At 44.3% G+C, this 57,671-nt stretch carries 56 protein-coding genes and 5 tRNA genes (2 of these 61 running past the window's edge); 13 read left to right on the forward strand and 48 right to left on the reverse strand.

The features are described from left to right. The 6 genes from AC5W2J_RS13495 to AC5W2J_RS13520 form a co-directional block, all read right to left on the reverse strand. Nucleotides 1–342 carry the 5' end (the start) of a TRAP transporter large permease gene (locus AC5W2J_RS13495; RefSeq protein WP_496059978.1) on the reverse strand. It extends 939 nt beyond the left edge of the window, so the window shows 342 of its 1,281 coding nt (coding positions 1–342); the start codon lies at nucleotides 340–342; the stop codon falls past the left edge of the window. 1 nt (nucleotide 343) lies between these two features. Continuing rightward, a complete protein-coding gene (locus AC5W2J_RS13500) occupies nucleotides 344–832 on the reverse strand; it encodes a TRAP transporter small permease (RefSeq protein WP_496059979.1) in 489 nt (162 codons plus the stop codon). Between the two features lie 40 nt (nucleotides 833–872). Then, on the reverse strand, nucleotides 873–1,898 hold the full coding sequence (locus AC5W2J_RS13505) for a TRAP transporter substrate-binding protein (protein WP_496059980.1): 1,026 nt from the start codon (nucleotides 1,896–1,898) through the stop codon (nucleotides 873–875). Continuing rightward, nucleotides 1,895–2,929 (reverse strand): substrate-binding domain-containing protein, encoded by a 1,035-nt coding sequence (locus AC5W2J_RS13510; RefSeq protein ID WP_496059981.1) that lies wholly within the window; start codon nucleotides 2,927–2,929, stop codon nucleotides 1,895–1,897. The genes AC5W2J_RS13505 and AC5W2J_RS13510 overlap by 4 nt, the downstream gene beginning before the upstream one ends. Nucleotides 2,930–3,112: 183 nt before the next feature. Next, the gene (locus tag AC5W2J_RS13515) at nucleotides 3,113–3,496 is read right to left on the reverse strand and encodes a Rieske (2Fe-2S) protein (RefSeq protein ID WP_496059982.1); all 384 of its coding nucleotides are present in this window, start codon (nucleotides 3,494–3,496) and stop codon (nucleotides 3,113–3,115) included. Then, nucleotides 3,496–4,575, reverse strand: coding sequence for an amidohydrolase family protein (locus AC5W2J_RS13520; protein WP_496059983.1), 1,080 nt, complete (start codon nucleotides 4,573–4,575; stop codon nucleotides 3,496–3,498). The genes AC5W2J_RS13515 and AC5W2J_RS13520 overlap by 1 nt, the downstream gene beginning before the upstream one ends. 513 nt (nucleotides 4,576–5,088) lie before the next feature. Between AC5W2J_RS13520 and AC5W2J_RS13525 the strand changes: the two genes are divergently transcribed. Next, a complete protein-coding gene (locus AC5W2J_RS13525) occupies nucleotides 5,089–5,478 on the forward strand; it encodes a tautomerase family protein (protein WP_496059984.1) in 390 nt (129 codons plus the stop codon). Between the two features lie 43 nt (nucleotides 5,479–5,521). Here the strand turns inward: AC5W2J_RS13525 and AC5W2J_RS13530 are convergent, their stop codons facing one another. Beyond that, nucleotides 5,522–6,421 (reverse strand): DUF5996 family protein, encoded by a 900-nt coding sequence (locus tag AC5W2J_RS13530; protein ID WP_496059985.1) that lies wholly within the window; start codon nucleotides 6,419–6,421, stop codon nucleotides 5,522–5,524. A gap of 145 nt (nucleotides 6,422–6,566) precedes the next feature. Here AC5W2J_RS13530 and AC5W2J_RS13535 point away from each other — a divergent pair, with 145 nt between their 5' ends. Further along, nucleotides 6,567–7,010, forward strand: coding sequence for a hypothetical protein (locus AC5W2J_RS13535; RefSeq protein ID WP_496059986.1), 444 nt, complete (start codon nucleotides 6,567–6,569; stop codon nucleotides 7,008–7,010). A gap of 47 nt (nucleotides 7,011–7,057) precedes the next feature. Here the strand turns inward: AC5W2J_RS13535 and AC5W2J_RS13540 are convergent, their stop codons facing one another. The 3 genes from AC5W2J_RS13540 to AC5W2J_RS13550 all read right to left on the reverse strand — a co-directional run bounded on the left by AC5W2J_RS13540 (nucleotide 7,058) and on the right by AC5W2J_RS13550 (nucleotide 10,536). Beyond that, a complete protein-coding gene (locus AC5W2J_RS13540) occupies nucleotides 7,058–7,843 on the reverse strand; it encodes a hypothetical protein (protein WP_496059987.1) in 786 nt (261 codons plus the stop codon). Nucleotides 7,844–7,857: 14 nt separating this feature from the next. Continuing rightward, the gene (locus tag AC5W2J_RS13545) at nucleotides 7,858–9,222 is read right to left on the reverse strand and encodes a TcaA 3rd/4th domain-containing protein (protein WP_496059988.1); all 1,365 of its coding nucleotides are present in this window, start codon (nucleotides 9,220–9,222) and stop codon (nucleotides 7,858–7,860) included. Between the two features lie 297 nt (nucleotides 9,223–9,519). Beyond that, on the reverse strand, nucleotides 9,520–10,536 hold the full coding sequence (locus AC5W2J_RS13550; protein ID WP_496059989.1) for a serine hydrolase domain-containing protein: 1,017 nt from the start codon (nucleotides 10,534–10,536) through the stop codon (nucleotides 9,520–9,522). A gap of 99 nt (nucleotides 10,537–10,635) precedes the next feature. Between AC5W2J_RS13550 and AC5W2J_RS13555 the strand changes: the two genes are divergently transcribed. After that, nucleotides 10,636–11,085, forward strand: a complete 450-nt coding sequence (locus AC5W2J_RS13555; RefSeq protein WP_496059990.1) for a hypothetical protein — start codon at nucleotides 10,636–10,638, stop codon at nucleotides 11,083–11,085. A 90-nt stretch (nucleotides 11,086–11,175) separates the two neighbouring features. Beyond that, complete coding sequence (locus AC5W2J_RS13560) at nucleotides 11,176–12,024, forward strand: STAS domain-containing protein (protein WP_496059991.1); 849 nt, start codon at nucleotides 11,176–11,178, stop codon at nucleotides 12,022–12,024. Nucleotides 12,025–12,166: 142 nt separating this feature from the next. On the opposite strand, the gene AC5W2J_RS13565 is transcribed toward AC5W2J_RS13560, so the two are convergent. Next, nucleotides 12,167–13,216 carry a class I fructose-bisphosphate aldolase gene (locus tag AC5W2J_RS13565; RefSeq protein WP_496059992.1) on the reverse strand — a complete coding sequence of 350 codons (1,050 nt, stop codon included), beginning with the start codon at nucleotides 13,214–13,216 and terminating at the stop codon, nucleotides 12,167–12,169. Between the two features lie 139 nt (nucleotides 13,217–13,355). On the opposite strand from AC5W2J_RS13565, the gene AC5W2J_RS13570 reads away from it, so the two are divergent. Continuing rightward, a complete protein-coding gene (locus AC5W2J_RS13570; protein WP_496059993.1) occupies nucleotides 13,356–13,709 on the forward strand; it encodes a carboxymuconolactone decarboxylase family protein in 354 nt (117 codons plus the stop codon). Between the two features lie 50 nt (nucleotides 13,710–13,759). Here AC5W2J_RS13570 and AC5W2J_RS13575 read toward each other — a convergent pair whose 3' ends face one another. The 3 genes from AC5W2J_RS13575 to AC5W2J_RS13585 all read right to left on the reverse strand — a co-directional run bounded on the left by AC5W2J_RS13575 (nucleotide 13,760) and on the right by AC5W2J_RS13585 (nucleotide 15,051). Then, nucleotides 13,760–14,224 (reverse strand): DMT family transporter, encoded by a 465-nt coding sequence (locus AC5W2J_RS13575; protein WP_496059994.1) that lies wholly within the window; start codon nucleotides 14,222–14,224, stop codon nucleotides 13,760–13,762. Between the two features lie 12 nt (nucleotides 14,225–14,236). After that, a complete protein-coding gene (locus AC5W2J_RS13580; protein WP_496059995.1) occupies nucleotides 14,237–14,665 on the reverse strand; it encodes a DMT family transporter in 429 nt (142 codons plus the stop codon). A 71-nt stretch (nucleotides 14,666–14,736) separates the two neighbouring features. Beyond that, nucleotides 14,737–15,051 carry an ArsR/SmtB family transcription factor gene (locus tag AC5W2J_RS13585; protein ID WP_496059996.1) on the reverse strand — a complete coding sequence of 105 codons (315 nt, stop codon included), beginning with the start codon at nucleotides 15,049–15,051 and terminating at the stop codon, nucleotides 14,737–14,739. Nucleotides 15,052–15,185: 134 nt separating this feature from the next. On the opposite strand from AC5W2J_RS13585, the gene AC5W2J_RS13590 reads away from it, so the two are divergent. Further along, nucleotides 15,186–15,527: a YflT domain-containing protein gene (locus tag AC5W2J_RS13590; RefSeq protein ID WP_170146884.1), complete on the forward strand. Its 342-nt coding sequence runs from the start codon at nucleotides 15,186–15,188 to the stop codon at nucleotides 15,525–15,527. Nucleotides 15,528–15,565: 38 nt separating this feature from the next. Here the strand turns inward: AC5W2J_RS13590 and AC5W2J_RS13595 are convergent, their stop codons facing one another. From AC5W2J_RS13595 to AC5W2J_RS13620, 6 genes are all read right to left on the reverse strand, one after another. Then, nucleotides 15,566–16,861, reverse strand: a complete 1,296-nt coding sequence (locus tag AC5W2J_RS13595) for an NAD(P)-binding domain-containing protein (RefSeq protein ID WP_496059997.1) — start codon at nucleotides 16,859–16,861, stop codon at nucleotides 15,566–15,568. Between the two features lie 52 nt (nucleotides 16,862–16,913). Then, entirely contained in the window at nucleotides 16,914–17,240 is a 327-nt protein-coding gene (locus AC5W2J_RS13600; RefSeq protein WP_496059998.1) for an ArsR/SmtB family transcription factor, read from the reverse strand. 88 nt (nucleotides 17,241–17,328) lie between these two features. After that, nucleotides 17,329–18,438 (reverse strand): CdaR family transcriptional regulator, encoded by a 1,110-nt coding sequence (locus tag AC5W2J_RS13605; protein ID WP_496059999.1) that lies wholly within the window; start codon nucleotides 18,436–18,438, stop codon nucleotides 17,329–17,331. A 25-nt stretch (nucleotides 18,439–18,463) separates the two neighbouring features. After that, nucleotides 18,464–19,807, reverse strand: coding sequence for a (Fe-S)-binding protein (locus AC5W2J_RS13610; RefSeq protein WP_496060000.1), 1,344 nt, complete (start codon nucleotides 19,805–19,807; stop codon nucleotides 18,464–18,466). Beyond that, nucleotides 19,804–21,210 (reverse strand): glycolate oxidase subunit GlcD, encoded by a 1,407-nt coding sequence (glcD, locus tag AC5W2J_RS13615; protein WP_496060001.1) that lies wholly within the window; start codon nucleotides 21,208–21,210, stop codon nucleotides 19,804–19,806. Before glcD ends, AC5W2J_RS13610 begins: the two co-directional genes overlap by 4 nt. A 143-nt stretch (nucleotides 21,211–21,353) precedes the next feature. Continuing rightward, complete coding sequence (locus AC5W2J_RS13620; RefSeq protein WP_496060002.1) at nucleotides 21,354–22,355, reverse strand: LacI family DNA-binding transcriptional regulator; 1,002 nt, start codon at nucleotides 22,353–22,355, stop codon at nucleotides 21,354–21,356. Nucleotides 22,356–22,606: 251 nt separating this feature from the next. Here AC5W2J_RS13620 and hisD point away from each other — a divergent pair, with 251 nt between their 5' ends. Continuing rightward, nucleotides 22,607–23,884, forward strand: a complete 1,278-nt coding sequence (gene hisD, locus AC5W2J_RS13625; protein WP_496060003.1) for a histidinol dehydrogenase — start codon at nucleotides 22,607–22,609, stop codon at nucleotides 23,882–23,884. Nucleotides 23,885–23,962: 78 nt separating this feature from the next. Here the strand turns inward: hisD and AC5W2J_RS13630 are convergent, their stop codons facing one another. The 3 genes from AC5W2J_RS13630 to AC5W2J_RS13640 are packed head-to-tail and all read right to left on the reverse strand — an operon-like array spanning nucleotide 23,963 to nucleotide 26,605. After that, entirely contained in the window at nucleotides 23,963–24,508 is a 546-nt protein-coding gene (locus AC5W2J_RS13630) for a hypothetical protein (protein WP_496060004.1), read from the reverse strand. A 27-nt stretch (nucleotides 24,509–24,535) separates the two neighbouring features. Continuing rightward, the gene (locus tag AC5W2J_RS13635; protein ID WP_496060005.1) at nucleotides 24,536–25,762 is read right to left on the reverse strand and encodes an NADH:flavin oxidoreductase/NADH oxidase family protein; all 1,227 of its coding nucleotides are present in this window, start codon (nucleotides 25,760–25,762) and stop codon (nucleotides 24,536–24,538) included. A 36-nt stretch (nucleotides 25,763–25,798) separates the two neighbouring features. Beyond that, nucleotides 25,799–26,605, reverse strand: a complete 807-nt coding sequence (locus AC5W2J_RS13640) for an alpha/beta hydrolase (RefSeq protein ID WP_496060006.1) — start codon at nucleotides 26,603–26,605, stop codon at nucleotides 25,799–25,801. Nucleotides 26,606–26,851: 246 nt separating this feature from the next. Between AC5W2J_RS13640 and AC5W2J_RS13645 the strand changes: the two genes are divergently transcribed. From AC5W2J_RS13645 to katG, 3 genes are all read left to right on the forward strand, one after another. Continuing rightward, on the forward strand, nucleotides 26,852–27,286 hold the full coding sequence (locus AC5W2J_RS13645; RefSeq protein WP_496060007.1) for a DUF1801 domain-containing protein: 435 nt from the start codon (nucleotides 26,852–26,854) through the stop codon (nucleotides 27,284–27,286). Nucleotides 27,287–27,354: 68 nt separating this feature from the next. Further along, nucleotides 27,355–28,239 (forward strand): alpha/beta hydrolase, encoded by an 885-nt coding sequence (locus AC5W2J_RS13650; protein WP_496060008.1) that lies wholly within the window; start codon nucleotides 27,355–27,357, stop codon nucleotides 28,237–28,239. Between the two features lie 401 nt (nucleotides 28,240–28,640). Beyond that, nucleotides 28,641–30,836, forward strand: coding sequence for a catalase/peroxidase HPI (gene katG / locus AC5W2J_RS13655; protein ID WP_496060009.1), 2,196 nt, complete (start codon nucleotides 28,641–28,643; stop codon nucleotides 30,834–30,836). Nucleotides 30,837–30,903: 67 nt separating this feature from the next. Here the strand turns inward: katG and ppsA are convergent, their stop codons facing one another. Continuing rightward, nucleotides 30,904–33,519 (reverse strand): phosphoenolpyruvate synthase, encoded by a 2,616-nt coding sequence (gene ppsA / locus AC5W2J_RS13660; protein WP_496060010.1) that lies wholly within the window; start codon nucleotides 33,517–33,519, stop codon nucleotides 30,904–30,906. Nucleotides 33,520–33,775: 256 nt separating this feature from the next. Here ppsA and AC5W2J_RS13665 point away from each other — a divergent pair, with 256 nt between their 5' ends. Next, complete coding sequence (locus AC5W2J_RS13665; RefSeq protein WP_496060011.1) at nucleotides 33,776–34,327, forward strand: alpha/beta fold hydrolase; 552 nt, start codon at nucleotides 33,776–33,778, stop codon at nucleotides 34,325–34,327. A 143-nt stretch (nucleotides 34,328–34,470) separates the two neighbouring features. Here AC5W2J_RS13665 and AC5W2J_RS13670 read toward each other — a convergent pair whose 3' ends face one another. After that, the gene (locus tag AC5W2J_RS13670) at nucleotides 34,471–34,653 is read right to left on the reverse strand and encodes a hypothetical protein (protein ID WP_496060012.1); all 183 of its coding nucleotides are present in this window, start codon (nucleotides 34,651–34,653) and stop codon (nucleotides 34,471–34,473) included. 3 nt (nucleotides 34,654–34,656) lie between these two features. Beyond that, the gene (locus AC5W2J_RS13675) at nucleotides 34,657–35,223 is read right to left on the reverse strand and encodes a DinB family protein (protein WP_496060013.1); all 567 of its coding nucleotides are present in this window, start codon (nucleotides 35,221–35,223) and stop codon (nucleotides 34,657–34,659) included. 44 nt (nucleotides 35,224–35,267) lie between these two features. Between AC5W2J_RS13675 and AC5W2J_RS13680 the strand changes: the two genes are divergently transcribed. Further along, nucleotides 35,268–35,840 carry a YdeI/OmpD-associated family protein gene (locus AC5W2J_RS13680; RefSeq protein ID WP_496060014.1) on the forward strand — a complete coding sequence of 191 codons (573 nt, stop codon included), beginning with the start codon at nucleotides 35,268–35,270 and terminating at the stop codon, nucleotides 35,838–35,840. 106 nt (nucleotides 35,841–35,946) lie between these two features. On the opposite strand, the gene AC5W2J_RS13685 is transcribed toward AC5W2J_RS13680, so the two are convergent. The 21 genes from AC5W2J_RS13685 to AC5W2J_RS13785 form a co-directional block, all read right to left on the reverse strand. Then, the gene (locus AC5W2J_RS13685; RefSeq protein ID WP_496060015.1) at nucleotides 35,947–37,080 is read right to left on the reverse strand and encodes an NADH-dependent flavin oxidoreductase; all 1,134 of its coding nucleotides are present in this window, start codon (nucleotides 37,078–37,080) and stop codon (nucleotides 35,947–35,949) included. 336 nt (nucleotides 37,081–37,416) lie between these two features. Then, the gene (gene glmS / locus AC5W2J_RS13690; RefSeq protein ID WP_496060016.1) at nucleotides 37,417–39,219 is read right to left on the reverse strand and encodes a glutamine--fructose-6-phosphate transaminase (isomerizing); all 1,803 of its coding nucleotides are present in this window, start codon (nucleotides 39,217–39,219) and stop codon (nucleotides 37,417–37,419) included. Nucleotides 39,220–39,652: 433 nt separating this feature from the next. Next, the gene (locus tag AC5W2J_RS13695; RefSeq protein ID WP_496060096.1) at nucleotides 39,653–41,110 is read right to left on the reverse strand and encodes an alpha-amylase; all 1,458 of its coding nucleotides are present in this window, start codon (nucleotides 41,108–41,110) and stop codon (nucleotides 39,653–39,655) included. Between the two features lie 236 nt (nucleotides 41,111–41,346). Continuing rightward, nucleotides 41,347–42,159, reverse strand: coding sequence for an undecaprenyl-diphosphate phosphatase (locus AC5W2J_RS13700; RefSeq protein ID WP_496060017.1), 813 nt, complete (start codon nucleotides 42,157–42,159; stop codon nucleotides 41,347–41,349). A 25-nt stretch (nucleotides 42,160–42,184) separates the two neighbouring features. Beyond that, complete coding sequence (gene zupT, locus AC5W2J_RS13705; RefSeq protein WP_496060018.1) at nucleotides 42,185–42,994, reverse strand: zinc transporter ZupT; 810 nt, start codon at nucleotides 42,992–42,994, stop codon at nucleotides 42,185–42,187. Between the two features lie 140 nt (nucleotides 42,995–43,134). After that, the gene (glmM, locus tag AC5W2J_RS13710; protein ID WP_496060019.1) at nucleotides 43,135–44,484 is read right to left on the reverse strand and encodes a phosphoglucosamine mutase; all 1,350 of its coding nucleotides are present in this window, start codon (nucleotides 44,482–44,484) and stop codon (nucleotides 43,135–43,137) included. Continuing rightward, nucleotides 44,477–46,033, reverse strand: a complete 1,557-nt coding sequence (locus AC5W2J_RS13715; RefSeq protein WP_496060020.1) for a CdaR family protein — start codon at nucleotides 46,031–46,033, stop codon at nucleotides 44,477–44,479. Before AC5W2J_RS13715 ends, glmM begins: the two co-directional genes overlap by 8 nt. 2 nt (nucleotides 46,034–46,035) lie before the next feature. Next, entirely contained in the window at nucleotides 46,036–46,848 is an 813-nt protein-coding gene (gene cdaA / locus AC5W2J_RS13720; RefSeq protein ID WP_496060021.1) for a diadenylate cyclase CdaA, read from the reverse strand. Nucleotides 46,849–47,024: 176 nt separating this feature from the next. Next, on the reverse strand, nucleotides 47,025–47,654 hold the full coding sequence (locus AC5W2J_RS13725) for a zf-HC2 domain-containing protein (protein WP_496060022.1): 630 nt from the start codon (nucleotides 47,652–47,654) through the stop codon (nucleotides 47,025–47,027). Between the two features lie 16 nt (nucleotides 47,655–47,670). Then, nucleotides 47,671–48,237, reverse strand: a complete 567-nt coding sequence (gene sigW, locus AC5W2J_RS13730) for an RNA polymerase sigma factor SigW (protein WP_496060023.1) — start codon at nucleotides 48,235–48,237, stop codon at nucleotides 47,671–47,673. Between the two features lie 240 nt (nucleotides 48,238–48,477). Continuing rightward, nucleotides 48,478–48,553, reverse strand: a tRNA-Ala gene (locus AC5W2J_RS13735). A 17-nt stretch (nucleotides 48,554–48,570) separates the two neighbouring features. Beyond that, nucleotides 48,571–48,644, reverse strand: a tRNA-Gly gene (locus AC5W2J_RS13740). Between the two features lie 133 nt (nucleotides 48,645–48,777). After that, the gene (locus AC5W2J_RS13745) at nucleotides 48,778–50,295 is read right to left on the reverse strand and encodes a NarK family nitrate/nitrite MFS transporter (RefSeq protein WP_496060024.1); all 1,518 of its coding nucleotides are present in this window, start codon (nucleotides 50,293–50,295) and stop codon (nucleotides 48,778–48,780) included. A 233-nt stretch (nucleotides 50,296–50,528) separates the two neighbouring features. After that, nucleotides 50,529–50,604, reverse strand: a tRNA-Lys gene (locus AC5W2J_RS13750). A gap of 14 nt (nucleotides 50,605–50,618) precedes the next feature. After that, nucleotides 50,619–50,704: transfer RNA gene (locus AC5W2J_RS13755), tRNA-Tyr, on the reverse strand. A gap of 48 nt (nucleotides 50,705–50,752) precedes the next feature. Next, nucleotides 50,753–50,827 (reverse strand) — tRNA-Glu (locus AC5W2J_RS13760). A 134-nt stretch (nucleotides 50,828–50,961) separates the two neighbouring features. Further along, the gene (locus tag AC5W2J_RS13765; RefSeq protein ID WP_496060025.1) at nucleotides 50,962–52,176 is read right to left on the reverse strand and encodes a D-alanine--D-alanine ligase family protein; all 1,215 of its coding nucleotides are present in this window, start codon (nucleotides 52,174–52,176) and stop codon (nucleotides 50,962–50,964) included. A 20-nt stretch (nucleotides 52,177–52,196) separates the two neighbouring features. Then, complete coding sequence (locus tag AC5W2J_RS13770) at nucleotides 52,197–53,783, reverse strand: UDP-N-acetylmuramoyl-tripeptide--D-alanyl-D-alanine ligase (RefSeq protein WP_496060026.1); 1,587 nt, start codon at nucleotides 53,781–53,783, stop codon at nucleotides 52,197–52,199. Beyond that, nucleotides 53,776–54,558 (reverse strand): alpha/beta fold hydrolase, encoded by a 783-nt coding sequence (locus AC5W2J_RS13775; protein WP_496060027.1) that lies wholly within the window; start codon nucleotides 54,556–54,558, stop codon nucleotides 53,776–53,778. The genes AC5W2J_RS13770 and AC5W2J_RS13775 overlap by 8 nt, the downstream gene beginning before the upstream one ends. Nucleotides 54,559–54,870: 312 nt before the next feature. Next, entirely contained in the window at nucleotides 54,871–55,644 is a 774-nt protein-coding gene (locus AC5W2J_RS13780; RefSeq protein WP_496060028.1) for a M15 family metallopeptidase, read from the reverse strand. A 58-nt stretch (nucleotides 55,645–55,702) separates the two neighbouring features. Next, entirely contained in the window at nucleotides 55,703–56,524 is an 822-nt protein-coding gene (locus tag AC5W2J_RS13785; protein ID WP_496060029.1) for an MBL fold metallo-hydrolase, read from the reverse strand. Nucleotides 56,525–56,909: 385 nt separating this feature from the next. Between AC5W2J_RS13785 and AC5W2J_RS13790 the strand changes: the two genes are divergently transcribed. After that, nucleotides 56,910–57,620: a thermonuclease family protein gene (locus AC5W2J_RS13790; protein ID WP_496060030.1), complete on the forward strand. Its 711-nt coding sequence runs from the start codon at nucleotides 56,910–56,912 to the stop codon at nucleotides 57,618–57,620. Nucleotides 57,621–57,656: 36 nt separating this feature from the next. Here the strand turns inward: AC5W2J_RS13790 and dhaM are convergent, their stop codons facing one another. Further along, nucleotides 57,657–57,671, reverse strand: partial view of a dihydroxyacetone kinase phosphoryl donor subunit DhaM gene (gene dhaM, locus AC5W2J_RS13795; protein ID WP_496060031.1) — the 3' end only. 384 nt of this gene lie beyond the right edge of the window; the window shows 15 of its 399 coding nt (coding positions 385–399); the start codon falls outside the window, past its right edge; its stop codon occupies nucleotides 57,657–57,659.

The raw sequence follows: 57,671 nt of genomic DNA on the forward strand, positions 1-57,671 counted from the left end.
ATCTGCTGTAGACGCCCCCGATATACCCCCAAAAAACATTGATACTATAATGTTGGCCTGGGCGAGCCCGCCTCTAATATGACCTACTAAAGCGGTTGCAAATTTAATTAAACGTTCAGATATTTTCCCTTGATTCATAATATTAGCTGCTAATATAAACAAAGGAACAGCAAGGAGAATAAAAGATTCCAGCCCCGAAAACATTTGTTGAACGACAGCCTGAAGATCGATTGTTCCCAGAATAAAGAAACCTATATAACTAACAATTCCAATGACAAATGCTATAGGTACTCCTAAGATCATCAATGCGAAAAATAACAGCAACAAAAAGAGTCCAGTCATTTTAATTCTCCTCTCTTTTTGTTGTATACGTTTGAAAATCCTCATACCAATTCTGTAATACAAAGATCATCATACTGGCTCCAGATAAAGGAATCGCAAGCCACGCGTATCCTTGACGGATCTGGGGAAGGGTGTTTAATGTCCAGCCCCAGAATTGACTAGTAAGACCAAACCCATCTATAACCATTACTAACCCAAACACCAATATCAATACGTGACTGAGTGATTGAACAATAAATAAAAACAGGCCTTTAACATTGTCTACTACTAAACCGACAGTGAAGTGACCTCTTTCTCTTACCATTAAGGCAGCTCCAAGAAAAATCATCCAAATAAATGCATATGTTGCTATCTCCTCTACCCACAAAACCTGGAATCCGGGTATATACCTGGAGGCAACTTGTAAAACTACACAAGCAATAAAAATGAGGAAAAAAACGGCGGCTAATCTTAATGTGAGGTATTCAACCCATCCAATTACTTTTTTCATGCTTTAGTCTACCTCCTTACACCCCAGCTGTTTTTATACATTAATTTGTTCTCATTTCATTAACCTGCTCATATTCCTCTACCATATCCAATGATTCTGCTGCATCTTCTCTAACTGATTCTGTCTGCTCAAGAAACAGTTCTTGATCCACTTCATTAATTTCTACTCCGGCTTCCTCGATATTTGTTAGTGATTGCTCAGCCAACTCCTGATCCGATTCCCTGGCAGCTATTGTAGCTTCTTCTGTAGCAGTATCTACTGCACTTTGCTGGTCTTCACTTAATTGGTCATACACTTCCTGCGAAGTAAAGAAGAAGCGGGTAGTGTAATCATGTTCTGTTAATGAAATATTACTAATAACCTCATGATGACTTGCTTGATAAATGTTTGTAACATCATTTTCTGAAGCGTCTACCACATTGTTTTGTAGAGCCTGATACATCTCACCCCAGGCTACGCTGGAAGGCTGGGCTCCTAATGTTTCCCATGTGTTATTTACTACTGGAGAATCTTGTGTTCTTATTTGAATACCATTTAAATCTTCAGGAGTCTCTATAGGATCAAAACCATAATAGTTTCTAACCCCCGCTGACCAATAGCCAAGCACTTCAAAATTTGTCGCTTCTTCTACTTGACCGGCAACCTTGTCTCCAATCTCGCCATCCACTACTTCTTCCCAGTGTTCCGTGCTTTCAAATAGATAAGGCATCGCAAAGAAATCAACGGCCTGAACGGATTGAGCCATAAATCCAGGTGCCGCTACGACTAAATCAACTGAGCCGGTTTCCAGATTTTGAACTAATTCATCTTCATTGTCTCCTAAAGAACCATCTGTATGGATTTCTACCGTTACTGTTCCATCACTTTCTTCTTCTACTACCTCTTTAAATTTCTCAAATCCCACCGCAAACGGACTTTCTGCATCCAGCTGGGTAGCAGCTATCAAGTTAACCGTTTCGCCGGAAGTATTGTCTCCGCCGCTTTCTTCTCCGTTTCCTCCTCCGCATCCATTCAGTACTAGTACACCCGTAGTTGCCAATAGAGAAACCATCCACATTTTTTTCATTTTTTTACCCCTTTTTTATTTTTTGATGAATCTCGAATATTCAACTTTCCATCAAACTCATAATATAAATCCTGCTCTATATTTTTTTCTTTGTTTTTAATTTGCTCCAATAAAATTTCCGCTGCTCTTCTTCCCATATCATAAGCCGGCTGTTCTACGGTGGTTATTGTAGGGTTATAAAATTCTGCAAATTCTACCTCATCAAAGGTTGCCAGCTGCAGCTCATTTAAAATGGAAGGATTCTTTTCTTTAATATAAGAGAGCGTTTTCATTAATGCTCTATCGTTTCCTGTTAAAATAGCATCGGGCTTGTTTACTCCGGAAAACATATTGTTAAAAAATGACGGCGCTTCTTCCAGGTTTTCTGTGTATATAAATTTTTCATTAATTGGTATGTCTGCTTTTGTTAACGCTTCTTCATATCCTTGAAATCGTTCCAGACGCGGACTGATTGTTAGAGGCGAGCTGACAAATGCTATTTTTCTACTTCCTTGTTCTATTAAGTGATTAACAATATCAAAAGATGCTTTTTTATTTTTCAACACAATACTCGGGATTTGAAGGTTTTCAACTTTTCTATCCAGAAAAACTAAAGGATAATTTTCTTCCAACAAACTTTTGTATTTTTCTTCATTGGAGGCCGTAGGGAAAATGATAAATCCATCTACCTGCTTAGCTTTCAGCATCTCTATATATCTATATTCTTTGGAGGAGTCGTCATCTGCATTACATAAGATCACATGGTAACCATTAAGGTGACAAAAATCTTCAATAGCTCTGGATGTTTGAGTAGAAAAACGGTGCATCACGTTGGCCATGATTACGCCTATAGTAGTGGTGTGTTTTTGCTTTAAGCTTCTGGCTATCGCATTGGGCTGGTAATTAAGCTCTTTGATGGCTTTTTCTATACGCTCTTTTGTTTTATCTCCCATATATTTATATCTGCCATTCAAATATTGAGAAACCGTGCTCTTAGAAACTTCTGCTTTATAAGCTACATCTTGTAAAGTAACCTTTCTTATGACAATCACATCCTTTCACTAAATCGATTTAGTAAACCGGTTTATAAAGATTATATATGAAAGCGCCTCCATTTTTCAACCCTTAATTTAAATAAAAAAACTATCAGTAGTAAAACCGATCGTCTGCAACGTCTTTACAAGGGGCGTTTCAATAAAAGTTCTTTCTATTTCCACTAAAAAAACAGCTCAAGTCTAAGCCTGAGCTGTTTTTGCTTTCTTTTTTTCTGTAGAAACGATTACATCTTCTCCCTCAAGCTTAATCGTAAATTCTTTCAGCTTGCTGCGGTCGGGAGTGAGCGTATTTCCTCCGTTTGTAATATCAAATTCTCTTCCGTGCCAGGGACAGCGCAGAATTTCTCCTTCCCGCTGAAAACAGTACTCACCAAGGTTTTTGGTTTCCACAGGAGAGCCTCCAATTTTCCCTTTCGACAAAAGAGCCCCTTGATGAGGACAGCGATTAAGGAATGCATAGATTCCTTCCCCCGATCGGCAGATAATAATCGACTTTCCGGAAAATGTCCGTTCGATCATTCCCTCCGATTTCAGGTCCTGGATCGTACATACCTTTTCTTCCATTACGTCTCCCTCCTCTTCAGCTTCGGATAAAAACGAAGAGCATTTTCCACCATTATTTTATGGCGGACCTCCTCACTCAGTCCTTTAGGCAGTGCATGATCAGGAGAATCGTAATCCCAGTGGGGGTAGTCGGTGGAAAACACAATAATATCGTCGGTTCCCATCTGCTCGACCAGATTGTTCCACTCCCGCTTTGTCATTTCTTCCAGGGGCTGAGTCGTGAAGCAGAAATGATTTTTGATCGTTTCGCTCGGCATTTTGGTTACCCACGGCACCTCATGACGGAGATCTTTGTACTGCTGGTCCAATTTTTTCATCAAAAACGGCACATAGGTAAACCCGCCTTCAATCATCATTACTTTCAGCTTTGGGTATTTCTCGAACACGCCGTTTAAAATCATATTGGTTACCTGAACCATGTGAGAGGTAGGAATAAGCGTGTGCCATTCGATGAAATATCGGGGCCATTTGCCAAATTGGACGGGCGGCTCATTGTGATGCATGCCAATCATCAGGTCGTGCTTTTCCGCCGCTTCATAGATTGGGTGATACATAGGGTCTCCCCAAGCGATATCATCAATCGGCAGAAGCACCTGCAGCATTTTGGGATGACTGCCGATACGTTCAATTTCTTCCACTGCCGTCTTCGGATCCTGGGCTGCAATATGCACGGAGCCGTACAGACGGTCATCTTTTTCAAGCCAGTGCTCTATCTGCCAGTCATTATAAGCTGTGGCCAGTGCAGCAGCCATTTCATACCAGCCATGCATAGAAGAAGGAGAGGGATCCAATGCGCCTGTTAAAATACCGATATCATGGCCGCAGGCATCCAAAAGCTGCTCCCTCATAAAGGGAAGATCAGATCCTGCATCCCGTCCGTCCGGAAGCATCGCATCGGCACGATTCACCCCTGCCACCGCCGGCTGGGTGTAGGGCATGTGCTTTTCCTGCACCCAGTTCGCATCGGAAATATAGCGCTTCCAGGGCTGTGCCAGGTAAGGCAGCAAATCTGCATAGGTTACTTTTTCATGAATATCCGCGTCAATCAGCTTACAGGTTTTCTCATCAAATTCTTTCAAATAAATCCTCCTTTTAGTATACGTTTATATACTAAGAGTATCATTCATTTATCTTTCATAACAAATTGCATTAACATGCTTTAGAACAGGTGAGGTGCAGGAGTGACGTTCAGTGGACCTCAGTGAGCGTAAGCGACTGTTTATCATATCTGCTGCTTTTTTCCAGAATGTATGTAAAAGAACCTGCCAACTATGACGCCATAAATACTGCCGGTCTTTCTCCAGCAGTTCCTGCTTTTCTTTCTGCACCTGCCTTATTTGTTCGATTATCTCCGCCTCCTTTATTTTGTGTTAATCATAGCACCTATTTGTCAGAATATTCACGACACATTATGTGCAGGAAATTCCTTCTCTACTTAACAGAAAGTAAAATGTATAATAAAGAAAAGGCAGCATTAGAATATCCTGATACATTTGCTTACATGATAACTTGTCAGTACGCAGGAGGATCTATACAATAAAGAGCTGAACGCTTCTATTGGAAACATATTTTATACGATTGGAGGAATTATTATGCCGCTTATGAGATTTGATGTATTAGAAGGAAGAACCAAAGAAAGCTTGAAAACACTGCTTGATGCCGCACACCGTGGAATGGTTGATGCTTTTGAAGTTCCGGAAAAAGACCGTTATCAAATCGTCCATCAACACGCATCGGAGGAAATGATCATTGAAGACACCGGACTCGGGTTTACGCGCAGCAAAGATGTCGTGTTGATCAGCGTAACGAGCAAGCAGCGCACAGAAGAACAGAAAAAAGCGCTTTACCATCATCTCGTCAAAGAACTGCATGAACAGTGCGGTATTTCCAAAGAAGATATAATGATTTCTATTGTTTCAAACGGCGATGCCGATTGGAGCTTTGGCATGGGAGAAGCCCAGTTCCTAACGGGAAAACTGTAACAATAAAAAAAGACGCCCACGGAGGCGTCTTTTTGTTGTGCTGTTAAACGGTTGGCTGCTTTTTCATTAACAACGGTTTTCTGTAATAGTCACAGCCCTTCCAGCCGAGTTCCTCTGTTAAAATATCAAATGTCGTATGGAAAAAGCGCTGAATCGGCTCACTGGCAGGTTTTTCCGTATCCAGTTTCAGAAAAAATTCGCTCAGTTCTTTATCGTAATAAGCTTGTTCCGGTTCCAGCGAGTCATCTTTAAGCTCTTTGTTTAAAAATGGATACGGCAGAACGAAAAAGGAAGGCTCGTCCACTGCGTCGTCACCGAGCCAAAATCCGTATTCAATAAACTGCTCGTCAAACGCTGCTTTTTCTATCGGTCTGTCTTCCGGGAACGGTTCTGGAACATTGCTTACAATCAGCGTGGAAACATCGAACGTGCCCCAGAATAAACCCGGCATGACTTTGCGGCAGCGCATGGAGCTGATGAAAGCCCGCTGCTCGCGCAATGCCATTTGAAACAGTGCAAGACCCTCCAGTGCTTCCGACTGACGGTAGGTGTGGTTAATCGTATCTTCATCGAGCATCGCGTCGATTTTCATTTCCTGCGGTTTTGGAAAAATAGAAATAGAAACGCCGTGCCTGTCCAACGTCTGAAAAATCCACTCATAGTATTCTTTCACAGTTTTTCCGTCTTCCAGCGCAGTAGATTCCTGCTGATCATCCACCTGCACCCTCACTTCATTTTGCCTAATATCCACGTCAACTTGAACGGTATGAGTGTCATGATACAATAAGCCTGTAGAAAAACCACCAGGTGTTAACGACAACATTACGTGGGCCCACTGCGGTTCTTGAGCAGCCAATTCCAGCCTGATTTTTCCGAGAATCTGGGAGATTAAGTGAAGGGTGCGCTTCGTATCTTTCCAATCGGAATGCTTTACTATACTCACAATACGTTCTTCCCTTCCATTGTGTAATAATGGTAGCTGTATTATAGTAGATTCTCCATGACGGCGGATCTTCCTGCCGGATGAGGTTTTTCTTCACACTATAAAAGGGAAGGGATAAGAAAGATCCTGAAGGAGGACATCGATTTTGGACTTATCCACCATTAAAGAAAAAGTAAAAGAAGGCGCCCAGGGAAAGATGACCATCACGCTTACCGAAGAGATGCTTCTCAAGCTGATGAACGTAAAGAAAATCGACAATGTGAAAATCACAAATGTTACCGTAGAAAAACGCAAGCTGCGGATAGATGGAACGTTTACAAAAATGCATATTCCCGTTCATTTCAACGTGCAGCTGCGTCCCGCTTATACGATTGACCGTTCCATCTTTTTTAAAGTTAAAAAAATCTGTCCCATTAATGCAAAATGGCTGCGAAAAAAGATTTTTCATCAGCCTCCGATGATGACCATGAAAGGAAAAGTGGTTGGCTTTCACCTCGATTCCGTGAAACAGCTGCAGTATATTCCTGTCGGCCAGTTTGACTCCTATTATTTTGAGAACCGCAAAGTCCACATAAAATTAAAACTTTAATACACAAAAAAAGCAGCCGGCTTCGGCTGCTTTTTCAATAGAGAATCTCAATAATACCCCGGCATAGAATAATTCATAATATCGCTGATAACCTGACCCAAAATACTTTCTCCTATGAAGTATGCTACCAGACTAAGCAGTATTATAGTAATAACACTAGCATAAAAAGGGTTGAATTCCAGTTTATTTCCCTTTGTTATTTTTGAATTAGGAAGCGTAAACAGTATTGCTGGAATACTTACCAGAAAAGAAATATAGCTGATACTAAATAGAACAGAAGCAAGCGAATAGATATTTATTAATATAAAAGGAAAAGCTAAAACCATTACAGCCGCAGCCGGAGTCATATAGACTCCCCACCGGGAAAATACTTCTTTATATGTTAATCTGCTTTTCATTACAGAAGAAAACATGAACAGAATTAAAGTAAGCATTCCTAAAAAAATGGCTATATATAATATTGGCTGTACAAACCAATTACTAAAGGAAAAATAAACAGCTTCAAACGTAACCTGTCTTAAAAACGTGTATATGTTTATTGGAATAAAGATAAGAAATGCAAGGACCGAACATAGAGCAAAAATCCAGCTGTTTCCATTTACGTATGAAGCTGTGCCTACCGGATTAAGCAGGGCCTGCTTGGCAAAATTCAAATATTCCACTGCTTTATTAGGAGTTGGAATGGCTCTTTCCTGAACTCCCTCTATCGTAGCTGCTGTTTCTTCATCCGCTCCTGGTTCCGCTGAGCCCTGCATATGACTTGTAGGTACTCCGCAATTCGTACAGAACTTCGCCTCTTCATTTAGTATTTCTCCACACTGCTGACAGTTCATTTTATCCCTGCTTTCTATAAATTAGTTTCTTCAAAAATTTCAGTTGGACTACTCAAAGAACTGAAATCGTTTAACAAATATCCTGAAATAATCCACGTATCCGTATCTTTATCGTAGGAATACCAAAAATCCATTCCATCGGAATACGTTTCTACTTCTACTTCTTTTTCACCTTCATACGTATATGACGCGTCGTAGCTCATTTCTGTTTGGCCTGTCAGCACTAATTGATCCGTTTCTATATCTTCTTCTACAAAAAAACCTTCCCTGTCGTAAGAAAAAGCATTCATTGAACTTTTGTAATCAACACCTTCATTTTCTGAAAGGGCTATTTCTGCCTCTATTTTTTCTTTCAGTTCAGGTGTAACCATGTCCAGTTCTTTTCCTTCAAAACTAGCCAGCATGAAATCAAGAGATAAAGCACCCAATTCCTCCTGAAGATCGGATTCTATCTCAGTAAACGAAAGATAAGTCGATGACGAGTCAATTACTGTTGGGGAGGTTTCTACGATGCCCCATGGAGCTTCAGCCTGAGCCTTTATTTCATGGGTTCCATCCAGCGCAATAGGTTCAATTAGACCATCATTCTCTAAACCCATTCCAATCGGCTCTCCGTCTATTAGTACAGTAATGGGAAGATCATAGCCTTCAACCCAGCTTTCTTCCACAATAACCCTGGTACTTCCACCCTCAAGATAAACGCTTTCTTCTATAGTCGTAACAAATGAATCATAAAGCTGGACCGTTTTTGATTCTTCTATTTTGGCGAATTCTCCCTCAAATGAAGCGGTCACATCGTATTCACCTGGATGTACCGGCCCATAAATAAGCGGCTCTTCTCCCGTATACTCACCCACCAGTTCTTCATCAACAAATATACTCGCACCTTCCATATTTGTTGTTAAATCTAAATAAAAACCAGGCATCTTTATGTAGAATTGATCAAATAGACCAAACCTTTTCGGTCCATTAGTTAAAGAAAATAAATGAACGCTTGAACTCTCATTATGTTCCATTTGATTAAACTCCGCTGCTGCCGCTTCTTCTTTTAAGTCTGTGATCATTTCTTCACGATAGTTCGGATATTCATTCATCTGCGCTACGACATTTTCCAGATCACTTTCTTCTACAGTAAGCTCACTACTTGAAGAATGAATGATATCAGCCAAGGTATTTAAATCTTCTTCAATAAGCGCCTTTTCAAATGAAGCTACCACATTTTGAGGGTCACCGGCCTGATTTCCCCATATAAAGAAGGCTATCAATACAGCTGCTAAAATTCCAAAGCCGGCTATTAAAAACTTGTTCGGTGCTTTTCGCTTCTGCTTTACTTTTGTTGTACGTTCGCCACATTGAGAACAGAACTTTTCTGAACTCAATAATTCAGTGTTACATTTTCTGCACTTCATATACCCCACTACTTTCTACCCTTAAATAAAAAAATAGAGCGCTAGAATCAGACATTCTTTTCTTTCTCTTGACATTTACCTCCTTTTATTAGTACTAAAGTATTATATTAATAGTAATATATTTCGATTATCTTTTCTACCTATTTATTATTACACCATTTAAATCAATACAAAAAAAGAAGCTGTTTTCCAGCTTCCCAAGTGTTTATGATGATTACAATTTAAATATATACCGGCAACCAACTGCTGCTTTAGATTTGTTTCAAATTACTTTATACAAATTTCTTCAATTTTTCTAATCATCTCATGGGCTCCGTCTTCTTTATTAGAGCACACAACAACTGCCAGGCTTTGATCCAGCCTGTAAAAGGATCGGAAGTTAGCACCCGGGTCATATCCCATTAGAATGTACTTCACTACTTCTGTCTCATTTCTTTCGATGTACCCAACATATCCGTACGAAATAGATTCTGAAAGGGATACCTGCGGCTCTAAAAAGGCGGTTGTCATTTCCTCTGAGAACAGTTTATAACTCATCAGCGCTTCCCAGAAAAGCACCATGTCCGCTGCTGTCGTATAGGCTCCACGGTCTGGTCCGCTTTTAATTGGAATGGCATACTGGTTGGTTTTAACTTTGCCTTCTTTTGTTTCTATATAGCCGGAAGCAGTTCTCTCCGGAAGCTGGTCCAGTCTAAAATAGCCCGTGTCTTTCATACCGGCTTTTTGAAATACCTGCTGCTCTACATACTCGCTGCATTCCATGCCGGACACCTGTTCAATGATCAATCCAAGCAGAATGTACCCTGCGTGATTGGCATGAAACATTGCCTCGACGGGGGATACCATATTTTTCTGCTGGAACAACGGCAGATAGTCGCTCGTTTTTCTCATCCGGTACATTGGTTTCTGAATCCACAGATCTTCATATGCCCTCATTGTTTCTTCCTCAAAATAATCAGGAATGCCCGACGTATGAAGAAGCAGATGTTTTATAGTAATATCTTCATCAAAATAAGGGAATGTAATATCCAGACAGTCTTTTAATAATGTATCAAAATCCAGCTTTTCTTCTTCTATCAGCTGACACACTGCCGCCGCTGTGAAAATCTGGCTGGCGGAAGCCATATTAAACCTTGTAGTCACCTGGTTTTCCCACTTTTCGGGAAGGTTCGCAAAGCCGCTGCTTCCGCTTCCCTGTTTGTCTTCTCCTCGTGCAGCAAAAGCACCGGAGAAATCTATTTCGTTTTGCAGTACCTGAATCTGTTCCATTTCTTTCGTATTCATTTTTGTTCTATCCCCTTTCTTCTATAGGAAATGTATCATATTTGCCCGGCCTGCGATAATATTCAATGAAAAGCTTTTAAAATAAAAGGAGGATGCTGTATGGATCGTTTTTTAAATGAAATGAAAAAGAAAGTCCAGCATTATGCTGAAAATGGGGTCACTGTCCCTATCAATGAATCGATGCTTTTGAAACTGCTTCAAATAAAAAAGATAGAACAGGTGGAAGTGACTCATGCCGCTATCCTTGATCAGATGATTCGTATCGATGGCACGTTCACGAAAATGCGCGTCCCTGTAAAATATTCGATTTATTTAGAACCTGCGCATACAGAAGACCGCACGATTTATTTCCGATTAAGACGAACGGCTCCCCTGGATGCTGCCTGGATCCACAAAAAACTGTTTAACCGTCCGCCTTATTTTTCCATCGACGGGGACCTGATCGGTTTTCATATGGAAGTCATCAAGCAGATGCAGTACATTCCTGTTGGAAAGATCGATACTTTTTATACAGAAAGTGGGAAAATTCAAGTCGTTTTAAAAGCCTGAGGCCCTGTTTATTCAATATTTCTTGTGCTATCTTCCCCCTGCCTCTATACTGGATAAGAACTACATTATCAACAGTGGGGGAAATGAAGGATGGATTACGATAAAGATCAAATAAATAAGTCCCTGCACCAATACCTATCCGAAAACCTGGACTCCATGAAAGATTTGTGGAAAGAGTCCTATAAAGACAACCGTGTTAATGTGCCAGATGCCACTATCGCTGAAAAACTGGAAGAAATGAAGGAACAGTTCATTACAGAACTTCTTCATGTGTTTCAAGATGACGAACCCGGCTTTTATGATCGATTTCAGGCCAAGATTGAAGAAGTCGTTGATGAGAGCCGCGAGATATGGAAGCCGCTTCTTCTGGTTCAGGAAGAGTTCACCAAATATAGAGAAATCATTTTTGATCATATAGAATACTTTATTAAGCAATATAATAACTCCGTACCTATCGAGCACGTCCTGGAATGGCAGCGCAAGGCACTGCGGGCGTTTGACTATGCCAGCAGCGCCTTTATGCAGCAGGCTCTTCTTCATATGGATGGAGAAATCCAGGATAAAGAAAACATGATCCTGGAACTCACTGCTCCCATTATTCTGCTTCAGCCGGGCATCGGCCTTCTGCCGCTCGTCGGAAATATCGATGTCGAGCGCGGCGATGTAATTGTAGAACATACATTAAAGCAGTGTGCCCTCAAACAGATGGATCGGCTGTACATTGATTTATCCGGCGTGCTGCATATCAATGCGTTAGTAGCTGAAAAAATCAAGCAGCTCATTTCGGCCCTGCAGTTACTGGGCATTGAAACGACTCTATCCGGGATGCGCCCATATATGGCACAGCAGGCAGTACAGCTTGGCATTTCTTTTAAAAATGTACAAGTCGTATCCGACCTTCCGCAGGCGCTGCGGGTCAACCAGGTACCTGTACAATAGAATAAGTGAAGAACCGGATACTCCATTAAGAGTATCCGGCTTTTTAGGATATCCATTTATTAACTTCATCCATAATGCCCTCGGTTTTCACTGCTATGTAAGAAAAGCACCTGGAAGTAAAGCACCAGGCGCTCTATTTATGCTACGCCAGCGTCACTGATTCATCAGCGTAAACGCTCTGCACGGCCCGGATGATTTCGGCTCCTTCTTTCATCGGGCGCTGGAACGCTTTTCTTCCCATAATAAGTCCCATTCCTCCGGCCCTTTTATTAATTACAGCTGTCTTCACGGCTTCCGCAAAGTCATTATCTGCAGAACCCCCGCCTGAATTAATAAGACCGGCTCTTCCCATAAAGGAATTGACGACTTGATAGCGTGTAAGGTCAATCGGGTGGTCGCTCGTCAGATCGGAATATACTTTATCATGGGTTTTCCCGAACCCAAGTGTCGTGTAGCCGCCGTTATTCGTAGGAAGCTTTTGTTTGACAATATCCGCCTGCAGGCTCGCCGACAGGTGAACGGCCTGACTGGATAAATCCGAAGACGTATGATAATCAGTCCCGTCTTTGTTAAAACCAGGGTTGCGGAGGTACGCCCATAAAATAGTCGCCATTCCAAGCTCATGCGCTCGTTCGAAGGCTTTTGTCACTTCCTGGATCTGCCTGCCGCTTTCCTCGGAGCCGAAATAAATTGTAGCTCCGACGGCCGCCGCTCCCATTTTATGAGCCTGCTCTACCGAGCCAAACATAATCTGGTCGTGCGTATTTGGATACGTTAACAGTTCGTTATGATTAATTTTTGCAATAAATGGAATCTTATGCGCATAATCCCGTGCAATGGATCCCAGCACCCCAATAGTAGATGCGACCGCATTGCACCTGCTTTCGATCGCAAGTTTAACGATGTTTTCCGGATCAAAATAGATGGGATTTGGGGCAAATGAGGCTCCGGCAGAGTGTTCAATACCCTGATCCACTGGAAGAATGGATAAATACCCCGTTCCACCAAGCTGCCCATGATCAAACAAACTCTGCAGGTTGCGCAGTACTACCGGAGAACGGTCCGTAGACTTGTACACACGATCTACGAAATCCGGCCCCGGTACGTGAAGATCCTCTTTTGAAATTGTTTTGCTCTCATGTCCTAGTAAGTATTCTGCGTCCCGGCCCAGCACTTCTTCTGTTGTTGCCATTTCACGACCTCCTTACTTAATTTGAGCGTTCTTTCATTCTCATTCCCTGATCTGTATACTTCATAAACAAATATTTCCACATGTTTAAAAAGGATTAGAAGGGGAATTTACTTAAAAGGTTATAAGGAGGTTTTTTGTAATGGCTAAGATAGATGCGAAAGAAATCAAAAAACAGTACCTTGAAGGCGTAGACAGCTTCAGCAGCACATTCCCGGAGATTGCTTCCCAGTACAACCACTTTACAGGAAGCTGCTTTGCAGATGGAGAAATTTCCGCTGCCCAGAAACATTTAAGCGCTTTGGCTATCAGCATTAAAGATGCCGATGAAACCTGTATTGTCTATCACATGGATCAATGTATTCATCACGGCTGCAGCGAACAGCAGATCAAAGAAACGTTGGCAGTGGCAGCAGCATTCGGCGGCGGTGCTGCTATGAGCAGCGCGGTAACATCAGGTCTTGAAGCATATGCCCAGTTAAAAGAAGACAAATAAAAAACCGGAGTGGAGACATCCATTCCGGCTTTTATACATATACATGCAGATTAAACGGTTTCTACTGCCGATTTTTTCTTATCTTTTTTAAATAAGAAATACAGCGCCGCCAAAAGCAGGATCACACCGAAAAAACGCTGCAGATCAAATGCGGCTGTCGGCGTGTGAAACCAGCCGAAGTGATCAATGACCATACTTGCGGCAAGCTGCCCGACAATCACATTGACGACCGCCACCGTAACACCGATACGCGGCACCGAGAACACCATCAAAGATAAATACAAAAACCCAAATATGGCACAAACGAGCTGCCAGGCAGGAACCTGAAAGACATCTAGTATCGTTCCCCCGCCAAAGAATGGAATAACAATTGTTAAAATAATAGCTCCTGTAAAAAATGTTAGAAATGCACTTTCAATCGTCCCAATTTTGTTTCCAAGTGTTCCATTAACTGCTGACTGCAGGCTCAGTCCGATCCCTGCCATCAGTGGAATAAATATTGCTGCTGTGAGCATGCGTTCGTCCTCCTATAAAATTAAAAATAATGATGCAATCAACAGGCCGCCTGCAATAAGACGGTTTACGTTAAACCGGGCCTTCGGTGTCCCGAGCCACCCAAAATGGTCAACGATCATGCTCATGACAAGCTGACCGATAATAACGGCTGTAACAGCTGTACCTACACCTACGAGGTTCACACTGATAATAAGAAAAGCCAGGTAAATCACCCCGAGAACGCCTCCGATTAACTGCCATCTCGGCACTTTCGTTATCTGCTTCACGTCTCCTTTACCAAAGAAAAGAGCGATAAGAAACGTAGCCATTGCTCCGATAATAAAAATAAAATAAGTGCTTTCCAATTCACCGATGTTTTCTCCTAAAGCGCCTCCTATAGCTGCTTCCAGGCTTAAAGACATACCCGCTATTAAAGCCAGGATATATACCATAATTTTCATGCTTCCACTCCTTAATCTATATATCTAGAATATTCGATATAAATAAGCAAAGAAAAAACAGAAATCCGGGTTCAGATCTCTGTTTCGAGAAATGAAGCAAGCTCTTTGATCGTTTTTTCGTTCCGGCGGTAGTATGTCCACTGGCCGTAGCGAATGGATTCCAAAAGCCCTGCTTTCTGCATCATATTCAAATAGTGGGATACGGTAGACTGGGAAGCATTTACTTTTTCCTGAATGTCCCCCACGCATACGCCGCCTTCAAGACTCACATCCTTCGGAAGATGAGCCTGCTGCTTTGGAAAGTGCTTCTCCGGTTCCCTAAGCCACATAAGAATATTCAATCGGGTCTCGTTTGACAATGCTTTAAAAAGATCGATGTTATTCATGGGCCTATTGTATATCGAATATATTCGATATGTCAACCACTCTATTTCATCATGAAGGTTAAGCGCGCATCATTTAGGGTAAAGATTTATAATATGCAAAAGAACCATTGTGTACATTCAAAGGAGGAACGACATTGGATCCCAAGTTTAAGCTTTTTCACAACGATGAATCATTAGGAAAGTCGATTGGCAAGCTGACTAAAGCAGGTGTCAGCGGTGAGGACTTATATGTTATTTCCTTTGACCGCAGACGTACCCGCCGCAACAAAAAAAATACAGATGCCAAGAAAATCGGCAGAAAAGAAATGGGTGTCGGCACGGTACTCAAAAATATTTTCCGGGGCCGCCAGACAAAGGTTGAAGTAAAGCTGAAAAGAATTGGCTTTGACGCTGAAAAGGCAGAAAAGCTCCGCGTAGAACTGGAAAAAGGAAAAATTCTACTTATTGTTACCAATCAGGAAAAAGTTAGATTTTAACATAAAAAACGACCGGGACAATTCCCGGTCGTTTTTTGTTAGGAACAACAGCTGTTCGAGACGGCAATCGTTAACGGCCCGCCGGCCGGTACAGTCGAACACACGCCGGTTTCCGGCAGTTCCAGGTGGACTTCTGCGGCTTCTGCTTTGTCTCCTGCAATATAGGCTGCCACTGACCGGGCCTGTTCGTAGCCGGTGGCTAATAAAAACGTCGGGGCTCTGCCATAGCTCTTCGCTCCAATAATATACACACTTTCTTCAGGCTGACGCAGTTCCTTTTCCCCATGCGGCCTTACGGTTCCACAGCTGTGGATGTTGGGGTCAATTAACGTCGCCAGGGCCGGGACACATTCGAGCGCCGCATCTCTATCCCAGCGAAGTTCCCCTAAAAAGTGAAAAGAAGGCCGTGAGCCTGTATTGCAGATAATGTAGTCAAACGGGCCTATTTCACTTGCTTCGTCGTTCTGTTTTCCCAAAAGAGTCAGTTGCTTACCTGTCTCCTTCACGGATTCAATATAAAATGCTTCATGCACCTGGATTTTTCCGTTGTCCCAGGCCTCTTTAATGCGCTGCCCCAGGTCGCCTCTCGCCGGCAGCTGGTCCTGGTCCCCGCCTCCAAGCGCATCTACCGTCGTGGGCTTACGATGAATCCACGAAACGGTTGTTTCCGGATACACCTCCTGCAGCTCCAACAGCTCCAGAATAGACTGCATCGCAGAGTGTCCACTTCCCACTACAGCAGTGTTGGAATTTATATACACAGAAGAACTGCTTTTTTCTCTGTCGGGAATGCTGTAAGAAAGACGGGTCAGATGCTTCTCTGCTGAGGTATCACCTCCGGGTACAAGGGAATTGGGCTGCCCCCACGTACCGGTTGCATCAATAATTGCTTTGGCTTCTATTGTGTTCCGCTCTCCTTTGGCAGTCTCTGTTATTATCTGAAAAGGCGCTTCCTTTCGGCCTTTTGATTTCACTTTGTCGAATCCTTTTCTGGAAATATGGACCACTTTGCTGCCAAATAAAATGTTCGGTTTCATTTCAGGAAGGTCGACGAGCGGCTGCAGATACTCGGTCACGATATCTTTTCCGAGCGGCAGCTGTTCTGGATCGGGGAGCGGCACCTTGTGTTTATTCAATAACCGTTTGGCGGCATTATCCATATTGTACTTCCAGGGAGAAAAGAGGCGGACGTGTCCGTAATCCAGAAAGTTCGTACCGGGCCCTTCCCCGGCTTCCAATAATACAAATGCCTCTTCTTTTTCATGCAGCTCTGCTGCAGCAGCCAGTCCTACCGGCCCTCCTCCAACGATAACGACAGGCAGATGCTTTGTCATAACGAGTCATCCTTTCTTTTTATATCAATTTTTTTTGATGTATGAGGCAAAATTAAGAAGAAGGATAAAAAATACAGCAGAGTTCTTCAGACAAAAGATTTTTTACTGCTTCTTTATTCAAGTGGTAGTAGTTCCAGGTTCCGATTTTTTCTTTCTCAATCAAACCGGCCTCCCGCAGAATTTTCAAATGATAGGAAAGCTTGGACTGAGGAAGATCGACAAGGTCAGTAAGATCGCAGACACAGATGGAAGATTTTTGATTGAGCTCATACATAATTTTTAAGCGGGTGTTGTCTGCCAGTGCCTTAAACTTTATTTCATAAGAAGTAAAATCCATCACCTCTGCCGTCGTGCCGGAACGAAATTCTATCGGCTTCATTTTTCTTTCTCCTTATTATATCAATTTTTTTTGATGTATAGCCAGTGTAAAAGAAAAACGGTATATAAGCAAGTCCTTCTCCGTTTTTCTACTTCAAAAACTCCACAGCCAGATAAAAAGCAACAATGCCTTCTGTTGTCCGTGGATCAATGCCTGTGCATTCTTTAATCTGCTTTAAGCGGTAATGCAGCGTATTAATATGAATATGCATCACCCCGGCCGTTTCTTTCACAGATTGGTTACAGTGCAGGTATACTTCAAGCGTCTGCACCAGCTCTTTTTTCTGCTGAAGCGGCTCGATCACCCGGGTTAGAAATGTACTTCTGGCTTCGTCCGATACATCGCTCAGCACCAATTCAATCGAGAGATCTTCGTAAAAAATTAAACGTTTGCCCTGGGTCGTTGCCTGCAGGGCTTTTTTCGCGTTTTTGTAGGCTTCTTCCATTACGATGTTATCCCGGCTGGAACCGATCCCGATCCGGACCATTCCGTCGTACTGCTTTTCCATTTCTTTTCGGCAGGATTCCAGCTTGCTGGAAAAATCTTTTCGCTGCCGGGAGCCGCTTATTTCAATCATCAGTAAAAATAAATCCTCTCCCCATCTCACAAAAAAATTCTGCTTCCTTGGAAAACAGGAATGAAACGCGGACCTGGTATAGCGTTCAGCCTGAGCGGGCTGGCTTTTCGGCTCTTTTGCTTCTACAAGACAGCATAAATACGGGCGGTCCAGCGGTATCCCGAGCCTCATTCCGTGATTCATTAACTCCTGGTCGACACTTTCTGAACGGATCCATTCGTTAAAAAATACCTCTACGCTCCGGTCCTGCCACTTTTGTTCTTCCAATAGAAAAGCTTCATGTATCATCAGCTCGGTTAAGCGTCTTGTAAGCTCAGCAAATGCTTCTACTTTTTCCGGAGCACCTGTGATACCTATAATCCCTACGACACTGCCATGGTTAATCAGCGGCATCGTAATACCCTGTTTAACTCCTTTTAACGTCCCCAGATTGGCGTCATCAATATACAGCTTCTGCTTTGTCCGCAGCACAAGCTGGGCACCCTCATGAAGAGTACCCTTTCGGCTTGGATCCGTAGAAGCAATAATGGTGCTTGTATCATCAATAAAAATCACATCTTCTTTGATAACCCGCTTTACTTCTTCTACAATATTTTCTGCCAGTGCTGTGTTTACATTCACATTAGCCACCTCGTCTTATTTCCCCTTATACAGAAGACGTTTCTTTTTCTTCGTATTCGACTGCTTCCAAAAGCAGATCTGCCAGATGAACAGCCCGGACCTGACCTGTCAGCCCTTCTCTTTCTATTCCGAGTTTCATTTGGAGCAGACAGCCCGGGTTAGTCGTGACGATTGTCGCCGCCTTGGTCGCTTTCGCATTGGTCATTTTTGAATCCAGAATCTTCATCGACATCTCTGATTCAACAATGTTGTAAATACCGGCAGATCCGCAGCAGCGTCCGGCATCTTTCATTTCTTTGTACTCTGTTCCTTGAATGCTTTGAATCAGCTGTCTCGGCTCGGTTGTCGTATGCATAACATTTTTAAGATGACACGAGTCCTGGTACGTAATCACTTGTTCCGGCAGTCGGTAACCCCGGCCCGCAAAATCAAGTTCCATAAGCACCGTCGACATGTCTTTGAGCTTGCCGGCAAATGCTTCCGCCCGCTCTGCCCATTCCTGTTCGTCTTTCAGCAGGTGGCCGTAGTCAATCAGGAATGCGCCGCAGCCGCCGGCGTTGGTCACAATATAATCAACATTCAATTCTTCAAATGCTTCTATATTACGTTTCGCCATAGCTTTCGCTTTTTCCTTCTCACCGCTGTGGCCGTGAAGTGCTCCGCAGCACGCCTGGCTTTCCGGGATCACAATATCGCATCCCGCTTTTTGCAGAAGCGTCGCCGTTGCGTCATTCGTGCTCATAAACATCGTATCCATTAAACATCCGGAAAAAAATGCCACACGCTTTCGTGGATTTTCCATATGATAATGCGCTGGGCGGTTCTTCATATCCCGCATTTTCGGCACCTGCGGGAGCACCTTTTCCATCGTCCCCATTGGCTGTGGAAGTTTATTTAGCAGCTTTGTTTTACGGACTGCTTTCTGCAGGCCGGTACGCTGATACAAACCGAGAAACCCTACTGCCATTCTCATCCGGTTCTGATGGGGAAACAGCTCATAGAATACGCCGCGGCGGATCACTTTCTCCGGCAGGCTGTGCGTTTTGTTCTGGTTCACAACGTCCCGAACTTCTTCCAGAAGATGGCCGTATTTGACCCCGGAAGGACAGACCGGTTCGCAGGCCCGGCAGCCCAGGCATTGATTTAAAGACTCTTCTACTTTTTCATCCGGCTCTATCAGTCCGTCTGCGACTCCTTTCATGAGCGCAATCCGTCCTCGTGGAGACTGGGATTCCTGAAATCCGGATTCCTCATATGTTGGACAGGACGGCAGACAGAATCCACACCGCATGCAGTTGAGCATTTCATCCTGATCCATCCGCTTCTGCCAGTCAATAATCATTTCCTGTTTTTTTGATTCCGTACTCATGAGGTCACCTCTTTTTGCTTAACTTCCCCGAATATTTTTTTAGGATTCATAATATTTTTAGGATCAAGACCCGTTTTGATTGCCTGCATAGCAGCAATACCCTCCCGGCCTAGCTTTAAGTGAAGGTAAGGCGCTTTCATTTCGCCTACGCCGTGCTCGCCGGTAATGGTGCCTCCCATATCAATCGATGTTTGGAAAATATCAGCAAAAGCTTTTTCCACCCGTTCCATTTCTTCTTTATCACGCGCATCTGTCAGACAGGTTGGATGCAGGTTACCATCGCCGGCATGCCCAAATGTACAGATCGTCACCTGGTGTTTTTCTGCAATCTCGTTGATCGCCTTTACCATCGGAGCCACCATCGAACGGGGCACGGTGGCGTCTTCTAAAATCGTAGTCGGCCGCAGGCGTGCCAGGGCAGCAAGTGCTGATCTTCTGGCGGTGCGAAGGCCTTCCGCTTCTTCTTCAGTGGCCGCTGCCTGAACCGATACCGCCTTATTTTCTTTGCAGACCGCCGTAATTTTTGCTATATCGGAGGCTACTACCGCCGCCGGTCCATCCTGTTCAATTAATAAAATAGCGCTCGCTTCTGTCGGCAGCCCGACGTGGGCGAAATCTTCCACGACCCGGATCGTTCCCTGATCGAGAAATTCCAGCGTCGCCGGAATAATTTTATTGGAAATAATAGCCGATACCGAATCGGCTGCGGCTTGAATATCATCATACACGGCAAGCACCGTCTGTTTTGTTTCCGGAATCGGAATCAGCTTTAGAATCACTTCTGTTACGATCCCAAGCGTCCCTTCCGCTCCAACAAACAGGCTTTTTAAATCATATCCCGCTACATCTTTAGTCAGCTTCCCGCCAAGGTGAATAATATCCCCATTAGCTACGACCACCGTCATACCGAGAACATAGTCTTTTGTGACACCGTACTTCAGCCCGCGCAGTCCACCGGAATTTTCACTCACGTTGCCGCCGATAGTCGAAATTTTCATGGAGCTTGGATCAGGCGGATAGAAAAGCCCTTTCGCCTCAACCGCATGGATCATATCGAGCGTAATCACTCCCGGTTCTACGGTGACAGTTAAATTATTTTCATCGATTTCTTTAATGCGGGTTAAGTGTTTAAACAGCAGAACAATGCCTCCGGAAGTAGGACATGTGCCGGCAGACAAATTAGTACCGGAGCCTCTCGGTACAATTGGAATTTCCTGTTCGCTGCATATTTTAACCACCGCCGCTATCTCTTCAGTATTCCGTGGCGCGATGACTCCATCCGGCATTGATTGAAATTCGGGAGTGCCATCGTAAGAATAGGTAAGCATGTCTGAAGGCGAATCAAAAAAATTATCTGCCCCTACGATTTCCGTAAACCGTTTTTTTGTACTTTCATCCAACATGTTGTTTCCACCCTTTCACCACTCGTTTCCTTTATCCTAATACGATCAAGCACGAATAGATATAGATGAATATACAAAATTAAAGCGTTTACATTTATATTTTTATATGTTCATACAACAAAACCCTTTCCATGTCGGAAAGGTTATCGTTTAGGACCTGTCGTATGGCGAATCATTAACTTCGGCTGTAAAGTCAGCGTCATTTCCTGAATGGGCTGATGTTCCTCTTCCATCATATAGATAAGATGCTCTATTGCATGAAGGCCCATCGGTTTTTTGGAGTCATGGGTAATGGTCGTCATTTGAATCCCCGCATGGGCCGTAATATCAATATTATCCATGCCGCAGATACTGAAGTTATCCGGAATCGCGTACCCCATTTTCATCAAATAGTTCTGGCAGAAAAGCGCCATCGAATCTGTTGCTGCAAAAATAGCTGTTGGTTTATTATCCAAAAGCAGAAGGCTGTCTACTGCCTCCATTACCGATGGTTCTGTCGTATCAGTCTCCTTGATCCATTCCGGATCCACCTCATGATTGACAGCCCGCATGGCTTTTTTATATCCTTCCAGACGGCCCTGAAAGGTAGAGGCAAGCGTCTGCCCTCCAATCCAGGCAATCTTCGTATGACCAAGCTTTAACAAATGATTGGCTGCCATCGTGCCGGCTCTCTCGTTATCTATTTCTACGAAATTCCCTCCTGCCTGATGCCGTCTATTAAACATTACAAATGGAACACCGGAGCTTTTTAATTCTTTGTAAATAGGGTCTTCAAAAAAGATGGAAGATAGAATAATACCGTCTACCTGCTGTTTTAACACTTCTTCGTATACGGAGATATTATCTCCCTGGTCTTCAAAATATACCAGTGTATGATACCCCTGCTGTTTGGCATATTCAATGATTGCCATCGTTGTATCAACGAAAAATGGATTATGTAAATGGCCAGTGATAAGAGCGATCGATTTTGTTTTTTGCTGCTTTAAGCTGCGTGCAATTAAATTCGGTCGGTAATTTAACGATTTCATTGCTTGCTGCACCTTCGCCACTGTCTCTGCATTCACTTTTGACGGATCATTAAGCACCCGCGACACCGTAGACTGTGAAACGCCGGCTGCTTTTGCTACATCTTTGGAAGAAGCCATTTTTACATACCTCTTTCATTTTAATTAATACGTATTCATAAATATGTTAAAAGTTAAGCGGCAATTTGTCAATCAGGATTAGCGCGGAACAAATAAGCTGTATAAGTTCATTTCATAAAAACACTATATTAACAGGACTAAAACCGATACCAACAGTTTTATTTTCTTTTTATAACAATGGTATTTACATAGAAGCGTTTACATTCTATAATGACTACGTATTCATACTAAACGTAAAGGGCGGATGCAACGTGGTAATTTATATAAAAGAAGGACAGTCGGATCAGCAGAAGCAGGAAGCGAGCACCAAAGTGGAACAGGCGGTAAACGGCATTATCAAAGATGTGGAAGACCGGGGGGACGATGCAGTCCGGGAACTTTCCGAAAAATTTGATAAATGGAGCCCTGAAAGCTTTTTACTCTCGTCTGAAGACATCCAAACTATTATAGGAGGACTCCCAGATCAGGTGATAGAAGATATTCAGTTTGCTCAAGAGCAGATCAAAAATTTTGCGCAGCATCAGCGAAGCTCCATTCAGGATATTGAGGTGGAAACGAGACCGGGTGTGTTTCTCGGACATAAGAATATTCCCGTTAACAGCGTAGGCTGCTATATTCCCGGCGGACGCTACCCTATGGTCGCCTCTTCCCACATGAGCATTCTTACTGCCAAAGTAGCAGGAGTAAAGCGTGTGATTGCCTGTACGCCTCCAAGCAATGGCGAAGTGCCGGCAGCAACAATTGCCGCCATGCACATGGCAGGAGCCGATGAAATCTATCTTCTTGGCGGCGTCCAGGCAATGACTGCGATGGCAATAGGAACAGAGAGTATTGAACCAGTTGACATGATTGTCGGGCCGGGAAATGCATTTGTCGCTGAAGCGAAACGCCAGCTGTTCGGCAAGGTCGGTATTGATTTACTCGCCGGTCCAACAGAAACACTCGTTATTGCTGACCATACTGCTGATGCAGAAATTGTCGCTACCGATATACTGGGACAGGCCGAACACGGACCGACATCACCCGGTGCGGTCATTACCACCTCCCGCCCCCTCGCTGAATCACTGGAAGAAGAAATTGCCAGACAACTGCAGACACTTTCCACTGCGGATATAGCGGAAGCCGCTTGGAGAGACCACGGCTCTATCCTTTTAGTGGACACGCTGGAGGAAGCTGTAGTGGAGGCAGATAAGCTGGCGTACGAGCATGTCGAAGTGCTTACCGAAGATCCCGATTATTTCCTGCAGAACCTGACCAACTACGGCGGGCTGTTTCTTGGACAAGAAACAAATGTTGCTTACGGAGATAAAGTAATCGGCACCAATCACACCCTCCCTACAAAGCAGGCAGCAAAATACACCGGCGGCCTATGGGTTGGTAAATTTCTAAAAAACTGCACCTATCAGCGTGTGACGGAAGAAGCGAGTGTCGAAATCGGAAAATACGCGGAAAGACTGTGTGAACTAGAAGGCTTTATGGGTCATAAAGAACAGGCATCACTAAGGATTAGACGCTACGAAAAGAAATAACTGCAGACGAAATATTTCCTTATCAGCAGTAAACAAGCAGAGGCCCAGCGCCTCTGCTTGTTTACTGCTATCGTCTTATTATTTCCAGATTTTCATGTACTTCTGCTGGTACTTTTCCCTGTCTTCTATGTTGATCAATTTTAACGCTTTTTCCTTAATAGAGGTATCTCCTGTTTCATCATAAAGCATCCTTAACCCTTCCTGAATGTCAGAACGAATCAATGTATCATTTTTCTCAGAGATACATTCACGGAACCGGTGTTCCAACGCTTCCACGACGGTTTCTTTTTGACGCGGCCCGCCAAGTCCTATCCTCCAGAATGACTGAAGCGTATGACGAGCCGTAACAAACCTGGGATCTTTCGTTGCGTCGTACAGGTCTGAAAAAATTGGGAAAATCCGTTCTTCCGGATCGCTTTTCGCCAGGCGGCACAGCATCTGTGCCGCCGTGGAACGGCGATGGGGATCACTGTGTGTTAAATCCTGAACAAAACTATCCCAGACGTCATAAGACCATTTATTCTCTTCTTCTGCCGCCGCCAGCACATCGAGAAAAGCCTGATATCGGATTTGTTTATCTTCATGGTAAAGATCGTCAAATGCTTCCGTTAACGCTTTATCCATTTCATACCCTCCTATCATTACCGTTGGTTAAGCCCGTCGCTTCATCAATACGCCTTTTCCATTTTTCCACACAGTCAATCCAAGCGACAGCAACGGCGAAAAAGACGGCTTCGTTCTTTCACCGCTTCCGAGTCGGTGCAGCTGCTGCGCGTACCAGGTTAGTTCCAGAATGCCTTTGGAATCGATAAAAGAAATTCCTGTCTTAATTGGTTTAATGGAAAAATCAGAGGCCCTTCCCAGGAGCAGCTGATTGGCATAGTCCGGGTACACCGCAAGCGGACGGGCGATACCAATAAAGTCGGTTGCCTGATTCTGCAGGGCTTCATTCATCCCATGCAGGGTCCGGAACCCCCCTGTTACGATAAGCGGTACATCGCTTTGCTGCTTCAACGCTTCGGCATACTCCAGAAAATAGGCCTCTCTTACGGCGGTGGAAGCCCGTACGCCTTTTCCTGTCATTTCAGGACGCTCATAGGTTCCGCCGGATATTTCAATTAAATCCACCCCCAACCGATCTAATTCACCGATCACATATCGCGATTCTTCTTCAGAAAAACCGGCTTTCATAAAGTCGGAGCTGTTAATTTTTACGCCAATCGGAAAATCCGGGCCCGTCTTTTCACGGGCTGCCATATAAATCTCCCGAAGAAAACGGAAGCGGTTCTCTATCGGCCCTCCCCACTGATCGGTGCGCTCATTATGACGCGGTGAAAGAAACTGGCTGATTAAGTACCCATGCGCCGCATGAATCTGAACACCTGTAAAGCCGGCCCGCTTTGCAAGCTCTGCAGTACGGGCAAATTTATCGATAATTCCCAGAATTTCTTTCTCTTCCAACGCCCGGCACATCGGAAAAAACCGCTGCAGAGCCGGTTCAAAAGGAACAGCAGACGGCGCTACCGCTTCTTCCGCCACTCCTTTAATGACCTGCTTACCGGGATGATTGATCTGCATCCACAGCTGCGTGTTGTGCTTCTTCCCGGCTTCCGCCCATTTTTGAAAAACCGATAGGTGTTCCGCATTTTCCAACACCACATTTCCCGGCTCCCCGAGTGCCCGAGGGTCAATCATCACGTTTCCTGTGATGACGAGGCCGCTTCCTCCTTTTGCCCATGTTTCATAAAGAGTAAAAAGTTTATCTGTCGGAAGATGATTTCTTCCGGCCATCGCTTCGCTCATGGCTGACTTTACAAGCCGGTTTTTAAAAACGGTCTGTTTAATGGAAAAAGGATGATTTATGGTAACCTCTGTCATGTAATTTGCTCCTTGGCGGCTTGTCTTTATTTCTAATTATACGCGTTCATTGATCCAATCGGTAACTTCCTCATAAATAGCATATTTAGATGGTTCATTAAAGATTTCGTGCATCAAAAATGCATAAATCTTCAGTGTTTTATCTTGGGAAGCTGTGTCGGCATAAAAATCCCTGGAGTCTTTTTCTGCAATGAGTCCATCTTCATTGCCGTGGAGTACAAGTACCGGGTCCGTGAAGTCCGCCGACCGGCGTTTAAGCCATTCGATACCAGGCGGGAACACATTCAGCAGACCGGCGGAAATTTTCTTTTCCACCAGCGGATCATTTTCATAGGCCTTCACGACTTCAGGGTCGCTGCAGACCCCGTCCCCAAGTGCATTATCAAAATAAAAGTCATCCGGTTTATCTATAGGCATCGGACCGAAAATTTCTTTATTGTACCTCGTTAATGCACCGGATAAAATAATTCCCTTAACGCTTCCCGGATATTTTGTACCAAAAGCTGCTGCGGTAAAGCCGCCCATGCTGTGCCCGATTAAAAACACCGGCAGGTCCGGATTTTCTGTTTTGGCGGTATCGACCATTGTTTTTGCATCATCCGGCATTTCATTAAAATCGCTGAAATACACGCGCCGGCCTCCGGAACGGGCGTGTCCTCTCTGATCGTAACGGTACACCGTTACGTTGTGCCCCACCAACGTTTCTGTTAGTGCTTCGTAGCGGTCCATATGCTCTGCGAGTCCGTGGACAATCACTGCGGCCGCTTTAGGCTGTTCTGCTGGATTTTTTTTGCTGAACAATTCTGTTCCATCAAATGCTTTAACCTTTCGTTCCTCTGCCATGTTGACTCCTCCATTCGTTTGTCAGGATGATTCATGAACGATTTCTTCAATTGCTCTTTATATTCTGGAAAACAAACGGTTATCCCTTTTTCGCGAGCATAAAATGTTTGCGTGAAGGAAGAATTCATCGTTTCTAACTTTGTCTCGATCCTACATACGGTTTCTCAAAAAACGCCTTTGATTTTTGAGAAAAATACGCTTAGGATGAGAAGAAAGAGCTGTTTGAAAACGAGGAGGTGCTACCCTGTGTCTGATATAGAGCAGTATCTGGAAAGCGTAGAAGCAAAATGGAAAGACTCGTTCCTGACTCTGAAACAAGTGATCGATCAAAACCTTCCTGCTGGTTTTGAGTTAAAAATACAGAATGGCATGCCATCCTACGTAGTTCCTTTAGCTTTTTATCCCGAAGGTTACCACGTCGAAAAAAATACTCCTCTGCCATTCATCAGCCTGGCTGTACAAAAAAACCATATTTCTGTCTATCATATGGGTATTTACGCGGATCGGGAATTATTGGAATGGTTCCAAAATGAATACCCGGCTCATATGGATACAAAATTGAATATGGGAAAAAGCTGTATTCGTTTTACGAATCCAAAAAAAATCCCGTATCAGTTAATGGGAGAACTAGCTTCTAAATGGACATGTGAAGAGTGGATTAAACGATATGAAGGCAAATAAGCAGAACCGGCACTGTTATGAAAAAGCAGCTGATATAATACATGTATCTTTTACAAGGAGGAGTTCAAATGCATGCCTGGAAAATGCAGATAGGCACCACTGTGCTCCGCTCGCTGCAGAAGCCGCTGAGCCGGTTTTCTCCTTTTCATATTATGCCGCCTTCGATGAATACGACAAATAGATCCTACATGGTCGAAACAGCCGCTGGGTTTACGTCTGTTCATATTTACTATCCGCAGACAGAACCTGACACGCATTTACCAGTGTTTGTGAACCTGCACGGAGGCGGATTTTTCATGGGACGCGCTCGTGATGACAAGGGATGGGGAAAATATGTGGCCGGAAAGACGCCCTGCGCTGTCGTTAATGTAGAATACCACCTGGCCCCCCACACACAATTTCCTATTTCTCTCTTTGAGATCCGTGATGTTCTTTCCTGGCTGCATGAGCACAGTTCCGCGCTTGGGCTTGATATGAAACGCTTTTCGCTTGGCGGCCACAGCGCCGGCGGCAATCTGGCTGCAGCTTCTGTATTATTTCTTCGGGACGCAGGCCTTCCCTTACCCCGGATTCAGATTCTCGATTCTCCGATTCTGGACCTGTATACGAATCCCCGCTGCAAACCGGCTATTTCCGGCGCGATTCCCACAGCGGTGGCGGACTTATTTGCAGCAAGCTACTTAAAGGAACATCAGGACCGTCGCCACCCTTATGTTTCGCCTCTTTATGCGACGTCTTTGGAAGGAGTTCCGCCTGCTCTTTTATTCACACCTGAATTTGATTCACTCGCCCGCGAAGCACAGGATTACGCTTTCCGCTTAAAAGAGGCCGGCACCACTGCATCTTTTCATACGTTTCCCGGCACCTTTCACGCGTTTACTCATAATGGAAGAAAAGAGCCCGCTCACCAGGCATGGAATCTTATCATTAACAAGCTGCGTATCTATTTATAAACGAAGCCGCTCTCGTGCATTCATTTTTGCAGATTCTGAGAAACAAGTGATAATGCAGCGGCAGCATTCTCATTTGATCATTCCTTTCTCTTCCTTTGGTAAGGCTCCCGCCGCTCTTTTCCGTGCTGATTCATAAAAGTCCGGGTACGATCAGCTGAATATTTTACGGGGACTTGTTTAAATAATCCATCTGCAGGGCATGTGTACAATAAGCTTTGCTTTTTTCCGGACTTTCCATGTAATTTTCCGAAAATCCTTCTTTTTACTTTTTATTTGCGTTATAATTTATTATAATTACAATGTAAGAATTAATACAGCCTCTTAGCATTTCAGTATGCATTACCAAAGGCTGGATATCTTTGCTGTTTTATTTTTTAAAATAGAAAGGGGAATGTACGAATATGTCAGATAACGGAACCGGCGGCCAGTGTCCATTCACGGGCGAGGGCGCCCCAAGCAAACCAGTAAGCGGAACAAAAGGAACAACAAATAAAGATTGGTGGCCAGGTCTTCTCGACCTGAACGTTCTTCACCAGCACGATACGAAGACCAATCCACTCGGAGAAGACTTCGACTATACAGAAGAGTTCAAAAAGCTGGACTATGATGCGATGAAGAAGGACCTTCTTGATCTAATGACAGACAACCAGGACTGGTGGCCTGCAGATTACGGACACTATGGTCCATTTTTCATCCGTATGTCATGGCACTCGGCCGGAACATATCGTACAGCTGACGGACGCGGCGGCGGCGGAAGCGGCTCACAGCGTTTTGCTCCTTTAAACAGCTGGCCTGATAACGGAAACCTTGATAAAGCACGCCGCCTTTTATGGCCAATCAAGCAAAAATACGGAAACAAAATTTCCTGGGCTGACCTTCTTGTTCTTGCCGGAAATGTAGCGATCGAATCCATGGGAGGAAAAACCATTGGATTTGGTGCCGGACGTCCTGATATCTGGAGCCCGGAAGAAGACGTAAACTGGGGACCAGAGAAAGACTGGCTCGGCGATGAGCGTTATTCCGGTGAGCGCGAACTTGAAAATCCTTTAGCCGCTGTTCAAATGGGCTTAGTTTACGTAAACCCTGAAGGTCCAAACGGCAAGCCGGATCCTGCAGGCAGTGCCCGCGATATCCGTGAAACGTTTAAGAGAATGGGAATGAATGACGAAGAAACAGCAGCTCTTACTGCCGGCGGCCATACGTTTGGTAAAGCCCACGGGGCAGGTGACCCATCTCACGTGAGTGAGGATCCAGAAGGCTCTCAGCTTGAGAATCAGGGCCTTGGCTGGAAGAGCACCTACGAAAGCGGAAACGGTCCTTACACGATCACAAGTGGGATTGAAGGCGCTTGGACACCTACTCCAACGACATGGGACCTAAGCTATTTTGATATGCTGTTCGGCTATGAGTGGGAACTGACAAAGAGCCCGGCTGGCGCGTACCAGTGGGAACCTGTTTCTCCTGATGAAGACCACCTTGCGCCAGACGCTGGTGATTCTTCCAAGAAAGTAAAAACAATGATGACAACAGCTGATATGGCTATGCGTGTAGATCCGGAATACGAAAAGATCTGCCGCCGCTTCTATGCGAATCCAGACGAGTTTGCTGACGCATTCGCCCGTGCCTGGTTTAAGCTTCTTCACCGTGATATGGGTCCACGCGACAGATACCTCGGACCGGAAGTACCGGAAGAAGTATTTATCTGGCAGGATCCTGTACCTGAAGTAGATTACGAACTCAACGAAACAGAAATTGAAGAGCTTAAAGGAAAGCTGCTTGATTCCGGCCTTTCTGTAAGCCAGCTTGTTAAAACAGCATGGGCTTCTGCAAGCACATTCCGCCATTCCGACAAGCGCGGCGGCGCAAATGGTGCACGTATTCGTCTTTCTCCACAGAAAGACTGGGAAGTAAATGAGCCGGAAGAACTTTCCAAAGTGCTCAGCAAATTGGAAGAGATTCAAAAAGGGCTCGACAAGAACGTCAGCATTGCTGACCTGATTGTTCTCGGCGGAAGCGCGGCTATTGAAAAGTCTGCGAAAGAAGCAGGCTTTGACGTGAAAGTACCATTTACTCCGGGCCGCGGCGACGCGACGCAGGAGCAGACAGATGTAGAAAACTTTGAAGCGCTTGAGCCGGAAACAGATGGTTTCCGCAACTACCAAAAGAAAGAGTATACTGTTTCTTTTGAAGAGCTGCTTGTTGACAAAGCTCAGCTTCTTGGGCTTTCCGCTCATGAAATGACTGTATTAGTCGGCGGTATGCGCGCTCTTGACGCAAACTACAAAGGCACGAAGCACGGCGTCTATACAGACCGTCCCGGCGTTCTAAGCAACGACTTCTTCGTGAACCTTATGGATATGAGTGTAGACTGGAAGCCGTCAGAAACCGAAAACGGCATCTACGAAGCATATGACCGCAAAACAGGTGAACTTGTCCGCACAGGATCAAGAGTAGACCTTGTCTTCGGTTCTCATTCCGTTCTCCGCGCTCACTCTGAAGTGTATGCGCAGGACGACAACGAAGAGAAATTTGTTAAAGACTTTATTAAGGCCTGGGTTAAGATCATGGACGCAGACCGTTACGATGTTAAAAAATAAGTAAAAATAGAACCGGGCTCTCCTGTTATTGCAGGAAGCCCGGTTTTTTATGGCTGAAACGCTTTTGTTATAATATTTCAATATACCCTTCTGTCCCATTCACACGTATTCGCTGTCCATCCTTTATAAGGCTAACCGCATTCTCCACGCCTACTACTGCCGGAAGACCATATTCACGGGCGACAACAGCTCCATGGGTCATCAGCCCGCCAACTTCAGTGACCAGGCCTTTTACTAGTAAAAACAACGGGGTCCAGCTGGGATCGGTATAAGAAGTGATTAGTATATCCCCTTCTTCCATATTGGCCATTTCCATAGTCAAAATAACACGGGCCCGTCCTTCAATTATGCCGGATGAAACAGGCAGACCGACAACAGCTCCGCTTGGAAAATCCTCTCGTCTGTATTTTCCGTTAATGATTTCACCATTGGAAGTAATAACGCGTGGAGGCGTCAGCTTTTCAAAAAAGCCATACTCTTCTTTTCGTTCATGCAGAATAGAACGATCTAGTTTTTTCACGCGTGCAACTTCTTGAAATTCTTCAAAAGTAAGATAGTAAACATCTTCTTTTTCCTGAATTACGCCGGCCCGTGCAAGCTTCTCTGCTTCTTTCAAAAGCGCCTGTTTATAAAGAAAGTACCGATTCACCATGGCGTATTTCGGATATTCCCTGTAACCAATAAAGTGGCGGATAAGATCTATTTTTTGTTTAGCTTCTGCCGCCTTTTTCTCTCCGTCCGGTAATTCTTTCAGCCGCCGCAGAATATCCTGTTCTTTTTTCAAAGCTTCCTGCTTTCCCTTTTCAAACTTCCTAAAGGAAGCGCCGGGCTCAAAATTTTTAATATTGTTTAGAAGTACGGACACAAGAGGAAGGGGGTTTTCACTCCAGCGGGCTCGTGTAATATCAATCTCTCCGGCACACCGCATTCCATACTTTCTAAGGTATTGATCAATAGCATTTTTGGCTTCTTCTCCTCCATCAAAAAGCAACAGTTCCTCTAAAAAAGAATTGTCCTTTGCACGCTCCAGGCAGTCAATCACTTCTGGATACGGACGAATTACATCTGCGGCGTCCAATAACTCCAGGCCCATTTTAGACGTAATATTATAGGCTGCAGATTGAGAAAGAACATCCGCTGCATTTTTTTCACCCAGCCATTTGTTCACGTATTCATTGATCCAGGCTGATGCATTCATTGCTGTCGTAATGACCCCCAGACTTTGCGGATCAAATAAATTTTTCTTTAACTGCTGAATATCTTCCAAAATAAAATCAAACACCTCCGCCCCTGAAATCGTTTGAATGTGCTGTTTTGCTTTTTCTATTGATGCCTCGCTGTTTTTAATTAATTCGGAAACAAATGCTGGATCGGGTTCACTCTGCTCAGCGTCTTTCTCAAGCGAATCTTTTTTCCTTATAGTGTCGGCATTCTTTGCTCTTGTATCATCGAACTGCAAGGGAATAATGCCTCCCCGTTCTATTATGGTCATCAGCGCGTCTTTTATGAGCGGATCGGATTCTCCCAGGGTGTTTACCAGCATATTTCTCAAAGTCGGTGTACTTAGGCTTTTTGAAACATCCACAAATAATCGTCCCCCTGCTTTATGCATTGGAGCATACGTGGTTAACAGAAAAAAGGACAACCCGAGTGGCTTTATTGGATCGGTCATCATTTGTTGATGACCGACTGACACGTAAACACGATGGCCCGCCTCTTCCGTTTTAGGAATGGGATATAACGTCGTAATTGGACGGCTTTGCACGATATAAAAGACATCACCTTCTAAACACCATTCAATATCCTGCGGACTGCCAAAGTGTGCTTCGATCTGCCTTCCTATTCGTTCCAGCCGGCCTATCTGTTCATCTGTCAGTACGGATTTTTTTTGCTGCCCTTCAGCGATCTGCCGGATTTCTGTGCCACCCTCTTTGGATCCATAAACCGCTGTTTTTTTAACCGCTCTCATTTTCTCGGTGATTTCCCCGTCCTGTATCTTATAGTGGTCGGCAGACACCAGACCGGCTACAAGGGCGTCTCCAAGTCCAAAAACAGCGTCAATAGCCAGCTGCCTTCGGTTGGATGTAATCGGATCTGCAGTAAACAAAACGCCTGAAGCCTGAGGATATGCCATTTTTTGAATAATAACAGATACAAATACTTTTCTGTGATCAAACCCGTTCTGCATTCGGTACATAACCGCACGGTCCGTAAACAATGATGCCCAGCACCTGCTGATATGCCATAGAACTGCCTCTCTGCCGATAACATTTAAATACGTCTCCTGCTGTCCGGCAAACGAGGCATGGGGTAAATCTTCAGCTGTTGCGCTGGATCGTACAGCATACGCCTGTTTTTCGCCGAATTGGGTAAAACCATGACTAACGGCCTCCATTACATCAGGAGGAATATCTGTTTCCAACATAATACTTCGGATATCCCTGCAGACTTCACTAATCCGTTTCTGATCCTCTATTTTCATAACAGCAAGCTGATCCAATAATATATCGAGCTTTTTCTTATGATCAAAAGCTTTTCTATAGGCATCTGTAGTCACACAGAATCCGTCGGGAACTTGTATGTCTTTCATCTTCACCAGTTCGCCTATATTAACACCCTTCCCCCCGACCTCATATTTCCTTGTTTTATCAACTTCCTGGAACTTCAGCACATAAGATATCATATCTGTCCCTCCCATTTATCGTTATCTGCTTTATAAAAAAAGCCTCCGTTTTATTAATCATACGCATTTAATAAATGATTAACAGTCTGATAATAATCCTCTGCCAATGGTATAATAAAAGTAGAGAAGGACAGTTGCCGATTACTTATCGCAGTTGTCCTTTTTTTGTTTTAAATATAAAGCGCTCATACATAATGGCAATAACGGGTAGTATATAATCACCAGCCTTCCTGCCGGCAGAAAGGAGGAGAAGGAAATGACAAAACAGGTGCTGTTCATTCATAGTGCAGGACCCCAGAAGCTTCACGAGGGGAGCAGTGGTTTGACAGCCTATTTACAAGAAGCACTCGGGGCAGAATACCAGCTGTTGACGCCGGAAATGCCCTATCCGGAAGATCCCAGGTATTCCTTCTGGAAGGCACAGCTTGAAAAAGAGTTTACTGGACTCGATCGCGAGGTAATTCTTGTCGGCCATTCGTTGGGAGGATCCGTTCTTGTTAAATACCTTGCCGAAAAAACGGAGATCCCAGTGATCGCTGGATTGTTTTTAGTTGCCGCCCCTTACTGGGGAGAGAGAAAAGGGTGGCAGGCGGAAGAGTTTAATTTTCCTGTCGATTTCGCCTCCCGACTTCCTTCCATCCGCAGGATACATCTTTACCACAGCCAGAATGATGAGATAGTACCATTCTCTCACCTGGAATACTTCAAAACCCAGCTTCCCAATGCAGAAACCCGTATTCTCGAAGGCCATGACCATACGTTTCAACATGGGCTGCCCGCTCTTGTCGATGATATTCAGAAGATATAAATTACTATAGTGCCCTAATGAAAAAACCAGCTTTTATATACAGCGCAAAAGCTCTGTACCGGTTACCTCCAGCACAGAGCTTCTTTTATATATAACGACCTGGTGAGCTTTTCTCTTCTTAAAGGACACTACTCTATTTTAATTTAAGCCGCATTTTGTTTTCTGTTAAAAATCTGCTGTGTCACGAAAGCAGACAGCGCTGCGACAGCTATAATTATAATGGTACGTATAACCCTTCCTATATCAGGGACAGCGTAGCTCATAATCATGGAAGCAGCAACTACTGAAATAAATACTACTAATGGCACAATCCATATATCTTTCATAAGTCAGCCCCCTTTACTGCTTTGGTGTTTATCATTTGGAAGCTCCGCACTAGTGGCGTAATCGAATCTGGCATATCCTATTTCAGACGCATTTTTCATCAGTTCCAAATTCAGCCACGCCGCCAATTTATGAAATTCCACTTCGTTATTAAAAGGAAAAGAACTGTGCTGGCGGCTCATCCATTCCTCCTCCGTTAACTGGGAAAGCTTTTTTTCCCATCTATCAGCCAGGTCATATAAATGAGCTTTTATTTCTTCTGCATCAGCCGTAACTTCTACATCCTCTTTTGTTAAATTCCCTTCTCCAAAAGAATGGTTAAAGACCATTTCCCACCAAAAAGTGATATGCCACAGGGTCCATGCAATACTTGGTGGTCCTATCTCATAAGACTCTGTTTCAGGCAGTTCTGCATACCATACTCCTTCTGCTTCTTTAATATACAGACTGCTTTTCGACGGCCGCCACATGTATTCTTCCTGCTCCAGCGAAGAAAGGTGATAGTCCAGAAGCTCTCTGGAAATACTAAATTGAAATTGAATATTTTCTTTTATCATTTTATGATTGTTCATATACAGCTCCTTTCCTGAATAACTTCCTATAAGGATGTGTCCACATGGAAATTGAGAACTTAATCAGGGTCAAGACAAGGCAGGAATTAAGAGACTGGTTTGAAAAGCATGCAGCTGCAGAAAAGTGCTGCTGGGTAATCACAAGCAGGACGGAAAAACCAGGTGCTCTTCCGTATCTGGATGTAGTGGAGGAAGCATTATGTTTTGGCTGGATCGATGGCATCGTAAAAAAAATGCCGGATACCGGTGAAACGGTGCAGAGGCTCTCCCCGCGAAAGAAAAAAAGCAATTGGACGGAGTTAAATAAAGAAAGAGTACGAAGACTGAATAAACTAGGATTAATGAAAGAAGAAGGACGAAGAGTTCTCCCCGATATGAGGCCGGAATCTTTTATTATTGATCAAGACATTGAAGCCCGCCTGAAAGAAGATGAGCAGGTATACCAGAACTTTCTTCATTTTCCTGAACTGTACCGAAGAATTCGAATTGATACTATACAAAGTAATAAAAATGACCCTGAACTTTTTCATAAACGATTGGATAAGTTCGTTGAAAACACAAGAGAAAATAAAATGTACGGGCAGTGGAATGATAACGGCCGGCTGATTGATTATTAAAAACGCAGCTTATTTTAGTTTACCATGTGTATTTTAAGATAAAAAACCCCTCTGCCTGTGATTAGACAAAGGGGACTCACCTTTTTTTGGCGTTTGCTTTACAGAATTACTTACCATCAGTTCTTGGCAGTGGATAGAAACCCTCATTGAATTGATTCCATAAGTTAGGTGGTAAATCATGTTTCTCTTCACTATTGGGATCAAATTTCGAAATAATATCGTCCTCTTTACCATTTTGAATTTTATTAATAAAATGATGATCCAGCAGAATTTCCCTGCCTAAAGCTAATAATTCAACATTTTTTGATTCTACAGCTTCCAGTGCTTGTTCGGCGGTAAATATGGATCCGATCACAACTAACGGCATACGGCCATCAATCCATTGATGCAGTAGTTTTACTCTTCCTTCGCCTTGATACTTTCCTTCACGAGTTTCAGCGTCAACATCCATTAGGGAAACATGTAAATAATCCAATGGTTTTTCAATTAAATGTTTCACCAATTCTTCTGTAATTTCCATACTTATACCTGGAGTTTCTGCTTCTTCTGGTGAAAATCTATAACCAACGATGAATTTCTCATCTGCATAAGCTTTAACCGTATGAACCACCTCATCTACCACTTTGATTGGGAATTTTAATCTATTTTCTCCCCATTCATCCTCACGACGATTATAATATGGTGAAACAAATTGCTGTATTAGATAATGGTTGGCGCCATGAATTTCTACACCATCAAACCCTGCTTCGATTACCCGACGTGTTGCTTCACCAAATGCTGTAATGGTTTGTTCAATTTCTTTGTTCGTCATTTCCCGGGCATGATGTTCTTCTTTTTCGTCGAAGCTTTGCAAGGTGATAGGGCTTGGAGCAGCTGCATCTCCGTTTGGTGTTAAACGCGGCAGTGACTGTGCCCCGCCGTGATGAATTTGCACAATAGCTTTTGCTCCATTTTTCTTCATCGCTTCAGCTAAGCGTTTTAAACCATCAAGATCCGAATCATGTGCAACGGACGGCTGGCCGGGAAATGCTTTTCCTAAATCAGTCACATTGCTGGCCGCAGAAATAGCTAATCCTACATCTTTAGAACGTTGTTCCACATAATCAATTTCCACCTCAGAAATGGTACCATCATCGTTAGAAGATACATGAGTGAGTGGTGCTAAGACAAATCTATTTCTTAATTCTACTTTATTGGGCAATGTTACTTTTTCAAATAATGGTGCAAACTTCTTATCCATTGCTGTAATGCCTCCTATAATTTACATGTATCCTCGCCGGTTATGTGCAAGTTGCATATATACAAATTAAAGGTGTATCCTCCCTATGTCAAACCAAAGTGCTTAGGTCAGGTGCATCCCCGTTAATCTATATTTCTGAGTCAATTGCATGTATCCATAAGGTCCATAAAGGGACTCCTAAACAACCTGCTCTTTAAACGCCTCACTGTATTTTGTCAGAAAAAACCCCAAACGTCAGATATTCCTCTAACGTTTGGGGTGCACTACCTATTCGAGCAGTTATTTTAATCACTTTTTATTATAAAACGTCACCGATTATTTATTCCATTCAAATTTCTATTCTACTGTTACACTTTTCGCAAGGTTTCTTGGCTTATCCACGTCGCAGCCTCTGTGAAGGGCTGCATAGTAGGAGATCAACTGAAGCGGAAGAACAGAAACAAGCGGTGTCATCAGTTCGTTAATCGTTGGCAGAACAATACGGTCGCCGTCCTGCTTCGTGTCTTCGGTACTGATGATGCACGCGTTGGCGCCTCGTGCTTCTACTTCGCGCACATTGCCGCGGATGTTAAGGTTTGTGGCTTTCTGTGTGGTTACCGCAATAACCGGAGTACCGTCTTCAATCAGGGCAATCGTTCCGTGCTTAAGCTCTCCTCCGGCAAATCCTTCTGCCTGAATATAAGAGATCTCTTTAAGCTTCAAAGCACCTTCCTGAACGACGCTGTAGTCCATAGAGCGGCCGATAAAGAAGCAGTTGCGTGTTTCCAGCAGATAATCACGGGCAACCTGCTCCATGACGTCCTTTTGGTCACACAGCACTTCCATGGCATTCGCAATAAGGCTGAGCTCCTGGATCGCATTGAAGTCGGTCTGGATTCCCTGGGCATGGGCACTGTCCATGGCAAGAATAGAGAATACCGCCATTTGGGCTGTATAGGCCTTTGTAGAAGCTACTGCGATTTCAGGGCCTGCGTACGTATGAAGCGTGAAATCCGCCTCACGGGAAAGCGTAGAGCCCGGCACGTTTGTAATCGTAATCGAACGGTAGCCGTTTTTCTTGGCATTTACAAGAACGCCGCGGGAATCTGCCGTTTCTCCGCTTTGTGAAATAAAGATAAAGAGCGGATTGCTGGATAGTAATGGCTCATTATAGAGAAATTCGCTGGCGATGTGGACTTCTACTGGTTTTTTTGCTACTTTTTCCAGCATTTCTTTTCCAACCAGTCCGGCATGATAGCTTGTACCTGCAGCAATGATATAGATACGGTCTGTATCATTGATGGCGGTACGGATATTTTCATCAAGCTTAATTTCTCCGGATTCATCCTGGTATTTCTGGATAATGTTACGGATAACAAAAGGCTGCTCGTCGATTTCTTTCAGCATGAAGTGAGAATAGGTGCCTTTTTCCGTGTCGCTTTCGTCGATATCGGTTGTGAAGGTGTCACGGCTGACCGGCTGTCCTTCCAATGTTTTCACTTTCACATTGTTCTGTGTCAGCACGACAATTTCGCCGTCCATGATTTCCATGAATTCTTTTGTTACATGAAGCATAGCCATTGCATCAGATGCAATAACATTTACGCCATTTCCTACTCCGATAAGAAGCGGGCTTTTGTTTTTGCCGACATAGATCACATCGGAATCGTTGTTATCAATCAACGCGGTGGCGTAAGAACCTTCAAGAACGGAAAGAGTGCGACGGAAAGCATCTTCGGTGGACAAACCTTCATTTACAAAATACTCGACGATCTGTACGATAACTTCTGTATCCGTATCACTAACTAGTTTTACATCCTTTAGAAATTCTTTTTTCAATTCGTTATAGTTTTCAATAACGCCATTGTGAACAATGGTAAAACGCTCAGAAGTGCTCTGGTGCGGGTGGGCGTTTAAGCGGCTTGGCGGTCCGTGGGTAGCCCAGCGGGTATGGCCGATGCCGATAGTGCCGGGAGCTTTTGTACCAACAGATTCTTCCAGAACGGCGATGCGCCCCTGTTCCTTGTATAAATCTACGCCTTCATTTCCTACCAGAGCGATACCAGCCGAGTCGTACCCGCGGTATTCCAGCTTCTTTAAGCCTTTTAAAAGAATATCTGCTGCCTGTTCATTTCCTATATATCCTACTATTCCACACATATAATGATGACCTCCTAAGGCGGGCCACAGCATGTGCCTCGGGGCTGCAAGCTGTACCCCGCTCTTTTCTTTTTATTAGTTTGATCGGCTAGTGCAGAAGGACGTTGTGCAAAGAGTTGCCTCCTTGTTTTAATCCTGCTGCTGACGATTGTGCCGGACAACCGGGAGGCATCCGCCGATGCTCGATGAACCTCCTCCTCGTCAACTGCTCGTATTGTTCTCCGTACGGAACAGTTCAGGCGCTGTAGTATGCGGTTTTCTCTATCCCCCTGTTCGTTAAATAGAATCATGGTTATCTTACTATCTTTTCCCATATAATGCAATATCTTTTTAAAAAGAATTATTAAGTAAAGTAAAGATAACCCATACCATTAGACGCGAAAAAAAGAATCCGGGTTACAGTTCTCCTGTAACTTTTCCGGATTCTTCTGTTTTATTTATCAGGTGTGGCCCAAACGCTTACGCTTTCTCCCATAACAGGAAAGGAAGCAGTGCCGTCTTCTTCGATAATAATTTCGTCTTTGCAGTTACGGGTATAATCGACCCATGCCTCACCGGCATGCTCTTCTCCGACATTCATCGTTAAACTGTTGTCCCCTTCATTGGAGATAACAACAGCGCAGCCGGAATCTTCCATTTCTTCGGTTCCCCGGCGGACCCAGCCTATTAGATTAGCTTCTTCAAAATAGTCTTCCTGTTCGCCGTAGGCTTTATGCCTGCGCACATATAAAAGCGGATCAATTTCTTCTGCTTTTCCTTTTTCCGGTGCAGGACCGTTGATGCCGAAATAATCACCGTAAAACACACAAGGATAACCGTCTTCCCTTAACAGAATTAATGCGTAGGCGCTTTGTTTAAACGGTTCTTCCACCCATGACTCCAGTGATTCTTCAGGCTGGGAATCGTGATTATCCACAAATGTTACTGCGTGCATTGGGTGGGACTGAACGAGCGTATCATTAAAGATTTCACGCAGGTCATAGTCCGCTCCCGCATTGGAGGCATTGTGCAGATTAAAGTGGAGCGACACATCAAACAAGTCAATCTTATAGTCAACGTTATCCAGAAACTCCTGGCATTCTTTAAGATCGGAGAGCCAGAATTCCCCGACAATATAAAAGTCCTCGCCGCCGTGCTCCATCGCCTGCTCGGCAAATTCCTTCACAAAATCATAGTTTATATGTTTAATGGCATCCAGTCGATAACCATCAACCCCTAATGTATCCGTCAGCCATTGACTCCAGGAAATTATTTCTTCCCTGACTTCCGGATTGTTATAGTCGTAGTTGGCAAACATAAGAAAATCATAATTTCCGAATTCATCTGCTACATTTTCGTTCCAGGTCTTGTCTTCACCTAGAATACGGAAAATCCCTTCTTCATCTTCACTGGCGTTGTAATCTGTGCCGTTAAAATGAGTGTAGTTCCATTTGAAATCAGAGTGGGTGTCACCGCGCCCCGGGAACGTAAACTTCGTCCAGCCTTCCATTTCAAAAGGCTCTCCTATATCTTCATGGCGGTCTTCTTCATTCACTTTCACAACTTCAAAGGTTTCTTTTTCGTCCGCTGCTGCTTTATGATTCATCACGACATCCGCATAAACACTGATATCCTGCTCATGGCAGGAGGCAATAGCTTCCAAAAGCTCTTCTTTTGTTCCATATTTTGTCGGTATTGACCCTTTTTGGTCAAATTCTCCCAGGTCGTACAGATCGTATACCCCATATCCATTATCGTCGGGTGTTTCTGATTTAGCTGCCGGCGGAATCCAGACTGAATCGATTCCTTTTTCCTTGAGCATAGAAGCCATTTCTTTAAGCCTGTTCCAATGGGCCCCATCTGCTTCCAAGTGCCATTCAAAAAACTGCATCATTGTGTGATTTTTCTTCATGTTCACTTCTCCTATGATTAATTTTTCCATTAGACAGCTTATCGGTCCTTAAAAAAAGAACCCCATTCCATAAAAAGGGCTGAAACCGGTTTTCGGCTTCAGCTGCCGTTTTATGAGAACAAATGATTCTACTCTTATAGATTACCCTAAATATCAACGGACTGAAACCTTATCCAGATAAAAAATGCCTGCAAGCATGTGCTCACAGGCATTTTCCCTGGCATATTTTCTATCAATTACCCGATAAAAAGAAGTACAAGGGTACCAACAACAAAGCAATAAATCGCAAAATACTTCAAGTTTCCTTTTGCCATAATGTTCATAAACCACTTTAAGGAAATGTAGGAAGCGATAATGGAGGCTGCGAAAGCCACCAGGTAATTCACCCACATATCCGGAAGATTTTCTCCTAAGATCGTATCTAAGGATAGCACAGTCGTACCGATGCTGATAGGAATATAAAGCAGAAAGGAAAAACGAAGTGCCGTTTCCTGCTTTGTACCTAACAGCATTGCAGCTACAATGGTTGCCCCGGAGCGGCTGATACCCGGAATTAACGCAACAGCCTGAGCCAGGCCGATGATAACAGCATCTTTCCAGTTCAACTGCCCATCGTTTCTACTGCCCCGCAGATTACGGATAATCCACAGTGCAAACCCAGTTACAATCAACGTAGCTCCCACGATCCATACTTTATCAAGCTCTGCTTCTATAAAGTCTCCAAGCGTCAGGCCGATAACGCCTGCCGGTATTGTTGCGATTACCAGATACAAAATAAAATCGAAATCTCCGCGTGCGGATGCCTTTCTTGTCGTAACGTAACTAATACCATTTGTCGCAAGTTTGAGAATATCGTTCCAATAGACTATCAGCACAGCAATCAGCGAGCCAAAGTTAACGAGCACCAGAAATTCAAGCCCTGTATTGCCAAGACCGATTAATTCCTGAACAATAACGAGATGTCCGCTTGAAGAAATCGGGATAGGTTCTGTAATCCCCTGAAAAAGGCCCAGAAACAAATATTTGAGAAGCGTCCATATATCCTGCATGTCATTGAACATCCTTTGTAGGTTATTAGATAAATAAAAGCAGGCTGACCGCCATGACCGCCATTCCAGCAATCAATCCGTAAATGGGAAGATGAGTTTCATCATACCGCTTCGCGGCAGGCAGTAGCTCATCGAGTGAAATAAATACCATAATACCTGCCACTCCAGCAAACATAACGCCAAATGTGACATCGTTTAAAAAAGGCATTAGAAATAAAAAAGCGATTATCGCCCCAAGCGGCTCGGACAAGCCGGATAGAAAAGACAGCTTAAAGGCCTTTCGTTTACTTCCAGTAGCGAAATAGATGGGCACCGACACGGCAATTCCTTCCGGAATGTTATGAATGGCAATCGCGACGGCAATCGCTATACCAAGCGTTGGATCTTCGAGAGCCGATGCAAACGTAGCGATCCCTTCCGGAAAATTATGAATGGCAATCGCCAGCGCCGTAAATGTCCCCATCTTCAACAAGTCCGGCTCCTGCCTGGAACGGTTGACTACAGCCATATCTTCCACACGTTTTAATTCATGGGGATTGCCCTGTTTGGGAATCAGTCTGTCAATGGCTGCAATCAAAAGCATGCCCCCAAAAAAACCGCCGGCCGTCGACCACTGGCCGCCCGTGTTCCCAAGAGCACTTACGAGAGACTCCTGGGCCTTTACATATATTTCAATCATCGAAATATAAATCATTACGCCCGCCGAAAACCCAAGCGATACGGAAAGAAATTTAGTATTAGTCGTAGAAGTAAAGAAAGCCAGAAAGCTTCCTATTCCAGTAGCCAGGCCTGCCATTAGAGTCAACGCAAAGGCAAAAAGAACATTTTCCGGCACGTGCGGCTCCTCCTTCAAAAATGAAATACAGCTTTCCCACAATCAACAAGAGCCGTGATAAGGAATGGAAAGACAAAAAGAAATTCAAACTAAAAAAAGCATCTCAGGCAGCCAGGCCCAAGATGCTCAGAAAGACGCTTTTATGCTCTTTGGGTTCCCATGTGTTCTTCAACTATACTTGCTATTTCTTCTACGTAACGATTACACAATTCCTTGGTTTCTGCTTCTGCCATAACCCGTACAAGCGATTCTGTTCCGGAAGGGCGCACCAGGATACGTCCGTTGCCGGCCATTTCTTTTTCTGCTTTATCAATGGCTTCTTTTACATACGGATTAGACGCTACTTCATGTTTATTATGCACTCTCACATTTACGAGTTTCTGCGGGAAAATTTCCATTTCAGAAGCAAGCTCGGACAGTTTCTTTCCAGTTGATTTCATAATATCAACAAGCTGAAGCGCAGAAAGCATGCCATCTCCTGTCGTAATATGATCAAGGAAGATTAAATGACCGGACTGCTCGCCTCCGAGCGTAAATCCATTTTTGCGCATTTCTTCCATGACATAGCGGTCTCCGACTGCTGTCATTTTCGTTTCTACCCCGATTTTTTCCAATGCTTTATACAAACCAAGATTACTCATTACTGTCGTAACCAGTGTGTTCTCGGTGAGTCTGTTTTCCTGCTTTAGGTGCTTGGCGCAGATATACATAATCTGGTCACCGTCTACAAGCGTTCCTTTTTCATCAACGGCGATCAAGCGGTCCGCATCTCCATCAAACGCAAGTCCGATGTCTGCTCCTTTTTCTTTCACGAAAGCAGCAAGGCCTTCAGGGTGGGTCGATCCTACATTGTCATTAATATTCAAACCGTCCGGATTGTTTCCCATCGTAGAAATGTCTGCTTCCAGATCTGCAAACAGATGCGGTGCAAGTGCCGAGGCAGCTCCGTGTGCGCAGTCAAGCGCTACATGCAGGCCGGCAAAGTCTTCGTTGATAGTCTGCTTGAGAAAATGGATATATTTCTGGCCGCCTTCAAAATAATCATTTACGATGCCAAGGCTTTTTCCTGTCGGCCGTGGAAGAGTATCCTCTCCATCCAGCAGTACTTCAATCTCTGCTTCCTGGGCATCCGTCAGCTTAAAGCCGTCCGATCCAAAAAATTTAATTCCATTATCTTCCACCGGATTGTGGGAAGCTGAAATCATTACACCGGCCTGGGCACTTAATGCTTTTGTTAAATAAGCAACTCCCGGCGTGGAAACAACACCGAGCCTCATTACTTCTGCTCCGATGGAAAGAAGTCCTGCTACCAGGGCTCCTTCAAGCATTTCACCTGAAATGCGTGTATCTCTTCCAATAAGCACTTTAGGGTTTTCAGTTTCTTTCGTAAGTACGTACCCGCCGGCTCGGCCGATTCGAAATGCCAGTTCAGGAGAAAGCTCCGTATTGGCAACACCTCTAACACCATCCGTCCCAAAATATTTACCCATTATCTATCTCTCCTTCATTTTCATTATCTGTTTGATTTGTCTGCACGCTTCCAGTGGTATCTTCCCCGTTTTCACTGCTTTCTACATCGTTCTGGCCATTTTCCGGCTCTTCTGTAGTATCGGGTTCGGCAGGGGATTCCTCCACTGGGGTTTCTTCTTCAGGCTGCTCTGGGGAAGGCTCAGGCGAAGGTTCCTCCGGACTTTCCGGAGCATTTTCCCCACCCTCTTCTGTTTCAGGGTCTGTCTGGGCTTCGTCCGGCTCTTCCGATTCTTCGGCAGCTCCCCCGGAGTCTTCTTCATTCTCTACAGTAGAGACGGTTATCTCGGATGAGGCAGGAGTAACTTCTATATTATCCGGCCCGGACGCCTGCAGTGTGAGAGTTTTGGCTGTACCGGGAGCAGTGCTCCCACCCTCCTGCCAGTCCGCACTCAAAGAAATATCCCCGGCATTAAGGCCTTCAAGCGAATCAGCCGTTCCTTCTACTGATACGTTCATGGCTCCGCCTGCCGGAGACTCCCACTGCACTGTTCGTCCTTCTGGAACATTTTCAACATTTATAGGAATATTGGAGAAGGAAGTTGTCCCGCCTTCTCCAGTTTCAACTTCTACTTCAATCGTTTCAGGCTGCACAGCATTGGCTCCTTCCGGAAGCGGAAGCGCTACTTCAATCGTTCCGCCTCCTTCGCCAATACCTGATAAATCAACAGGTGCTTCAATCGTATCCAGGGTATCAAGCACATCCTGTGGTGCCGATACCAACGCTTCCTCCTGGGAAGGATTGAGGGCTGCAATACTAACTCCGTCCTGCGGTGTTCCTTCTCTCGTTAAAGTAATCGGCACTTCAGCTGATGTGCCTTCTTCTCCCATTGTTACATTTACAGCCTGTGGCTCGATCTGGACATTAAGCTCATTTCCCTGGTCATCATAGGCGACTACTTCCTTCTCGCCTTCAATCGTACTGGCCGCTCCAGATACATCGACGAATGCGGAAACTTCATTTATACTTTCGTGTACACTGGAGCCGGCCTGAATAGTAACATTGCCGGGGGTGACTGTGAAATCATCCGCCTGGTACGTTTCTTCTGTTTCATCTTCGTTGGTCAGCTCTACTTCTACCGGATAAGAAACGCTCTCCAGTTCTTCGACCACTACCGTAGCATACTCCGGAGTGACAGAGACTTCAAGGTCAGCCGGGAAATTTCTGTTTTCAATCGGCACCTGGTGTTCCCCAGTTCCAAGTCCTTCCACGTCTACAAACACTTCGTAAGACGTATTGGAGAGCTGGAACAATGTAAGAGAGGTCTGGGAGCCGGAAAGCTGAACGCGCAGATCATCCGGTGTCGTAGCTGTAGCAGAATAATTTTCTTCATCATAATCTACGATAAGTTCCACGTCTTCCAGTTCAAACGTGCTGTCTTCCTGGTCAGGCAGTACGCTCGCCTGATTGCTTACATTATTACTCATATTGATCATCATAAACAGCATAATAGCAATGCACAAGGATATGAAACGGACAAACCATTTATTACTAAACATGTTATCCATCATAATTAGGACCTCCCCCACTGCCACAAACCATTGCTGTTACGATCATCGGAAATCAGTTCTTTTTCCAGCATGGCGAGAAGCGTTTCTTCATCTAGATTACGGTGCAGTTCTCCGTTTTTGGTCACCGATACACTGCCGGTTTCCTCAGAAACTACGACTGTCAGGCAGTCCGTCACTTCACTGATGCCAAGAGCTGCTCTGTGCCTGGTTCCCAGTTCTTTTGAGATAAAAGGGTTTTCGGACAGCGGCAGATAGCAGGCCGCTGCTGCAATTTCATTGTTACGCATAATCAGCGCTCCATCGTGCAAAGGAGCATTCGGAATAAAAATATTAATGAGCAGTTCCGAGGTAACCGTGGCATTCATTGGAATGCCTGTTTCTACATAATCATTCATGCCCGTGCCTTTTTCAATGGATATCAACGCACCGATTCGGCGCTTGGACATATACCGTACAGATTTCGTGATCGCATCCACCGTTTTTCGTGAGCTCTCTTCTGTAGCCATTAAAGCACGTCCAAATAACCTGCCCCTTCCGAGCTGCTCAAGCGCTCTTCGAAGCTCCGGCTGAAAGATAATAATAATGGCCAGAAGCCCGTATGTAACGGCTTGGGACATAATCCACTGCAGTGTTCTCAGGCCAAATACACTGCTTAAAAACCATATAATAAGAATAAATAAGATCCCTTTAACGAGCTGAACTGCCCTTGTTCCCCGGATTACTGTAATCAGTTTATATACTACGTAGGCAACAAGCACAATGTCCACTACTGCGCCAAGGGTTCGCAACAGGTTAAAATCCTCTCCAAAAAACATGCGCTTTTCCTCCATTTTTGTCTAACGAAAAAAAGAAAACAACAGATTCATTATAGCACAAGTTCTCTATTGTTCTTCTTGAAAACGACAGTGGTCTTTTCTTTTCTGAAGTGTGTATAGACGTTCTTTGTTCCTTCTTTGTTTCACTGTCGATGAAAAAAATAGCACATGTGATTTTATTCTTCTGTATTCCAGGTAAATGCTTCCGTCGTGAATTTCTTGACGTAATACCACATCCACTCCAAAGCCTGGTCTACGTCTTCAATATCACCGGCTACCCGGCCGGCTGAAGCTAAATATGGTTCTCCGTTGATGACTGTAAGGTCCCCCTGTATTTCCCCATGCACTTCTACTTCACCATTGCGGACCATTAGATCCCCGTGAACAACTTCTCCTGCAGGCACAATCACTTTGCCGTTTTCATAATCAATTTCTACATTTTCTCCTCCGGCTACTGCGATCTGGCCGCCGCTTTGGTCATTCCAGATAGACATCATGCTTGATGACATTAACAGCAGAAAAATAGCCGCTGCTGCCAATACCGGATGTTTCCTGCCCCACTTTTTCCAGCCGGGCTTCTTTTTTCTGGAAGGAAGGTTCTGCATGATCTGGTCTGTCATGCGGATGGGCGCCTCTATATGGGACGTACTCTGGACAAACATGACGGTTCTGTTTAACTCACGGTAGTGCGCCGCGCAGTCCGGACATTTCTCAAAATGGGCAAAAAGTTCTTTTCGTTCGACGGCATTTAGTTCTCCATCTACATACTGATCGATTCGTTTTTCTTCTTTTTTCTGGCAGGCCATGACAGTCCCTCCCCTCTTAAATATTTCTAAGCCGCTTACGCAGCGCTTCTCTTCCACGATGAATATGGGTTTTTACTGTATTATCCGGAAGATCGAGAATATCGCCGATTTCTTTTATCGATAAATCTTCAATATATCGAAGAATAATAGCAGACCGGTATTTAGGAGGGAGCTTTGCAATTTCGGTCTGCACCCATTCCTGCATTTCAAAGGCTACTACCTGCTCTTCCGGCAGCAGGTCTTCTGAAGACAGCTGGGAATAGCCGCTCAGCCCTTCGGTTCCCTGGATTTCCGCATCAAGGGAATAATCCGGTTTTCTCTTGCGGAGCCGGTCGATGCAGAGATTGGTGGTGATTCGAAACAGCCATGTGGAAAACTTTCTGGATTCATCATAGCTTTCCAAATTGGCATAAGCCCGGAGAAATGCTTCCTGCGCAACGTCCTGAGCCTCATAAGCGTTTCCGGTCATCCGGTATGCGATTTGGTACACCTTATCTTTATACAGGTCCACAAGCTCTGCAAAAGCATCCTGATCGTCTTCTTTTTTTATCGCTTTAATCAGACGTTTGACAACCGCATCCATCTCGTATGACCTCCACCCTTTCCGGGTCTCTTAATTACGCAGAATAAACCCTTTCGTTTCAAAACAAATATATGTATAGTTCGTTTCCGTTGATTTCAAAGAGGAATGGATTTCTATTCCAATTAAGCACAATTTATTGTACCACGGTTCTTCTGTTTCGGATATTGACGACTATTTTAACAAATGGACGCACAAAAAAAGCCGCCGGCTTACAGCCGACAGCTTTGTATTTTATAGAAATGGTGGAGCCTAGCGGGATCGAACCGCTGACCTCCTGCGTGCAAGGCAGGCGCTCTCCCAGCTGAGCTAAGGCCCCTTCTATCATAGTATGTATGGAGCGGGTGATGGGAATCGAACCCACATCATCAGCTTGGAAGGCTGAGGTTTTACCACTAAACTACACCCGCATGAACATTCCCTTTTTTCTAGGACATGTTCCACTATACCATTCATATTTTTTGCCGTCAACAAAGCTTTTGCTTTCAAGCCGATTCACCAAAAAAGCTCCGGCAGAGGCCGAAGCTTTAGGCGTCCTGTATTTTACCGCTTGTGGGCGGCTACTTCTTGTTCAGCTATCTTCTCATCTGATTCCCTTGCGAGGGCAAGATCGTCTTCAGAGTAGTAGTAATCCTCGCTGAAAGAATTCTGTGGTTCTTCCAGTGTGAAATAACAGATCACAAAGCTGACGAACGCTCCCCCTGCCAGTATAAAGAAAAACTGCTGGGGCGTAACGAACGTATAAAGCGTTAAGTACACAGCAGCTCCGACATTTCCGTAAGCACCTGTCATACCGGCTACCTGACCGGTAATGCGTTTTTTAACCATCGGCACCATCGCAAACGTGGCTCCTTCCGCTCCCTGTACAAACATGGAAGTAAAGATAGTCACCAGTACAGCTAAGTACAGCGGCCAATCGGAATTGATCATTCCCATCCCAATCAGGCCAAAGGAGATACCAAACATATAAATCAGCATAATTTTCCGGCGGCTTCCCATTCTATCAGAAAGAACGCCCCCAAGCGGCCGGGCCAGCAGATTAATAAACGCAAACGATGCAGCTATCAGCCCCGCATTGGCAGGAGAAAGCGAGAAGGTAAGCTGGAAAAACATCGGCAGCATCGCTACAATGGCAAGTTCGGCTCCAAAATTCGCAAAATACGTACTATTCAACGCCCCTACCGTTTTAAAGTTATAACGATCGTCTTCCGGAACCCCTTTTTTCAAAATGGGCAGATTCACTTTTAAAATATTGTATACCTGATAAATAACAACAACAACAATAAGCGACCATATTGTATACAACGCCGGTTCAGACACAAATCCGAGCTGTTCAATTCTCCATACGCTGAGAGCTAATGCTCCGCCGAGGGGAAGCGTCCAGAAAATGAGTTGGACCATATCCTTATAGCTGCTTACTTCCATGGCGCTTGCTTTCTTCGGCTTGATCATTGCCCGCCCGTCCGGTGTATCTTTGACGTTAAAGTAGAAGATAAAACCATATACAAACGTAACGACTCCGGTAAACGCTACCGCATATCTCCAGCCCTGGTCTCCTCCAAAAAGAGTCAGCGCGAGCCAAGGAAGAAGCATCGCAGCGGCCGCGGAGCCGAAGTTCCCCCACCCGCCGTATATACCCTCTGCAAAGCCGACATGCTTAGGCGGAAACCATTCGGATACCATCCGGATACCAACAACAAAGCTTGCGCCGATGCTTCCAAGCAGCAACCTCGAAATCATCAGCTGCATCCAGGTGTCTCCAAATGCAAATATAAAAGTAGGAAAAGACATAAGTACCAATAAAGAAGAATAAACGATACGCGGTCCAAAGCGGTCCAGTAAACTCCCTATTACAATTCGGGCCGGAATTGTCAGCGCTACGTTAATAATGCCTAGTGCTGCTATATGCTGAGTAGTCAGCCAGCCCATATCATCCATCATAGTTGTAGCAAGCGGCGCCATATTATACCAGGCGAAAAAAGAAACAAAAAAAGCAAACCAGCAGAAATGCAGAATTTTAATACGTTCATCTTTAAATTTAAAAATGTCTTTAACTCTCATGCTACGCCCCACCTCATATATTCAAAGTAAATTCTTTCATCAAGGTAGCATGAATTTTCTTTCCCGCTTTGCTTTTCGGAAGATAATATAACGAGCTATTTAAAATTATGTATTTTATATGCATATTATTAGAGATATTTTCCTTTTTTTTACTTTTTATCCTCTATTTTAAATTCTATTTTCTTCTCTTAAAACACAAAAAAAACCATGACTTTATTGTCATGATTGAAAAATGGTGAGCCATGGAGGATTCGAACCTCCGACCCTCTGATTAAAAGTCAGATGCTCTACCAACTGAGCTAATGGCTCGTTCTATTTTTAAATGGTGGAGGGGGACGGACTCGAACCGCCGAACCCAGAGGGAGCAGATTTACAGTCTGCCGCGTTTGGCCAACTTCGCTACCCCTCCAAAAACAAACTTTCCACATTGATCTGCTTGGTATAAACAAAAAAATAATGGTGACCCGTACGGGATTCGAACCCGTGATACCGCCGTGAAAGGGCGGTGTCTTAACCACTTGACCAACGGGCCGTACAAACAAAGACAGATGAATTCCTTACTGCCAAATGATATTATACCCCATGAAATTATAGGATGCAATCTTTTTATTGCAGAAAAAGAAAAAAGAACCGGAGACATTTCTCCGATTCTTACTGTTTTTCCAACTAGCTGCGGGATGCTGTTTTAGCTCCGCTTTTTCCACCTTTGAGCCCGCCCGCGCTCTGGGTGGAAAATAAGTTTGAGTCAATCGAGAACGTAAGTTTTTCGCGTTCTCTTCTACGCTTCAATGCCATTTGAATCAGCTGATGCGTCAAGCTTGTATAATCTTTGCCCGCTGGGTCCCAAAGATAAAAGGAAAGGGAGCCCGGGATTGTATTAATTTCGTTTACATAGATCATATCAGTTGCCTGGTCGATCATAAAATCAATACGTGAGACGCCGCTGCATCCAAGTGACTGGAACGTATCTTTTGCCAGGTGCTGAATATCTTCTGTCTGCTCTTCATCCAAGGGCGCTGGAATGACACGGTCTGTACTTTCCATACCTTTTGCACCGTCGCCGCCTTTGCCGCCGCCCTGATACTTATCCTGATAGCTTAGAATGTCTTCTGTTTTCAATACTTCTTCCAATACGGAAGCTTCTACTTCTTCGTAGTCGCCTACAACTGAACAGTTAATTTCCTTCATATCTTCAACCATGTGCTCTACAAGAATTTTGCTGGCAAATTCCATCGCTTCTTCCACCGCACTTCTTAGTTCATCGCGGTCTCCGGCTTTGCTGATGCCTACGCTTGATCCAAGATTAGCCGGCTTCACAATTACCGGATACTCCAGCGTTTCTTCTACTAACGCGGTAATTCCTTCCGGATTGTCGGACCAGTGCGTACCGTAAAACCAAATGTCATCAAGAACCGGAATCTGTGCATCACGGAGCACCTGCTTCATGATCACTTTATCCATACCGACAGCAGAGGACATAACGTCACACCCTACATAAGGGATATCCATTAGTTCAAAGAATCCCTGCAGCACGCCGTCTTCTCCAAACGTACCGTGAACAATAGGGAAAGCCACGTCAATTTCCGCGACAACACGCTTCCCGAATTTAGGAACAGGTTTTTTCTGCAGCACTACGCCGCCGTCATCCCCGCCCGTAACAGTAATTTTCTGCAGCTTTTCAAACAGCTGGTTAAGGTCTTTATAGTTTTCAATGTCGCGGAGGTCTTCTCCTGTATACCACTGGCGGTTTTTTGCAATATAAACAGGTACTGCTTCGTATAATTTTTCATCAAGGGCATGCATTGCCTGTACCGCTGAAATAACCGATACCTCGTGCTCTACAGATATTCCTCCGAAAAAAACACCAACTCTAGTTCTCATAGGTAAGTCCCTCGCATTCTCTACTCATTAAATGTGTCCGGCAGATCGTTTTCCAATAACACAATGGATTTTTGGACAGCTTTCTCGTGCATTTTATTTAAGGCATCCTGCAGGTCAGCGGCTACGTAGTACTTCTCTTCCGGAAATTCTTTTTCCAGAAGGCCGTCCTGCATAGGCTTTGTCTGCTTTTTCCCTACTAAAATAATAAAATCGCACACATCCGCCGCATACTCGGCAAATGCTTTATTCAGGTCGTACTCTTTATCTCCGAGTTCAATCATTCCCGGAGTAATCAGCATCTTGTATTCCGGCATCTGGCCAAGCACTTCAAGTGCCATCCTTGACCCTACCGGATTGGAGTTAAAGGCGTCATCAATAATCGTAATGTTCCCCTGCGGCTTCTTGAGCTCCAGGCGGTGTTCCACCGGCTGGAGCTTTTTCACGGCACGTGCCATTTTCTCTAACGGAATACCTTTTTCCGAACCAATAGCTACTGCCGCCAGGATATTGTAAATGTTATGACGACCAAGCAGCTTTGTCTCTACATCCACGGAGCTGCCATCATATTTCATAATAGTAAAAGTGGACCCTTTAGAAGAAAACGCAATATTATCTGCACGGAAGTGAAGATCTTCCGCATCGATTCCATAATACATCGTGCGTACCTGGTTGCGCTGCTCATAGGACATGATATTTTCATCGTCTTTGTTTAAAAACGCGGTGCCGTCATTTGGCAGGCTTTCCACAATTTCAAACTTCGTTTTCTTAATGGTATCAAGCGTCTTAAATGTCTCCAGATGCTGTTCACCGATAGCTGTAATAATACCGTATTTCTGGTGGACCAGGTCACAGACGCCTTGAATGTCATGTTCTTGTTTGGCACCCATTTCCGCTATGAAAATTTCATGGTACGGCTTGAGCATATTACGGATAGTCAATGTGATACCCATTCTTGTATTGTAGCTCTCCGGTGTCATCAGAACATTAAACTGAGAGGAAAGAACGGCTTCCAACACATGCTTTGTGCTTGTTTTGCCGTAACTTCCCGTTACTCCGACGGTTTCCAGATTAGGCATGGACTTAATAATCCGTTCCGCATCATTAAAGAAATGCTGGTTAATCTGGCGTTCAATAGGCATATTGATTAAGTTTGCCATCATCACCATAAAGTACACGAAAATGTTTGTCAGAATGGCCAGGGCAATAAGCCAGAAATAAGAACCGTTAATACCGGCACTGAGCGACAGCCCGACGATAATAACCGCTGCGTACAATAACGTAACCGTAATAAACAGGCGCCGGACTCTTTTGGTTACGACCAGCTTCTTTTTCTCTGCTGTCTCCTGCATCATTAATACATTAACACCGTATACTATAATTCCAATGGCCAGCGCGAGCCAGACGTTTCCTGCAAATAATGGCAGCAGCGCGAGCAGCGGCCAAAAGCTTCTAATAGGAAACACGCGGTCCTGATGTTCTTTCATCCATTTCCAGATTCTTTCGTTTCTATAACTGTTCAGCTGGAGCATATGCGTGCTTCGCTTCACAAGACGCAGCGTATAATACCCCCAGGCAATAATAAACAGTAAAATAAGCAGACTAATCAAGGCTTGCCGCCTCCTTTTTTTCCTTTTGGAGGAAATGGTCAATAATAACGATAAATTCATTTAAATTATCGAGGTAGGAATAATGGCCTGCACGTTTCAATACGACCAATCCCGCATCGGGTATTAATTCTTCCATTCGTTTTCCATCAGCTACCGGTGTAGCTTCGTCGTTTTCTCCCCATACAAGAAGAACAGGTACTTTAATATCCGGCATATGATGGGTTAAATCTTCATTGACTACTTTGACAAAGGTCTGCTGCATAACGCCGGAAACATCTTTATAATCAGAAGAGCCGACTTTCCCTTTTACACGGTCCATTATCGTCTGCTCGTATTTGTTAATAAGAGGCAGTTTCAATAATTTCTTCAACGTTTTATACGTATACACTTTGTAATAGTATTTAAAGGTCCGCTTTGGAAGAACGCCTGCGCTGTCAACGAGAATAACCTTCCTGACAGCGTTGGCTGCTGAATACTTAATAGACACCCTGCCGCCGAAAGAATGACCCATTAAAATTGGATCTTCAATCTCAAGCTTGCGGATCAGCTTTCCGAGCATCTCCGTATAATCTCCTACAGACCAGGGCTCCGGTGGTTCAGCACTTTGGCCGAAACCGGGGAAATCAATAGACCATACTTTAAAATCCTTTTCCAGACGCTGGTGGACTGGTGCAAACGTTTGAACATTTGCCCCCCATCCGTGAAGCAGCATGACGTTTGCTCCTTCTCCAGATACCTGGTAATGGACGTTCACGCCATCAATATCAATGTACACTACTAAACGCTCCTCTTCTTTAATACCAAGGTTTTTAATCTAAATAACATCGTGTCGGATATGTGCTGTTGAAAAAGCACTCCAAATATCTGTATTCTTTCTCTAAAAATACAGAAGGTACAGGACAATAGTATATATGTAGACAGACCATCTACTAATTTTAGCGGCTGTATGCTATTTAAACAGAATAACACCACTATATCTTACCATAGAAAACCGCCCGCGGAAATTATCTTCTAAAATAAAAAAGTGCACGCTGGACCGTACTGACACTCGCCCACAAAAAAAGAGAACAGACTTTGCTGTCCTCTTTTATTCTTCGGTCCCGTAGTACTCTTCAAGTGTTAAGTTCTCTTCATACAGCTCTTCGGCCAGGTCTTCTCCTACATAGCGAAGGTGCCACGGTTCATACTGATAGCCTGTGATGTCTGTTTTGTCTTCCGGATAGCGTACGATAAACCCATACAGATGGGCGTTTTCAGCTACCCACCGGCCTTCCGCTGTTTCTCCAAAATCGGTATTCAGCTGGTTTCCAACAGTCCGGGAGCTCACGTCCATAGCAAGTCCGCTCTGATGTTCACTTTCTCCGGGCCTTGCGCTGTAAGTGTTAGCCTGTTCTTCCCCATCCCGTTCTGCGTTCTGGGTAAAAATAGCGTCCTGACGGTCATAAGAACGATAGCCGGATATGGCATACAGTTCATGCCCGGCAGACGCCGCATCAGCGAAAAGCTCTTCCAGGGATGCTGATGCAGGCTCCCTGATCAGATTTTTCGGATCGTCTCCAGGGGAAGCATATCGGATATCTGCCTGTATCAGGTCATCCGGCTCATAATCAGACGATAAATGATAATCGCGGTTTACAAGCATATCTACTGCATCAGGATCTTCCACCACTCCTTCTGCACTCAGGGGTGGAACTTCGGGCCCCGTTTCTTCGCTTTTTACTTCCGAGGACGGTGATTCCTCTTCTGCTGAAGCATCTGATTCAGTGTTAGAAGATTCTGCAGGCTCTTCTGCTTTTTCTGCAGAGCAGGCAGCTGCTCCCAACAGAAGTAATAAGCCTCCAATAGCTGCTGCTTTTTTCATTTTATCGCTTCCTTTAGCAAAAATGAAAATCTATTTAAAGAGTCTATTATCTTTCACTTTAAGCATCTTTTTCCCGTTTTACAAGCTCAATGTTTTTGTGGTGCATTTTCTTCATAAACGTTGAAAATCCATATCCGTCCACGAAAGCCTCGAGTACGTGGTATTCACCGTCTTCCTCTGTTGTCTTGCGAAGCTGTTCAATATACCAAAGAGAGTCATCAAGCCTGTCTTTAATCTCCGCAGGGCTTGACGTAACAGAACCATGACCTGGCACAAGGAAATTAATTTTCTGCTGTTCGAAAAGGCTGTTGATTTTCTGAAGAGACCTCTCATAGGCCTCGCTGTTTTGATATATGAACGGAAATTCCACATCACTTAAATAATCTCCGGTAATGAGTACCCCCAGGTGGTCAATTAAAATAAACATACCGTCCACGTTGTGGCCGGGTGCCAGATAAAAAGTAAGCGTATGAGAGCCTGTTTCAATCATCTGCTCATCGTTATCAACAATAATATCAATATACGGGTATTCTATTCCGTATGGCCTTACAATATAATAGCTGTCATCAAACTGTTTAACTTCCTCCAGGATTTCTTCTTTTTTGGAATTGGACACAAAAGCTCTTGAAGCAATAGTTACAGCTTCCGGAAAGGCATGATATCCTAATATATGATCGTAGTCAGAATGTGTAAAAACAAGGTACTGCTTCCGTCCTTTGCTTACCAGCGCTACATGATTTTGTATTTCTCTTATTTCTTCAGGCAGCCAGGTAGGATCTACAATAATAACCGCTTCTTCGGTTACAGCGACAGTTGATGTCGTTTGGAACAATGCACTTTGAAATACGGTAATGTTCTGGTCTTGATAATGTACCGGCATGCCAATCATCCTTTCGGTCTTTAATGTAAATAAATATTTTTACAAATAAGTGCTTATTTGTATACATATTCCCGTTTTCCCCTGAAAATATTCCATTTTTTGTTTTATTCATTCAAACACTGCGGCCCCTTTTCCAAAATAAAAACAGAAATAAGTATAATGGTAGAAAAGAGGCTCTGTAATGAATACAAACCGGTTTCATATTGTATACGAATGCATCATGATAACGTTAGCTGTTCTATCTGTTTCTATTGCCTGGTCTACAAATGAATGGGCGGGATTGATTTTCTGGTCTGGCTGATTTTCTTTATTAAGGAGACGTGCGCCGGCTTCGTATCCTTCTTCAAGAGCTGGAACATGATAAAAAAGAAAAGGAGAAGCCCTCATGAAACATATACTTTTTGTTTTGACCGCTTTATTTTTGCTCAGTTTAGCCGCATGCAGCGATGCCGAAACTACTGATGGACGAATTCCAGCTACGGTAGATCGGGTCGTAGATGGCGACACTCTCCGGATTACAATGAATGACGGCACGGAAGAAACAGTGCGGCTTCTTATGGTGGATACACCGGAAACCGTACACCCCGATGAACCAGTTCAGCCTTTCGGCCCCGAGGCCAGCAGTTTTGTAAAACAAACACTGCCGGAGGGCTCTTCTATAGAAGTCGAAGTCGATACAACGACACGAGACCGGTACGACCGTTTTCTAGCCTATATCTGGCGGGGGGACGAGATGATTAATGAACAGCTGTTGGAAGAGGGGCTTGCCCGGGTAGCATACGTATACGAACCTAATACCCGTTATGAAGGTGCATTCCGTGACATAGAACAAGAAGCCCGCCAGGCGGAGCGGGGCATATGGAGTATAGAAGGCTACGTGTCCGACGAAGGCTTTCATCCCCAGACCGCTTCGCATGCCGCTCCTTCTTTTCAAGCAGACTGCGAAGACCCGACTGTTAAGGGCAATCACAGCTCCAACGGGGAACGGATTTATCATGTTCCCGGTGGACAGCATTATGAACAGACCAAAGAAGAAGAATTATTCTGTACACCGGAACAGGCGGAGCAGTCTGGATACCGGGCAGCACAGCGCTGAAACAAAAAGAGACGTGCCGATTCGGCATCCGTCTCTTTATGTTTTTTTGTT

The sequence above is a fragment of the Sinobaca sp. SA16-1 genome, assembly GCF_059510515.1.

Coding starts and splice junctions, on each gene's coding strand:
- glcD (WP_496060001.1), bottom strand. CDS start 21,210: ATGTTGGATGAAAGTACAAAAAAACGGTTTACGGAAATCGTAGGGGCA.
- AC5W2J_RS13665 (WP_496060011.1), top strand. CDS start 33,776: ATGACAAAACAGGTGCTGTTCATTCATAGTGCAGGACCCCAGAAGCTT.
- AC5W2J_RS13685 (WP_496060015.1), bottom strand. CDS start 37,080: ATGGATAAGAAGTTTGCACCATTATTTGAAAAAGTAACATTGCCCAAT.
- AC5W2J_RS13695 (WP_496060096.1), bottom strand. CDS start 41,110: ATGAAGAAAAATCACACAATGATGCAGTTTTTTGAATGGCACTTGGAA.
- AC5W2J_RS13780 (WP_496060028.1), bottom strand. CDS start 55,644: ATGAAAAAAGCAGCAGCTATTGGAGGCTTATTACTTCTGTTGGGAGCA.
- AC5W2J_RS13620 (WP_496060002.1), bottom strand. CDS start 22,355: ATGGCTTCTTCCAAAGATGTAGCAAAAGCAGCCGGCGTTTCACAGTCT.
- AC5W2J_RS13550 (WP_496059989.1), bottom strand. CDS start 10,536: ATGAATACGAAAGAAATGGAACAGATTCAGGTACTGCAAAACGAAATA.
- AC5W2J_RS13725 (WP_496060022.1), bottom strand. CDS start 47,654: ATGGCCTGCCAGAAAAAAGAAGAAAAACGAATCGATCAGTATGTAGAT.
- AC5W2J_RS13745 (WP_496060024.1), bottom strand. CDS start 50,295: ATGAGAGTTAAAGACATTTTTAAATTTAAAGATGAACGTATTAAAATT.
- AC5W2J_RS13565 (WP_496059992.1), bottom strand. CDS start 13,216: ATGGCAACAACAGAAGAAGTGCTGGGCCGGGACGCAGAATACTTACTA.
- glmS (WP_496060016.1), bottom strand. CDS start 39,219: ATGTGTGGAATAGTAGGATATATAGGAAATGAACAGGCAGCAGATATT.
- glmM (WP_496060019.1), bottom strand. CDS start 44,484: ATGGGTAAATATTTTGGGACGGATGGTGTTAGAGGTGTTGCCAATACG.
- AC5W2J_RS13505 (WP_496059980.1), bottom strand. CDS start 1,898: ATGAAAAAAATGTGGATGGTTTCTCTATTGGCAACTACGGGTGTACTA.
- ppsA (WP_496060010.1), bottom strand. CDS start 33,519: ATGATATCTTATGTGCTGAAGTTCCAGGAAGTTGATAAAACAAGGAAA.
- AC5W2J_RS13560 (WP_496059991.1), top strand. CDS start 11,176: ATGGATTACGATAAAGATCAAATAAATAAGTCCCTGCACCAATACCTA.
- AC5W2J_RS13585 (WP_496059996.1), bottom strand. CDS start 15,051: ATGAATAACATCGATCTTTTTAAAGCATTGTCAAACGAGACCCGATTG.
- AC5W2J_RS13540 (WP_496059987.1), bottom strand. CDS start 7,843: ATGAACTGTCAGCAGTGTGGAGAAATACTAAATGAAGAGGCGAAGTTC.
- AC5W2J_RS13785 (WP_496060029.1), bottom strand. CDS start 56,524: ATGCCGGTACATTATCAAGACCAGAACATTACCGTATTTCAAAGTGCA.
- AC5W2J_RS13600 (WP_496059998.1), bottom strand. CDS start 17,240: ATGAAGCCGATAGAATTTCGTTCCGGCACGACGGCAGAGGTGATGGAT.
- AC5W2J_RS13500 (WP_496059979.1), bottom strand. CDS start 832: ATGAAAAAAGTAATTGGATGGGTTGAATACCTCACATTAAGATTAGCC.
- AC5W2J_RS13670 (WP_496060012.1), bottom strand. CDS start 34,653: ATGAAAGATATATGGATTGTGCCATTAGTAGTATTTATTTCAGTAGTT.
- AC5W2J_RS13650 (WP_496060008.1), top strand. CDS start 27,355: ATGCATGCCTGGAAAATGCAGATAGGCACCACTGTGCTCCGCTCGCTG.
- AC5W2J_RS13580 (WP_496059995.1), bottom strand. CDS start 14,665: ATGAAAATTATGGTATATATCCTGGCTTTAATAGCGGGTATGTCTTTA.
- AC5W2J_RS13630 (WP_496060004.1), bottom strand. CDS start 24,508: ATGGATAAAGCGTTAACGGAAGCATTTGACGATCTTTACCATGAAGAT.
- AC5W2J_RS13640 (WP_496060006.1), bottom strand. CDS start 26,605: ATGGCAGAGGAACGAAAGGTTAAAGCATTTGATGGAACAGAATTGTTC.
- AC5W2J_RS13765 (WP_496060025.1), bottom strand. CDS start 52,176: ATGAGAACTAGAGTTGGTGTTTTTTTCGGAGGAATATCTGTAGAGCAC.
- AC5W2J_RS13525 (WP_496059984.1), top strand. CDS start 5,089: ATGCCGCTTATGAGATTTGATGTATTAGAAGGAAGAACCAAAGAAAGC.
- AC5W2J_RS13555 (WP_496059990.1), top strand. CDS start 10,636: ATGGATCGTTTTTTAAATGAAATGAAAAAGAAAGTCCAGCATTATGCT.
- AC5W2J_RS13675 (WP_496060013.1), bottom strand. CDS start 35,223: ATGAACAATCATAAAATGATAAAAGAAAATATTCAATTTCAATTTAGT.
- sigW (WP_496060023.1), bottom strand. CDS start 48,237: ATGGATGCGGTTGTCAAACGTCTGATTAAAGCGATAAAAAAAGAAGAC.
- AC5W2J_RS13715 (WP_496060020.1), bottom strand. CDS start 46,033: ATGATGGATAACATGTTTAGTAATAAATGGTTTGTCCGTTTCATATCC.
- AC5W2J_RS13790 (WP_496060030.1), top strand. CDS start 56,910: ATGAAACATATACTTTTTGTTTTGACCGCTTTATTTTTGCTCAGTTTA.
- AC5W2J_RS13570 (WP_496059993.1), top strand. CDS start 13,356: ATGGCTAAGATAGATGCGAAAGAAATCAAAAAACAGTACCTTGAAGGC.
- AC5W2J_RS13635 (WP_496060005.1), bottom strand. CDS start 25,762: ATGACAGAGGTTACCATAAATCATCCTTTTTCCATTAAACAGACCGTT.
- AC5W2J_RS13610 (WP_496060000.1), bottom strand. CDS start 19,807: ATGAGTACGGAATCAAAAAAACAGGAAATGATTATTGACTGGCAGAAG.
- AC5W2J_RS13575 (WP_496059994.1), bottom strand. CDS start 14,224: ATGCTCACAGCAGCAATATTTATTCCACTGATGGCAGGGATCGGACTG.
- katG (WP_496060009.1), top strand. CDS start 28,641: ATGTCAGATAACGGAACCGGCGGCCAGTGTCCATTCACGGGCGAGGGC.
- AC5W2J_RS13700 (WP_496060017.1), bottom strand. CDS start 42,159: ATGCAGGATATATGGACGCTTCTCAAATATTTGTTTCTGGGCCTTTTT.
- AC5W2J_RS13680 (WP_496060014.1), top strand. CDS start 35,268: ATGGAAATTGAGAACTTAATCAGGGTCAAGACAAGGCAGGAATTAAGA.
- cdaA (WP_496060021.1), bottom strand. CDS start 46,848: ATGTTTTTTGGAGAGGATTTTAACCTGTTGCGAACCCTTGGCGCAGTA.
- AC5W2J_RS13515 (WP_496059982.1), bottom strand. CDS start 3,496: ATGGAAGAAAAGGTATGTACGATCCAGGACCTGAAATCGGAGGGAATG.
- AC5W2J_RS13595 (WP_496059997.1), bottom strand. CDS start 16,861: ATGACAAAGCATCTGCCTGTCGTTATCGTTGGAGGAGGGCCGGTAGGA.